The 54605-nt window shown below is 56.0% G+C and carries 60 protein-coding genes (2 of these 60 only partly in view); 26 read left to right on the top strand and 34 right to left on the bottom strand.

The genetic code is table 11. The annotated features are described in order from the left end of the window. Together QZ869_RS10455 and QZ869_RS10450 are read left to right on the top strand one after the other, a co-directional pair. A protein-coding gene (locus tag QZ869_RS10455; protein ID WP_296104406.1) for a bifunctional 2-C-methyl-D-erythritol 4-phosphate cytidylyltransferase/2-C-methyl-D-erythritol 2,4-cyclodiphosphate synthase crosses the window boundary here: on the top strand, positions 1–709 show its 3' portion. Its footprint begins 479 nt before the window's first position; 709 of the gene's 1188 nt are visible here — the last part of the coding sequence; its start codon lies off the left edge, out of view; it ends in the stop codon at positions 707–709. Then, positions 706–1209: a CinA family protein gene (locus QZ869_RS10450; protein ID WP_296104404.1), complete on the top strand. Its 504-nt coding sequence runs from the start codon at positions 706–708 to the stop codon at positions 1207–1209. Before QZ869_RS10455 ends, QZ869_RS10450 begins: the two co-directional genes overlap by 4 nt. Here the strand turns inward: QZ869_RS10450 and QZ869_RS10445 are convergent. Genes QZ869_RS10445 through QZ869_RS10435 form a run of 3 tightly spaced genes read right to left on the bottom strand, consistent with a single transcriptional unit; the run spans position 1197 to position 2822 of the window. Then, positions 1197–1646, bottom strand: coding sequence for a type II toxin-antitoxin system RatA family toxin (locus QZ869_RS10445; protein WP_296016426.1), 450 nt, complete (start codon positions 1644–1646; stop codon positions 1197–1199). The two genes, QZ869_RS10450 and QZ869_RS10445, sit on opposite strands and share 13 nt — an antisense overlap. A 9-nt stretch (positions 1647–1655) precedes the next feature. Continuing rightward, positions 1656–2228 carry an AAA family ATPase gene (locus QZ869_RS10440; protein ID WP_296016428.1) on the bottom strand — a complete coding sequence of 191 codons (573 nt, stop codon included), beginning with the start codon at positions 2226–2228 and terminating at the stop codon, positions 1656–1658. 9 nt (positions 2229–2237) lie between these two features. After that, positions 2238–2822: an AAA family ATPase gene (locus tag QZ869_RS10435; RefSeq protein WP_296104401.1), complete on the bottom strand. Its 585-nt coding sequence runs from the start codon at positions 2820–2822 to the stop codon at positions 2238–2240. Positions 2823–3010: 188 nt separating this feature from the next. Between QZ869_RS10435 and QZ869_RS10430 the strand changes: the two genes are divergently transcribed. From QZ869_RS10430 to QZ869_RS10420, 3 genes are all read left to right on the top strand, one after another. Next, on the top strand, positions 3011–3193 hold the full coding sequence (locus QZ869_RS10430) for a hypothetical protein (RefSeq protein ID WP_296016431.1): 183 nt from the start codon (positions 3011–3013) through the stop codon (positions 3191–3193). Positions 3194–3272: 79 nt separating this feature from the next. Continuing rightward, the gene (locus tag QZ869_RS10425; protein WP_296104398.1) at positions 3273–4004 is read left to right on the top strand and encodes an AraC family transcriptional regulator; all 732 of its coding nucleotides are present in this window, start codon (positions 3273–3275) and stop codon (positions 4002–4004) included. A gap of 73 nt (positions 4005–4077) precedes the next feature. Next, on the top strand, positions 4078–5010 hold the full coding sequence (locus QZ869_RS10420) for a DMT family transporter (RefSeq protein WP_296081277.1): 933 nt from the start codon (positions 4078–4080) through the stop codon (positions 5008–5010). A 32-nt stretch (positions 5011–5042) separates the two neighbouring features. Here QZ869_RS10420 and QZ869_RS10415 read toward each other — a convergent pair whose 3' ends face one another. After that, positions 5043–6770: an ABC transporter ATP-binding protein gene (locus QZ869_RS10415; RefSeq protein WP_296081276.1), complete on the bottom strand. Its 1728-nt coding sequence runs from the start codon at positions 6768–6770 to the stop codon at positions 5043–5045. Positions 6771–6993: 223 nt separating this feature from the next. On the opposite strand from QZ869_RS10415, the gene QZ869_RS10410 reads away from it, so the two are divergent. Further along, a complete protein-coding gene (locus QZ869_RS10410; RefSeq protein ID WP_296077187.1) occupies positions 6994–8199 on the top strand; it encodes an AI-2E family transporter in 1206 nt (401 codons plus the stop codon). Here the strand turns inward: QZ869_RS10410 and QZ869_RS10405 are convergent. Further along, positions 8196–8651 carry a GNAT family N-acetyltransferase gene (locus tag QZ869_RS10405; protein WP_296036614.1) on the bottom strand — a complete coding sequence of 152 codons (456 nt, stop codon included), beginning with the start codon at positions 8649–8651 and terminating at the stop codon, positions 8196–8198. The genes QZ869_RS10410 and QZ869_RS10405 overlap by 4 nt on opposite strands. Positions 8652–8856: 205 nt before the next feature. Between QZ869_RS10405 and QZ869_RS10400 the strand changes: the two genes are divergently transcribed. Beyond that, positions 8857–9255 carry a hypothetical protein gene (locus QZ869_RS10400; protein ID WP_296077195.1) on the top strand — a complete coding sequence of 133 codons (399 nt, stop codon included), beginning with the start codon at positions 8857–8859 and terminating at the stop codon, positions 9253–9255. 66 nt (positions 9256–9321) lie between these two features. Here the strand turns inward: QZ869_RS10400 and QZ869_RS10395 are convergent, their stop codons facing one another. From QZ869_RS10395 to QZ869_RS10385, 3 genes are all read right to left on the bottom strand, one after another. After that, entirely contained in the window at positions 9322–10458 is a 1137-nt protein-coding gene (locus QZ869_RS10395) for a DUF2336 domain-containing protein (protein WP_296104395.1), read from the bottom strand. Between the two features lie 152 nt (positions 10459–10610). Next, positions 10611–11216, bottom strand: coding sequence for a flavin reductase family protein (locus QZ869_RS10390; RefSeq protein ID WP_296104392.1), 606 nt, complete (start codon positions 11214–11216; stop codon positions 10611–10613). Next, positions 11216–11797: a nitroreductase gene (locus tag QZ869_RS10385; RefSeq protein ID WP_296100476.1), complete on the bottom strand. Its 582-nt coding sequence runs from the start codon at positions 11795–11797 to the stop codon at positions 11216–11218. The genes QZ869_RS10390 and QZ869_RS10385 overlap by 1 nt, the downstream gene beginning before the upstream one ends. Positions 11798–11905: 108 nt before the next feature. Between QZ869_RS10385 and QZ869_RS10380 the strand changes: the two genes are divergently transcribed. After that, positions 11906–12886, top strand: a complete 981-nt coding sequence (locus tag QZ869_RS10380; RefSeq protein ID WP_296016454.1) for a hypothetical protein — start codon at positions 11906–11908, stop codon at positions 12884–12886. A gap of 94 nt (positions 12887–12980) precedes the next feature. On the opposite strand, the gene thrS is transcribed toward QZ869_RS10380, so the two are convergent. The 4 genes from thrS to QZ869_RS10360 all read right to left on the bottom strand — a co-directional run bounded on the left by thrS (position 12981) and on the right by QZ869_RS10360 (position 16350). Then, the gene (gene thrS / locus QZ869_RS10375) at positions 12981–14984 is read right to left on the bottom strand and encodes a threonine--tRNA ligase (RefSeq protein ID WP_296016456.1); all 2004 of its coding nucleotides are present in this window, start codon (positions 14982–14984) and stop codon (positions 12981–12983) included. Positions 14985–15092: 108 nt separating this feature from the next. After that, a complete protein-coding gene (locus QZ869_RS10370; protein ID WP_296016458.1) occupies positions 15093–15527 on the bottom strand; it encodes a DUF2267 domain-containing protein in 435 nt (144 codons plus the stop codon). A gap of 9 nt (positions 15528–15536) precedes the next feature. Next, complete coding sequence (yidD, locus tag QZ869_RS10365; RefSeq protein WP_296104389.1) at positions 15537–15899, bottom strand: membrane protein insertion efficiency factor YidD; 363 nt, start codon at positions 15897–15899, stop codon at positions 15537–15539. 4 nt (positions 15900–15903) lie between these two features. Continuing rightward, entirely contained in the window at positions 15904–16350 is a 447-nt protein-coding gene (locus tag QZ869_RS10360) for an iron-sulfur cluster assembly scaffold protein (RefSeq protein ID WP_296104387.1), read from the bottom strand. Between the two features lie 272 nt (positions 16351–16622). Between QZ869_RS10360 and folE the strand changes: the two genes are divergently transcribed. The 3 genes from folE to QZ869_RS10345 all read left to right on the top strand — a co-directional run bounded on the left by folE (position 16623) and on the right by QZ869_RS10345 (position 18799). Beyond that, positions 16623–17249 (top strand): GTP cyclohydrolase I FolE, encoded by a 627-nt coding sequence (gene folE / locus QZ869_RS10355; RefSeq protein ID WP_296104385.1) that lies wholly within the window; start codon positions 16623–16625, stop codon positions 17247–17249. 31 nt (positions 17250–17280) lie between these two features. Next, a complete protein-coding gene (gene hisI, locus QZ869_RS10350) occupies positions 17281–17745 on the top strand; it encodes a phosphoribosyl-AMP cyclohydrolase (RefSeq protein WP_296104382.1) in 465 nt (154 codons plus the stop codon). 100 nt (positions 17746–17845) lie between these two features. Next, entirely contained in the window at positions 17846–18799 is a 954-nt protein-coding gene (locus tag QZ869_RS10345; protein ID WP_296036632.1) for a patatin-like phospholipase family protein, read from the top strand. Positions 18800–18845: 46 nt separating this feature from the next. Here the strand turns inward: QZ869_RS10345 and QZ869_RS10340 are convergent, their stop codons facing one another. Both QZ869_RS10340 and QZ869_RS10335 read right to left on the bottom strand, forming a co-directional pair. Further along, positions 18846–19280, bottom strand: a complete 435-nt coding sequence (locus tag QZ869_RS10340) for a CBS domain-containing protein (protein WP_296016473.1) — start codon at positions 19278–19280, stop codon at positions 18846–18848. 182 nt (positions 19281–19462) lie between these two features. Further along, positions 19463–20206: a rhomboid family intramembrane serine protease gene (locus QZ869_RS10335; protein WP_296104379.1), complete on the bottom strand. Its 744-nt coding sequence runs from the start codon at positions 20204–20206 to the stop codon at positions 19463–19465. Between the two features lie 339 nt (positions 20207–20545). Here QZ869_RS10335 and QZ869_RS10330 point away from each other — a divergent pair, with 339 nt between their 5' ends. Together QZ869_RS10330 and QZ869_RS10325 are read left to right on the top strand one after the other, a co-directional pair. Next, positions 20546–21148, top strand: a complete 603-nt coding sequence (locus QZ869_RS10330) for a PilZ domain-containing protein (RefSeq protein WP_296016479.1) — start codon at positions 20546–20548, stop codon at positions 21146–21148. A 567-nt stretch (positions 21149–21715) separates the two neighbouring features. Beyond that, on the top strand, positions 21716–22327 hold the full coding sequence (locus tag QZ869_RS10325) for a transglutaminase-like cysteine peptidase (protein WP_296016481.1): 612 nt from the start codon (positions 21716–21718) through the stop codon (positions 22325–22327). 102 nt (positions 22328–22429) lie between these two features. On the opposite strand, the gene QZ869_RS10320 is transcribed toward QZ869_RS10325, so the two are convergent. After that, entirely contained in the window at positions 22430–22864 is a 435-nt protein-coding gene (locus QZ869_RS10320; RefSeq protein ID WP_296016485.1) for a DUF1489 family protein, read from the bottom strand. A 65-nt stretch (positions 22865–22929) separates the two neighbouring features. Beyond that, positions 22930–24333 carry an L-serine ammonia-lyase gene (locus QZ869_RS10315; protein WP_296104376.1) on the bottom strand — a complete coding sequence of 468 codons (1404 nt, stop codon included), beginning with the start codon at positions 24331–24333 and terminating at the stop codon, positions 22930–22932. A 639-nt stretch (positions 24334–24972) separates the two neighbouring features. On the opposite strand from QZ869_RS10315, the gene QZ869_RS10310 reads away from it, so the two are divergent. Beyond that, positions 24973–25326 carry a hypothetical protein gene (locus QZ869_RS10310; RefSeq protein ID WP_296036641.1) on the top strand — a complete coding sequence of 118 codons (354 nt, stop codon included), beginning with the start codon at positions 24973–24975 and terminating at the stop codon, positions 25324–25326. Here QZ869_RS10310 and QZ869_RS10305 read toward each other — a convergent pair. Further along, entirely contained in the window at positions 25321–26076 is a 756-nt protein-coding gene (locus QZ869_RS10305) for a phosphodiester glycosidase family protein (RefSeq protein WP_296036644.1), read from the bottom strand. The genes QZ869_RS10310 and QZ869_RS10305 overlap by 6 nt on opposite strands. 220 nt (positions 26077–26296) lie before the next feature. Between QZ869_RS10305 and QZ869_RS10300 the strand changes: the two genes are divergently transcribed. Next, a complete protein-coding gene (locus QZ869_RS10300; RefSeq protein WP_296104373.1) occupies positions 26297–27034 on the top strand; it encodes a ParA family protein in 738 nt (245 codons plus the stop codon). Positions 27035–27095: 61 nt separating this feature from the next. Here QZ869_RS10300 and QZ869_RS10295 read toward each other — a convergent pair whose 3' ends face one another. Both QZ869_RS10295 and QZ869_RS10290 read right to left on the bottom strand, forming a co-directional pair. Beyond that, entirely contained in the window at positions 27096–27257 is a 162-nt protein-coding gene (locus tag QZ869_RS10295; RefSeq protein ID WP_296018316.1) for an entericidin, read from the bottom strand. 122 nt (positions 27258–27379) lie between these two features. Beyond that, entirely contained in the window at positions 27380–28327 is a 948-nt protein-coding gene (locus QZ869_RS10290; protein WP_296104370.1) for a LysR family transcriptional regulator, read from the bottom strand. A gap of 181 nt (positions 28328–28508) precedes the next feature. On the opposite strand from QZ869_RS10290, the gene QZ869_RS10285 reads away from it, so the two are divergent. Both QZ869_RS10285 and glgX read left to right on the top strand, forming a co-directional pair. Next, positions 28509–28709 carry a hypothetical protein gene (locus QZ869_RS10285; protein WP_296018320.1) on the top strand — a complete coding sequence of 67 codons (201 nt, stop codon included), beginning with the start codon at positions 28509–28511 and terminating at the stop codon, positions 28707–28709. Between the two features lie 135 nt (positions 28710–28844). Then, the gene (gene glgX / locus QZ869_RS10280) at positions 28845–30920 is read left to right on the top strand and encodes a glycogen debranching protein GlgX (RefSeq protein WP_296104367.1); all 2076 of its coding nucleotides are present in this window, start codon (positions 28845–28847) and stop codon (positions 30918–30920) included. A 179-nt stretch (positions 30921–31099) separates the two neighbouring features. Here glgX and QZ869_RS10275 read toward each other — a convergent pair whose 3' ends face one another. Then, positions 31100–31516: a response regulator gene (locus tag QZ869_RS10275; protein ID WP_296018325.1), complete on the bottom strand. Its 417-nt coding sequence runs from the start codon at positions 31514–31516 to the stop codon at positions 31100–31102. A 363-nt stretch (positions 31517–31879) separates the two neighbouring features. Here QZ869_RS10275 and QZ869_RS10270 point away from each other — a divergent pair, with 363 nt between their 5' ends. Further along, positions 31880–32914, top strand: coding sequence for a GlxA family transcriptional regulator (locus QZ869_RS10270; protein WP_296018327.1), 1035 nt, complete (start codon positions 31880–31882; stop codon positions 32912–32914). 110 nt (positions 32915–33024) lie between these two features. On the opposite strand, the gene gndA is transcribed toward QZ869_RS10270, so the two are convergent. From gndA to ccoG, 5 genes are all read right to left on the bottom strand, one after another. Then, complete coding sequence (gene gndA, locus QZ869_RS10265) at positions 33025–34461, bottom strand: NADP-dependent phosphogluconate dehydrogenase (protein ID WP_296104364.1); 1437 nt, start codon at positions 34459–34461, stop codon at positions 33025–33027. A 148-nt stretch (positions 34462–34609) separates the two neighbouring features. After that, on the bottom strand, positions 34610–34765 hold the full coding sequence (gene ccoS, locus QZ869_RS10260; protein WP_296036656.1) for a cbb3-type cytochrome oxidase assembly protein CcoS: 156 nt from the start codon (positions 34763–34765) through the stop codon (positions 34610–34612). Next, positions 34762–37062: a cation-translocating P-type ATPase gene (locus QZ869_RS10255; protein ID WP_296104361.1), complete on the bottom strand. Its 2301-nt coding sequence runs from the start codon at positions 37060–37062 to the stop codon at positions 34762–34764. The genes ccoS and QZ869_RS10255 overlap by 4 nt, the downstream gene beginning before the upstream one ends. Beyond that, the gene (locus QZ869_RS10250; protein WP_296104359.1) at positions 37059–37559 is read right to left on the bottom strand and encodes a FixH family protein; all 501 of its coding nucleotides are present in this window, start codon (positions 37557–37559) and stop codon (positions 37059–37061) included. Before QZ869_RS10250 ends, QZ869_RS10255 begins: the two co-directional genes overlap by 4 nt. Beyond that, the gene (ccoG, locus tag QZ869_RS10245; protein ID WP_296104357.1) at positions 37556–39139 is read right to left on the bottom strand and encodes a cytochrome c oxidase accessory protein CcoG; all 1584 of its coding nucleotides are present in this window, start codon (positions 39137–39139) and stop codon (positions 37556–37558) included. The genes QZ869_RS10250 and ccoG overlap by 4 nt, the downstream gene beginning before the upstream one ends. A 112-nt stretch (positions 39140–39251) precedes the next feature. Between ccoG and QZ869_RS10240 the strand changes: the two genes are divergently transcribed. Then, positions 39252–39665, top strand: a complete 414-nt coding sequence (locus tag QZ869_RS10240) for an SRPBCC family protein (RefSeq protein ID WP_296104355.1) — start codon at positions 39252–39254, stop codon at positions 39663–39665. Continuing rightward, positions 39662–40012 (top strand): VOC family protein, encoded by a 351-nt coding sequence (locus tag QZ869_RS10235; RefSeq protein ID WP_296104351.1) that lies wholly within the window; start codon positions 39662–39664, stop codon positions 40010–40012. Before QZ869_RS10240 ends, QZ869_RS10235 begins: the two co-directional genes overlap by 4 nt. Before the next feature lie 44 nt (positions 40013–40056). Here QZ869_RS10235 and ccoP read toward each other — a convergent pair whose 3' ends face one another. From ccoP to cobU, 5 genes are all read right to left on the bottom strand, one after another. Then, a complete protein-coding gene (ccoP, locus tag QZ869_RS10230; protein ID WP_296104349.1) occupies positions 40057–40920 on the bottom strand; it encodes a cytochrome-c oxidase, cbb3-type subunit III in 864 nt (287 codons plus the stop codon). A 4-nt stretch (positions 40921–40924) separates the two neighbouring features. Beyond that, positions 40925–41077: a cbb3-type cytochrome c oxidase subunit 3 gene (locus QZ869_RS10225; RefSeq protein WP_296018344.1), complete on the bottom strand. Its 153-nt coding sequence runs from the start codon at positions 41075–41077 to the stop codon at positions 40925–40927. Between the two features lie 11 nt (positions 41078–41088). After that, positions 41089–41820, bottom strand: a complete 732-nt coding sequence (gene ccoO / locus QZ869_RS10220; protein ID WP_296018346.1) for a cytochrome-c oxidase, cbb3-type subunit II — start codon at positions 41818–41820, stop codon at positions 41089–41091. 11 nt (positions 41821–41831) lie between these two features. Next, positions 41832–43454, bottom strand: coding sequence for a cytochrome-c oxidase, cbb3-type subunit I (gene ccoN / locus QZ869_RS10215; protein ID WP_296104346.1), 1623 nt, complete (start codon positions 43452–43454; stop codon positions 41832–41834). Positions 43455–43680: 226 nt separating this feature from the next. Further along, positions 43681–44205 carry a bifunctional adenosylcobinamide kinase/adenosylcobinamide-phosphate guanylyltransferase gene (gene cobU / locus QZ869_RS10210; RefSeq protein ID WP_296104344.1) on the bottom strand — a complete coding sequence of 175 codons (525 nt, stop codon included), beginning with the start codon at positions 44203–44205 and terminating at the stop codon, positions 43681–43683. A 533-nt stretch (positions 44206–44738) separates the two neighbouring features. Between cobU and QZ869_RS10205 the strand changes: the two genes are divergently transcribed. After that, entirely contained in the window at positions 44739–45437 is a 699-nt protein-coding gene (locus QZ869_RS10205; RefSeq protein ID WP_296077274.1) for a DUF599 family protein, read from the top strand. Between the two features lie 64 nt (positions 45438–45501). After that, positions 45502–46461 carry a heparan-alpha-glucosaminide N-acetyltransferase gene (locus tag QZ869_RS10200; protein ID WP_296018354.1) on the top strand — a complete coding sequence of 320 codons (960 nt, stop codon included), beginning with the start codon at positions 45502–45504 and terminating at the stop codon, positions 46459–46461. Positions 46462–46505: 44 nt separating this feature from the next. On the opposite strand, the gene QZ869_RS10195 is transcribed toward QZ869_RS10200, so the two are convergent. The 3 genes from QZ869_RS10195 to mgtE all read right to left on the bottom strand — a co-directional run bounded on the left by QZ869_RS10195 (position 46506) and on the right by mgtE (position 50400). Then, a complete protein-coding gene (locus QZ869_RS10195) occupies positions 46506–48284 on the bottom strand; it encodes a bifunctional diguanylate cyclase/phosphodiesterase (RefSeq protein ID WP_296104341.1) in 1779 nt (592 codons plus the stop codon). 292 nt (positions 48285–48576) lie between these two features. Beyond that, positions 48577–48963: a MerR family DNA-binding transcriptional regulator gene (locus QZ869_RS10190; RefSeq protein WP_296018356.1), complete on the bottom strand. Its 387-nt coding sequence runs from the start codon at positions 48961–48963 to the stop codon at positions 48577–48579. 63 nt (positions 48964–49026) lie between these two features. Then, positions 49027–50400: a magnesium transporter gene (gene mgtE, locus QZ869_RS10185; RefSeq protein WP_296018424.1), complete on the bottom strand. Its 1374-nt coding sequence runs from the start codon at positions 50398–50400 to the stop codon at positions 49027–49029. Positions 50401–50784: 384 nt separating this feature from the next. Between mgtE and QZ869_RS10180 the strand changes: the two genes are divergently transcribed. Genes QZ869_RS10180 through QZ869_RS10170 form a run of 3 tightly spaced genes read left to right on the top strand, consistent with a single transcriptional unit; the run spans position 50785 to position 53926 of the window. Then, positions 50785–53091, top strand: coding sequence for an FdhF/YdeP family oxidoreductase (locus QZ869_RS10180; protein WP_296104338.1), 2307 nt, complete (start codon positions 50785–50787; stop codon positions 53089–53091). Next, positions 53091–53438, top strand: coding sequence for a hypothetical protein (locus tag QZ869_RS10175; protein ID WP_296077289.1), 348 nt, complete (start codon positions 53091–53093; stop codon positions 53436–53438). Before QZ869_RS10180 ends, QZ869_RS10175 begins: the two co-directional genes overlap by 1 nt. Beyond that, entirely contained in the window at positions 53435–53926 is a 492-nt protein-coding gene (locus tag QZ869_RS10170; RefSeq protein WP_296104336.1) for a peptide deformylase, read from the top strand. Before QZ869_RS10175 ends, QZ869_RS10170 begins: the two co-directional genes overlap by 4 nt. A gap of 28 nt (positions 53927–53954) precedes the next feature. Here QZ869_RS10170 and QZ869_RS10165 read toward each other — a convergent pair whose 3' ends face one another. After that, positions 53955–54377, bottom strand: a complete 423-nt coding sequence (locus QZ869_RS10165) for an OsmC family protein (protein WP_296104333.1) — start codon at positions 54375–54377, stop codon at positions 53955–53957. 126 nt (positions 54378–54503) lie between these two features. On the opposite strand from QZ869_RS10165, the gene QZ869_RS10160 reads away from it, so the two are divergent. Continuing rightward, positions 54504–54605 carry the 5' portion of a Thivi_2564 family membrane protein gene (locus QZ869_RS10160; protein WP_003502827.1) on the top strand. The gene runs 66 nt beyond the window's last position, so 102 of the gene's 168 nt are visible here — the first part of the coding sequence; it begins with the start codon at positions 54504–54506; its stop codon lies off the right edge, out of view.

Below are 54605 nucleotides of genomic sequence, written 5' to 3'. Positions count from 1 at the left end.
TTATGCAGCACAGACGCCGCAGGCCTTCCAGTATTCAACCATACTCACAGCGCATCGCGCGGCTCTGTCATCCGGGCGAAATGATTTTACCGACGACGCTTCGATTGCAGAGTGGTCCGGTCTGCAGGTGAGCCTCGTCGAGGGTAGCGTCGACAATGTAAAACTGACTATGAAGCGAGATATTGCCATGGCTGATGAAAAACTCTCTGCTGCACTTCCGGACGTGCGCACTGGCAATGGTTACGATGTTCATCAGTTGGAGGACGGCGATGGTGTCACTCTTTGTGGCATCTTCATTCCTCATGACCAAAAGCTGAAAGGTCATTCCGATGCGGATGTCGCTCTTCACGCTTTGACGGATGCACTTCTTGCCACTTGCGGTGCTGGCGATATCGGCGATCATTTCCCACCCTCCGATCCTCAATGGAAGGGTGCCGCCTCGCGCATTTTTCTTGAACATGCGGCAAAGGTCGTGCGCGGTAATGGTGGCACGATCATGAATGCGGATGTATCGTTGATTGCAGAAGCACCGCGCATAGGTCCGCATCGCCAAGCCATGCGCGAGAACCTGGCAGACATTCTCGATCTCTCGCTCGACCGGTGTTCTGTCAAAGCAACCACCAACGAGACGATCGGCTTCGTCGGACGACGTGAAGGCATCGCTGCCATCGCGACGGCGACTGTGGTGTATCAGAAGAGACCTCTATGAGTATTTTCTCTAACGATATCGAGGAGAAGGCTCGCCAGATCATTGCAGCATATTCTGCGAATGGCCGCATGGTATCGACCGCTGAAAGCTGCACTGGAGGATTGATCGTGGGAGCACTGACCGAAATTTCCGGCTCTTCCGCCGTCGTCGACCGCGGTTTTATCACCTACACCAATGAAGCCAAAATGGAGATGCTCGGCGTAGCGCGAGATACCCTTAAAGCTTATGGCGCCGTGTCCAGAGAGACCGCTCTGCAGATGGCCCATGGCGCGCTATTTCGGTCGCGCGCGCATGTCTCTGTCGCTGCCACAGGGATAGCTGGACCCGGTGGCGGCTCAGCGGAAAAGCCGGTTGGGCTGGTGCATCTTGCCGCGAAGAGCCGCAATGGTGAGTTGATCCACCGCGAAATGCGCTACGGCGATCTTAGTCGCGACGAAGTGCGCCTTGCCACCGTCCACACCGCGCTGGACATGGTTCTGGAACTGTCTCACTCGGCGTAGATCCGGTCGGCGCGCGCTTCGAAGGCCTCGGCGAACATACGGAATGCGCGGTCGAACATTGAGCCCATCAATGCGCCAAGAAGGCGGCTCTTGAACTCGTAATCGATGAAGAAATACACCGAGCATCCGCCATTATCGGTCGGCTCGAAGCGCCAGCGGTTGTCGAGATACCGAAACGGTCCGTCGAGATACTTGACGTCGATGGCGCGTTCTTCCGGTTTGAGTAGAACCTGTGTTGTGAACGTTTCGCGAATGGCCTTATAGCCCACCGTCATATCCGCCACCAGCAAGGTCTTTCCGTCGCGCTCCTTCTTGGAGCGCACCGTCAACCCATCACAAAGGGGTAGAAATTCTGGATATTTCTCCACATCGGCGACGAGATCATACATCCGGTCGGGAGAATGTTTAACGAGGCGGCGTGTTTCAAATTGCGGCATGTGCCGGAATTAAGGTGCAGTCCTCGTAAGATCAAGGAGGCGGCGCGCTTCGCCTCGCGATTTTACCTGAAATATTGGCACTTGAGGACCGTAGAGGTCGAAATTGCGTTCGAAGATCGGCGCGTGGCGTTTTTCGAATGTCCAGATGTAGGTCAGGAACTCAAGGTTCGGCAATGGTTCTGGACAACCTTCCGCCATATCCGACCGCACTCGTCCATAGTTGCGCATGACGCGCCGGGCGACGCCTGCGAGGCAGATCATACGTGGCAGACGCATCCAGATCACGATGTCCGTTCTCGGCAAGCGGACATCGAAAGTCGAGGGATTGCTCCCGTCCAGCACCCAGCGGTCGCGTGCGACTATATGGGTTATGATGCGATATTGCTCAGATTGATCGCGTTGCCTCCAATTCGGCAGCCAGCGGACATCGCGATCGATCGAGAAATACTCGCCCCCAAGAATCCGGACCACTGCCCGCGACAGAGTGGTCTTTCCTGCACCCGACGACCCGACAACCAGCACGCGGGATGCGCGTCGCAACAAGCTCGCCGCACTGACGACATCATTGATATAGTTTGGCACCTTTGCCCCCTAACCCTCCTGCGTCATGCCGATTTCCAAGTCCAGATCACTCAAGAAGCGATTTGTCTCCCGGTAGCTCTTCAGAACAATAACCGGTAAATCTCTGCGCGCAGCTTCAAGGTGGCGAACGATTTCTGGCGATTCGGCCCTTTCGAAGTTCCAGATGTAGGACAGAAACTTTGCATCAATTTTCTCCGGACAGCCTTCGGCCATTTCCGGGCGTACCTTGCCGCGGTAACGGAGCCAGCGCTTCACAACGCTGGTCAGAGATACCAGACGGGGGAAGCGCAACCATATCACGGCGTCCGCTCGCGGAAGACGAAGAGGCAAGGTGCCGGGGCTGTTGCCATCGATGATCCAACGATCTCCAGCGACGAATGCAGACATGCGCTCGGCAATTTTCGGCCTTGGTCTCAGCTTCCAGCCAGAGAGCCAGAAAATATCACGATCGCACGAGATATGTGGCAGTCCAAGGTGACCAGAGAGGTGGCGGCTCAGCGTGCTCTTGCCGTTGCCGGAGCACCCCATGACGAGAAGACGGCGGGAGGCTTTGATGATTTGGGCGGCCTCTCTTGTGTCGTTGACGATGATCATCCTCATCACCCCTGCATAGCTGTTCTTAGAAAATCGCTATTGCAACCCTACTGGGCGGATTGCTATTAAATTAGAACATTGTTTGCAGCCATGAGATGCAACCGAGCCAAACTTCCAATTTGGCGCGGTTTCGTGTCTGGCGCGTTTTCCAACCACAAACGGACCTATCGGTCCAGCCGAGAGACACGATGGACGACTTCTCCAACATCATCAACCTTCTCGAATCCGCAAAGCAACTCGCTTCGATGAACAGCATGCCTGTACTGGCTTACCTTATCGATGTGGCGAAATGCGAGGCGCGGGAAAACAAACCGGTTCTGCGCAAGCGCAAACGCGGCGAATCGACGGTCAAGCAGGAAGCCGGAGCCTGAGCACCTGTTTCTGTCGTCGAAGCATCGTGTTAGAAAGTGGCCTCGAGGCCACTTTCGTGTTTGAGGGGGGAGGAAGTCCATGCAAGCCGCATCCGTCGATCTTCGCTCCTATTCGAAAGAATGGCCTGAGGAGCGCCACGCCTTCGTACAGATAGTCGTGCCACTATCTGGCTCGATGGACATCGATGTCGGCGGTCTGCAGCAGCGGCTTTCGCCTTCCAGGGCTGTACTGATCAATGGCAACGTCAAACACAGCATCGTCACTTCTGACAATAACAGATCGCTTATCGTCGATCTGAACGAATGTTACGTCCCGGAAGCGACGCTTGCAAAGTTCAGCAACAAGCCATTCATCGATCTGACGAGCCGTTCAGCATCAGTGGCGCGCCATATGCGGCGATCTATTCATGATGGAGAATATGATCGCTCCGCAACGAGGCTGTGGGCCGAACTTCTGGTCGGCAGCTTTACCGATGAGCGGATGGACGTTGGCGCTCGCCTGCTGACGCTGAAAGCGCTGATCGAGATCGACCCTTTCCAAAACTGGACGGTCGAACAGATGGCGTCACAGGTAGAACTGAGTGCCAGCCGTCTCCATGCGCTGTTTCTCGAATACTTCGAGGCAACGCCGCATGCACTGCTTTCGCAGTCGCGCATGAAAAAGATCTGTGCCCTTCTCTCCAGCTCCAGCCTGCCGATTGCAGAGATAGCAGCGCGAGCGGGGTTTTCCGACCAGACCGCGCTGACCAGAGCCATGAAAAAATTGCTCGGCACCACACCTGCCGCCTATCGGCGCACCATGAATTCCTGACGTTCAGGAGTTTATGTCAAGACAGTCTCCAGCGCCCATGGCACACCGCTCGCCATCAATGCGAGGGCATGGCATGAACAAGACAGGCTTGGGGCTATTTTACGGAATGCTTGCGGGAGCGCTATGGGGTGGGATTTTTCTTGCACCGAAGCTCATCCCGGTAGGTTTCACACCGCTACAACTCTCGACTGCGCGCTATCTCACCTATGGCATAATTGCGCTTGGGCTGATCGCGCCGAGGATCAAACGCGTCTCCGCGCAGTTCGGTCGAGCAGAATGGACCGCCCTGCTTTGGCTCAGTCTCGTCGGTAACCTGCTCTACTACGTTTTCATCTCCACCGCTGTTCAACTGAGTGGAGTCGCCTTCACATCGATCATTATCGGCTTTCTGCCTGTGGCGGTCACCATCATCGGCAGTATGGATCACGGCGCAGTCTCGCTGAAGCGCCTTTGGCCATCGCTCTTGCTGGGTGCAGTCGGTATCATCGGGATCTCCTGGCAGTCGCTGATGCATGACGGCACTGCGCTCGATGCCCGCAAAATCATTGGGTTGTTAGCAGCCATCGGCGCACTGGCATCCTGGACGGCTTTTGCGGTCGGCAACGCGCGATGGCTCGTCCGTCTCCATGCCGTCAGCGCTGATGAGTGGAATTTGATGACGGGCGTCGTCACCGGAGGGCTCGCGCTCGTTCTCGCCATACCGGCCTTCGCTTTCGGTGGTATTGCCCATCCTGGATCTGACTGGGCACAATTCACGATGGTCGCGGTCGGCCTCGGCATTTCGGCCTCCATCTTCGGCAACGCGCTGTGGAACCGCATGAGCCGACTTCTGCCACTGACCATGGTGGGACAGATGATTTTGTTCGAGACCTTGTTCGCTCTTCTCTACGGCTTCCTATGGGAAAACCGCGGGCCGACGACGATGGAGAGCATCGCAATCGTCTCCGTCGTGCTGAGCGTTTTGCTTTGCATGAGGGCCCATAGATCGCAAAAAGTTTCCGAGTGAGGACGATCGTCCTGCATTGATCGTTCAGCAGACTATGCGATCAGACCGGCGCCGAACTGAGCCTCATAGAGACGGCTGTAAGGCCCCCTGGCCGCAAGAAGCTCCTGGTGATTGCCGCTTTCAGCGATTCCGCTCGTATCCACCACAACGATACGCGACGCATCTCGTATCGTTGCAAGACGATGGGCAATAATCAGCGTCGTGCGTCCTTCCGCCAGTTCTCCGAGCGACTGCTGTATCGCACGTTCTGTTTCAGTATCGAGTGCGGACGTCGCTTCATCCAGAATGAGAATAGGCGGGTTCTTCAGGAACATGCGGGCAATCGCAAGCCTTTGTTTTTGTCCACCCGAGAGCTTGACGCCGCGCTCACCAATCACCGTATCCATCCCGTCGGGCATGGCGTCGATCACTTGATCCAGATGCGCCCGCTGCGCAGCTGCCCAGATTTCCTCGTCGCTGGAACCGAGACGCCCATATTCTATATTCTCGCGAACGGTGCCGCCGAACATGAACACATCTTGCTGGACGATACCGATCTGGCTCCGCAAGGAAGCAAGCGTCATCTTGCGGATATCGATGCCATCGATGGTGATTGCGCCTGCCGTCACCTCATAGAAGCGCGGTAAAAGCGAGCACAAGGTCGTCTTGCCCGCACCCGATGGGCCGACGAAGGCAACCGTTTCCCCGGCACGGATCGTCAGATCAATATGGGACAGAACCTGCTTGCCGTCGGCGTAGCCGAAGCTGACGTCATTATAGACGATATCACCCCGAAGAGACGGAGCCTCAATCGCGTCCGGCGCATCTGCAATGTCCGGCTCGGTATCGATAAGCTCGGTGAAGCGGCGGAAGCCGGCAATACCTTTGGGATAGGTTTCTATGACGGAGTTGATCTTCTCGATCGGGCGAAAGAAGACATTGACCAAAAGAAGGAAGCTGACGAAGCCGCCATTGGTCAGATCGCCCTGCAACACCAGCCAGGCGCCGCAGATCATGATGACCATCTGTGTCAGGCGCATGCTCATATAGCTCAGCGAAGTGCTGGCCGTCATGATCTTGTAGGCATCCAGCTTGGTACGGCGGTAGCGCTGATTGTCCTTCTCAAAAAGCGCGCGCTCATGGTTCTCATTGGCGAAGGCCTGGACCACGCGCATCCCCCCGACATTTTCTTCAATGCGGGCGTTGAAGGCGCCGACACGACTGTAAAGCGCGCGAAAATTGTTCGTCATGCGTGTGCCATAACGGCTCGTCACCCATGCCGTCAGAGGCACGATGACGGCCGTGATCAACGCCAGAGGTACATTGACGGAAAGCATGAGCAGAAAGGCGCCGATAAAGGTCATGACCGCAATGAAGAGATCTTCCGGTCCGTGATGCGCAACCTCGCCGATTTCTTCCAGGTCTTTCGTCAGGCGCCCGACGAGATGACCGGTCTTCTGGTTATCGAAAAAGCGGAACGAAAGCTTCTGCAGGTGATCGAAGGCTGCACGGCGCATGTCGGTTTCGATATTGATGCCAAGCATATGTCCCCAATAGGTGACAGTCGCCATGAGGCCAGTATTGAAGACGTAGACGAGCAGCAGGCCGCACGATGCTGCAAGGATCACCGGCCAGTTCGAAGCAGGCAGCAAGACATCGACAAAAAGCTTCACCGCCATGGGAAAGCCGAGTTCGAGAAGACCTGAGAAAACGGCACAGGAAAAATCGAGAATGAAAAGCCCTCGATAGGGGCGATAGTAGGCGAAGAATCGACGCAGCATAATGGGTAGGTCCAGAACGAAGCAGTAAACCTCTACGGTTGTAAATGCGCTCGTTCATTCTCACATTCATGTCAGAAGTCCAAGCATGCTGCTCAAATTTTACCAAATTCGTTCAATATGTTTTGCGACGATATAAAAGCATAATAACGGGGGAATAGATTGCACCCCACATCTTACCTGTGACAGTGTGACCTGCTGCACTGGGAATGCGAAAGAGACTAGAGTGAACAAAGCCGACAATCATCATACGGATGGAGAAACACGATGGCTGGGTGCTGCCACTCCCACTCGTAATGCGCTGGTACCGTCCATTTCTGCGGCGCGATGGCTCCTGCTTCTGACTGTCGCAGCAGGCATCTACTTTTTCTACGGCTTTTTGGTTCCCGTGCTTGCCGCACTCGTCATTGGCTTTGCGAGCTGGCCGATCTATCGACGATTGCTCAACAGAGTGGGAGGCAACACCACTGTCGGCGCGACGATCGCCATTTTGCTGATCATCGCCTTTCTGATCGTACCGATTGTCATCGCCGCTTCTTATACGGCGGGTGAAATACGCGAATGGTTCGGCTGGGCGGTGGAGGTCAATAAGACAGGCGCTCCGGTGCCTGAATGGATCGCGGCACTTCCAGGCGTCGGCCCATGGTTCAGTGAACAATGGACCCGTTACGTCGGCACGCCTGGCGCCATCGGAGAGGTCATCCAGCTCGTCAGCGGCGCCAATATTGGCAATATCTATCGTGCCATCGTCGCGGCAGGCAACGGCGCCTTTCACCTCGTCCTCACCCTCCTCTTCATGCTGATCGCGCTTTTCTTCGTCTATCGCAACGGGGAAGGATTTGCCCGCCAAGTCGATCTCGTTGGGGAACGAATCCTGCCCAATCGCTGGGAGCGCATTTCACGCGTGGTTCCTGCAACGATCAGCTCGACCGTGACGGGCATGACCCTGATCGCCATCGGCGAAGGTATCATCCTTGGTATTGCCTACTGGATTGCGGGCGTCCCCTCGCCGGTAACTCTTGGCGTCCTAACGGGCGTTATGGCGTTGATCCCCGGCGGCGCGCCGCTGTCGTTCACTCTGGTGTCCATCTATCTGCTGGCGAGCGGCTCTCCTGCGGCAGGTATTGGGCTCTTCATCTGGGGCTCGGTGGAGCTCTTTATCGTCGACAAGACTATCCGCCCCCGGCTTGTGGGCGGTCCGATCAAGCTTCCGTTCCTGCCGACCTTTTTCGGCCTTGTCGGCGGTGTCAAGACCATGGGCTTTCTCGGCCTGTTCATCGGTCCTGTGCTGATGGCGCTGCTGGTGGCTGTATGGCGCGAGTGGGTCCGCGAAGCAGAAATTTCGGCAAGCGAGCCAGTGGTCGTTCATGATGTCTATGAGGAGGAGCTGGAAGAACCGGCTCCCCTGCGCAAGTCGGTCAGCTCGGTTTAAAACCTCAGCTCCATGAACATGCTGAGCGGATCAGGCTTGTAAGGCGGGAATGGTTCTATCTCCATGAACCCGGCCTTGCGATAGAGGCTAATTGCCTCCGGTTGACTGATACCTGTTTCGAGCCGGATTGCCTCAAGCTCCAACTCACGGGCCCTCTCGACCAGAGCGTTCATCATCAGCTTACCGATGCGAAGTCCGCGCGCCTCAGGATCGACGAACATCCGCTTGATCTCTGCCGTGCCGTTTCCTGCCTCCACGAGCGCGCAGCAGCCGACAATCTCGCCGTCATTTCGCGCCACTAGAAAGGATACGTTAGGCTGTTCGAGAGCCTCGAGATCCACAAGATGATTGCTCTCCGCCGGGTAAAGCGACGCCATATAGGCATTCGACAGATCCATAAGGCGGGCGATTTCAGGCTGGCGCGGCGATTCCAGATTAATGTCTACAGGCATGCTATTTCCGTTATGGCTTGAGCATCGGCCTGAAAGTCGCAATCGATTTTCAGAAAAGCCCATGCGTAGATTTAAAAATGTAAGGCGGCCTTTGTGCGTCCGGGTTGGACTCACAGCGCGCTAGGTTATGGTCATCACAATAAGACTGCAATCTTCGTGAATGACGCGCTGAATAGAACAGCTCTTTGCGCAGGAGAAAACCAAAATGCGAACCGCCATGGTCTTGATGACAATTCTTGGCTGCGACGATACGGCGTCGGATTGCCGCTACATTGCAACGCCGCAACAGCGATGGACGAGCATCGAGCTTTGCGATGCGGATTCGGAGAAGCAACTCGGGCAGTTTACGAATGTAGCGTATCCGGTTGTCGTTGCTGTTTGCCAGATGCCGGACGCTCCCGTCCAGCAGGCAACCACCGGACAGGACGCCCCGCAGGCGGCCGAACCCAGTGATGCGCAGGAAGAAGAGAACCTCGCCCAACGTGCCATTGGGCGCGTCAAGAAGATCCTTCCTTCGACAGAGGGCGTAAAGGAAGTTTTGGGCAAACCGGTACGGATGGTCGAGGACAGCTATTCTTGGATCGCCAGACGGCTTTCCAGATAGATGGAGTGCTTGGGGCGGATCTCTACCAAACACTGCCGAACACTCCCCCGACCGATCGGCTAACGATCAAGCGGCCTCGGCAATCATGTCCTGCGCAAAGGATCTTGCTCTCTGGCGCTGATCGACGATTTGCAGCTTTTCGACCATACCCAGCATTTCACTGAGCACCGTATCGCTTTCGGATTGCGAAAATTTCTCAAGCAGTCGTGTGGCGACCTGCTGGACCGCACCGCCGTAAGGCATTTCGGCAGCCTGTCTCCACAGATGCGTCGCCTCGATGAAAACATCGAGAGTTCTGCCAGACAGGCCGCTCGACTGGAACAGCGCCCTGACCGCGTGGTGCCTTCCGGTTGCGAGGATCGAGCGAACGCGGCGCTCCTCGAGCCCAGACAGGTTGGAGATGGCCCCGGCAAAGAAATCGAGCTTTCCGGTGCAGAGAAGTTGAAGAAGAAAAGCAGGCGTCAGCTGGCTTTGCTGGCGCAAGTGCTCTACCAGCGATCCAATATCCTGACCGCGAGCATCGCCGGCAATCAGCGTCATTGCTGCGTCCGTGGCATCTCGGATGATTTGTCGAGCTCGTGCGACGCTGATGACATGGGTGATGATGCCAGCCGATACCAAAGCCTCCCCCACCTGAAGAACAAGAGCATGGCGAACATCCGCTGGCAGATCGTCTCGCTCAAGCAGAAGATTACGGATCTGTTCGTCTTCCTTGAAACGGTCACAGACACGCCGGATGGAAAATGCCGTCATCTGTGCCGATCCGCTCTCGAGCATGATGGCAACTTCGCACGCACCGCCGATTTCAGAAAGCGCTGCGCACGCTCCGGGGGAAAGATCAGCGCGGGCGGCGACCATGGATCTTGTCACGGAGGAGCCTCTGCCGATCAGATCGACGAGATCGGTCTCGCTTAGAACAGGCGAATGGAGAATCACCATACACGCGACCTCCGCCTGATCTTCGGCCAGAGCGATTACGATAGGACGTGGCGCATTTTCAAACGATGAGAGAGCTTCTGCCAACGCCTGACGCACTTTGGGCGACGGATCATCCAGAAGATAGGACATTGCCATATAGGCGCCTGCCCGCTTCTCAGTTGGCATGGTGCCAGTGACATAGGCCGCGCCCAGAGCCTTCGCAGCCTTTGCTCTGTCTCCAGCGCGCGCTTTATCCGTCCAGCTGAGAAATGCCTCTACAACCACCCCTGCACCCCAAGAAATGTTTTCTACGACCCTTTGGATTTCAAGGCGACTCGTTAGCGAACCGCCTTTTGACTTCCATGGGTAAAACCTAGGGAGAAAAGGTTTACGATTGGTTCACCATGTTCTTTAACCATGATGAAGTCTGGGATTTTTCAGGCCGCGGGTCGAGCAAGTTGGAACACGTCGGAGCCCCCGTCGGCATAATCCATATAGCCCATTCGGGCTACAGGGCGCGCAAGCGACATATCGATGCGTCCTTCCTGGATGATCGCCTCATCGATATGAATGCCCATCACCTGGCCGAAGACCACCCAGGAATTGACCGGCTGACCTTCGACGTCATTTGGCTGCACGATCTGGGTGACACGGCACTCAAGCGCCGCCAGAGCTTCTGCGACAAAGGGGGCATCCACAACCTCTCCCATGCGGGCGGTGAGGCCGGCCAACTCGAATTCGTTGGTCGTATAATCAACGGGGGCCGATGATGCATTCATCCTGTCAACGAGATGGCGACTGACGAGGCTAGCCGTAAAAACGCCGGTTTCTCGGACATTGCGTAAACTGTCCTTCTGGCCGCTCGACGAGAACACCACCAGTTTCGGCGTGTCCGAAATGGCGTTGAAGAACGAATAGGGCGATAGATTCAGCGTACCGTCGCTTCCTTTCGAGCCAATCCAGCCGATCGGGCGCGGCGCGACGATGGCTTTGAAAGGATCATGTGCCATCCCGTGCTGGTTTACGTCCGTCGTATAGAACATCAAGCTTCCCCGACCCAGGTGACCACATCGCTCAGGTCCGGGCGCGGTCGTTCGACAGGAGGGAATGTCGTCGATCCGACATAGATCAACCCGGCAACTTTCTCCCCCTCACCTACGCCCATTTCGGGAAGAAAATCGGGATCATACGAAACCCATTCGGTCAGCCAGTTGGCGGCGTATCCATGCGCGTTTACCGCCATGAGCAGGTTGAGGCAGACGGCACCCGCCGACATGATCTGCTCCCATTCGGGAATTTTCACATGTGGCCCAGCCTTACTGACGACCGCGATTACAACCGGCGCTCTGGTAAAACGTGTTCTTTCAACGGATTGGAAATCCACACTCAGTTCAGGGTTTTTCTTGAGTGCCAAAGCAAGGGCCGCCTCGCCCAGCCTTTCCCGCTCGTCACCGCGAATAACAACGAATCGCCAGGGTGCAATCTTGCCGTGATCTGGAACACGGACAGTCAGACGAAGAATCTCTTCGAGTTCCTCGCGGCTTGGCCCTGGCTCGGTCAATTGCGGCGCCGGCGTCGAGCGCCTTACGTTCAGATAGTCGATGAGCTTGATGTCAGTTTTCATGGTCGCACCGTTCCATTCGCATGCAATCTAAAGACAGGCCTTGAAATAGCCTTGCGGTTCGGATTGAAGTGGTCCCACAAAAACAAGAAGTCAATCCGGTCGAGAGAAATGACGTTCACCAAAATTGGAGCAGGTCTGTGCATCGCGCTGGCAGCGGCCGCTGCGCTTCCTGGCGTTGCTATCTCTCAAGATGCCTTCAAGGAGTTCAAGCAACTCGGCGGCACGCCAAAGATGCCAAAGCTGAATGCATTCTCCGTTCCTTCCCCTTCGGAACCGGAGGCGGTGAAATCGCGTGACATCTTTTTGGAAGCAAAGCTGACCCAGCAGGGCGAGCCGATGATGGAGGGACTTGCCTGGCGCGTGTTCAGCCCTATTCCGGGACCCGATGGCAAATTGCCTATGCTTGCAAGCTCGGACGGCGGCTCAGCCGAATTTCACCTTGAGCCCGGTGATTACTTCGTCAATGTCGCCTTCGGTCGCGCTGGCGTGACCAAGAAGCTCAGCGTTCCGGAGAACGGCAAGATCGACAAGCAGGTTCTTATTCTCGATGCTGGTGGCTTCGTATTGAATGCTGTTGCGGGCAACGACAAGAACATTTCCGCCAATCAGCTGAAGTTTTCCATCTACGCGTCCGAAGCCTCCGAGAACGGAGAGCGGAAGCTGGTGATGACGGATGTGAAGCCAAACACGATTGTTCGCCTCAATGCAGGCACCTACCACGTCGTTTCCGAATATGGCTCGGTGAATGCGGTGGTGCGCGCCGACATTCAGGTTGAGGCCGGCAAGCTGACCGAAGCGACGTTGCAACATCATGCGGCCCAGATAACGCTCAAGCTCGTCTCGGAGCATGGCGGCGAAGCCATTGCCGATACGGCCTGGTCCGTCCTGACGGGTGCCGGAGACGTGGTCAATGAAAGCGTCAGCGCCTTTTCCACCATGGTTCTCGCCGACGGCGAATACACTGCAATCGCCCGCAATAAGGACAAGGTCTACCAGCGCAATTTTTCGGTGAAGGCCGGTCAGGATTCCGACGTAGAAGTGCTGATGAAGGATCAGACGACGGAAGATGCGACAGGCGATTTCGAGTAGCGTCCAAGAGGAAGCGCCCGCATCGATCGATGATCGAACACCCCCGCGAGACTATATATGAAAACGGCGCCCTGAGGCGCCGTTTTCAGTTTCTTTATATCGCTCTGGTCTTTGCCGCACGCTTGCGCTTGACGTCAGGCGGTGTTGCCTCATCCATCAGATTGGCGATCGCATCCTCAAGCGAAAACGACGTCTGAGCCTGTGAACCCAAACGACGAATATTGACTGTACGCTCTTCGGCTTCCTTCTTGCCGCAAACGACAATGACAGGAACCTTGGTGACCGAATGTTCGCGGATCTTGTAGTTGATCTTCTCGTTGCGGAAATCCGTTTCGACCGAAAGGCCCGCTTCGCGCAAGGCTTCAGCGACTTCGCGACCGTAATCGTCGGCGTCAGACGTAATGGTGGCGACAACCACCTGGAGCGGTGCGAACCACAGCGGCATGTGACCAGCAAAGTTCTCGATCAGGATGCCGAGGAAACGCTCCATCGAGCCACAGATGGCACGATGGATCATCACCGGCTGGCGCTTTTCGGACGCCTGATCGATATAGAAGGCACCGAAACGTTCCGGCAGGTTGAAGTCGACCTGGGTCGTGCCACACTGCCATTCGCGGCCGATAGCGTCCTTCAACGTATATTCGAATTTCGGACCGTAGAACGCGCCCTCGCCCGGAAGAATGCCGGTCTTGATGCGCCCGCCGGATTGCTCCTCGATGGTCTTCAAAACGTCCGTCATCACGCTTTCGGCGCGATCCCAAAGATCATCGGAACCAACGCGTTTTTCAGGACGGGTTGAGAGCTTGACGACGATCTCCTCAAAACCGAAATCCTGATAGACCGAGAGAATCAGATCGTTGATGCGCAAGCACTCAGCCGCCATCTGCTCTTCGGTGCAAAAGACGTGGGCGTCGTCCTGGGTAAAGCCGCGAACGCGCATCAGGCCGTGAAGGGCACCCGATGCCTCGTAGCGGTGTACAGTACCGAATTCCGCAAGACGGACAGGTAGTTCTCTATAAGACTTCAACCCATGCTTGAAGATCTGGACGTGGCCAGGGCAGTTCATCGGCTTAAGAGCAAAGACGCGGTTGTCCGCTTCCTTGTCATCGGGATGGGTAAACGCGTAGGCGGATTTCACCGCGAACATGTTTTCCTGGTACCAGCCCCAGTGACCGGAGGTTTCCCACAGCGAGGCGTCCAGCACCTGCGGTGCGTTCACTTCCTGATAGGTTCCCTCAAGGTTACGGCGCATGTAGCTGGTCAGTGTCTGGAACATGCGCCAGCCCTTGCCATGCCAGAACACCACGCCTGGACCTTCTTCCTGGAAATGGAACAGATCCATTTCACGTCCTAGGCGGCGATGGTCGCGTTTTTCGGCTTCCGCCAGAATATGTAGATACTGGTCCAACTGTTCCTGTGTTGCCCAGGCGGTGCCGTAAATGCGCGTCAGCATCGGATTGTTGCTGTCACCACGCCAATAGGCACCCGCGACCTTCATCAGCTTGAAGGCCGTACCGATCTGACCGGTGTTGGCCATATGCGGACCACGGCAAAGGTCGAACCAGTCACCCTGATAATAGATCTTGAGATCCTGACCCTCGGGGATCGCATCGACAAGCTCGACCTTGTAGTTTTCTCCCTTTGCGGCAAAGACTTCCTTTGCCTTCTCGCGCGACCAGATCTCGCGAGTGAAGGGCTTCGACCGGCCTATGATCTCTTTCATCTTCTTTTCGATCTTGGGCAGATCGTCCGGCGTGAAAGGCTCGTTCTTGGCGAAGTCGTAATAGAAACCGTTTTCGATGACGGGGCCGATCGTTACTTGGGTACCGGGCCACAATTCCTGCACGGCTTCCGCCATGACGTGAGCGGCATCGTGACGAATGAGTTCAAGCGCCCGCTTGTCGTCGCGGGTGACAATCTCGATTGCGCCATCGGCAATCGTATCGGACAGGTCGCGCAATTCACCGTCCAGCGCAATGGCGATGGCTTTCTTTGCGAGCGACTTGGAAATGGATTCGGCGACGTCACGTCCGGTTGTACCCGCGGGGTACTGACGAACGGAGCCATCCGGAAATGTAAGGGAAACGGCGTCTGACACTTTAATTCTCCTGTCCAGTCCCGCCAACGAATGCGGGTGGGATATTGGTCAGCCGAAACGACTGACAATGCAGCGCGTGGATACTGAAATTTGCCTATTCAGTAAAGTCTATTCGATTTCGGTCGAAAAACCCCAGAAAGACAGTGCATCAGAAGAAACGGATTTGAGAAAGCTCTTCAACTTCTCCTCGCCCATGTGAAGACGCAACGCTTGCGTAACATCTTGAATAGCCGTGTCTGGCGAAAGATTATGGTCTCGCCTGAAGAACATGACCTCCTCTTGCAGTCTGAGCCTCGTATCGAAAGGAACGGCTGGCTCGCCCATCGTCCAGTCAGCGACGAAAAGTGCCCGCAGGCCCGGCTTTAGCAACCCAGCAAACGCCAAACTCTGATCCGGCGTCAGACGTCGCCGGAACACACGAAGCACCGCCTCAAGCGTCGTGAAGGCACGATGCGTCGTGCTGAGCATGGCTCTGTCGCGAACATCGACAAGCGCAGCTTCAAAATCTCGGGATGCACTAATGTATTCCTGTGGTACCGTCATGAACCAGCATCAACCTTCGTGTTTTCCGACAGTCCAGAGCCTCCAAAGCTGCCAAAAACGGACAGATCGAAGGCTATCTGGCACAGCATTGTATCCCGTCGTTCCACCCGGTCCACACCGTGCGACGCGAAACAAGCTCAGCCACCCTCCAGACCATAATCCGTGGCGGGCGATCGCTTCATATCCATATTCGGAACATGTCGGAAGGTGACGGCAGGAGTTTCCGATGAAGCCGGAGAGCGTCAGTTGATAGAGCCGGATGAATCCCATGCCAAACAGCCTGCCGGGCGTCTTCGCAAATGGTCCATTCCAATTCCGAGAGCGGTTTGGAGATTTGCGCGGTTTATCGTGACAACCCGGTTGTCCACACATCAGATCAACTCGCTTCGGACAGAGACTTTTCAGCCTCCAGCTGGTCCAGGCAGTCGCAAATCGCCTCGAAGGTGAGTATCGTCGAGGCGTGGCGAGCCTTATAATCTTTGACGGGCTTCAGCACTCTCATATCTTCGAAGCGACCCGATGGCCCCTCGCCGCCCGCAGTCAGCATGTCGATCATGTCCTGGCGCGCCTTGCGGATTTCACCGCTGGTTGCACCGATCACATGATGCGCCATGATCGAAGATGATGCCTGCCCCAAGGCACACGCGCGCACCTCGTGAGAAAAGGCCGAAACAATATCGCCGTCCATCTTCAGATAGACCTTAACTTTGGACCCGCACAATTTGGATTGTTTCTGTGCTTGCACCTGCGCATCCGGCATCGCTCCGGTGAGCGGAATATTGCCGGCAAAGTCAAGGATGCGGTTGTTGTAAATGTCATCCATTATCGAAGATCCAAGTGAATGCCCCGGAATGATGGGACCGATGCCATTCATTTACTAAACGATGTGTCGCTATGGGAAAAGCTTTGCAGCCCATGCCAGGCGTAATATGTTAACTCATTCACCATACATCAAGCGACGATGAAATAATGGTGGCGTGTGGCAGAAACTCTTGCCAAAAAATGGAAAAACAACCAGATAGCAGCTACCTGACATGAAAATGTCGCTGCAATATGCGTTCAGGTGTGGCCTTGACCCTCACCGGGAGATCAAAAATGGATGCAATCGTGAAGAAATTTCCTGGCGCTGATGCGACAGACGATGAGACGAAGAATCGCCCTACCCAGGAAGACGCCGAGGATGCCGTGAGGGTTCTGCTGCGCTGGGCAGGCGACAATCCCGATCGCGAGGGCTTGCTGGACACACCTAAGCGCGTCGCCAAGGCTTATCGCGAACTCTTCTCCGGGTATGATATCGATGCAAAGGACGTGCTTGGCACATTCTTCGAGGAAGTCGGCGGATATGACGACATCATTATCGTGCGCGACATTCCGTTCTTCTCGCACTGCGAACATCACATGGTGCCGATCATCGGCAAGGCGCATGTAGCCTACCTGCCGAATGGCCGCGTCCTCGGCCTGTCCAAAATCGCTCGCGTGGTGGAGGTTTTCGGCCGCCGGCTGCAGACCCAGGAAACCATGACGGCGCAGATCGCATCTGCCATTGAAACCACGCTGAAGCCACGCGGCGTTGCCGTGATGATCGACGCGGAGCATATGTGCATGTCCATGCGCGGTGTGCAAAAGCAAGGCTCCACGACATTGACGACGAGCTTCACCGGTGCATTCAAGAAGGACCCTGCAGAGCAGGCCCGTTTCATGTCCATGGTGCGCAATCGATAAGTCGATTGACGCCCGGTAAACAGGGTAAGTCATGTCAGCCATTTTCCCCTCGGCGCCATCCGACAAGACGGCGCTGGAAGCATCCGGGCCGTTCTCTCCGAAGTTCGACGCGAACGGGCTTGTAACTGCGGTGGTCACCGACGTCAAAGACGGTGAACTGCTGATGGTGGCGTACATGAACGCGGAGGCGCTGAAGCTGACGCTGGAAACCGGTATCGCGCATTACTACAGTCGCTCGCGAAACAAGATCTGGAAGAAGGGAGAAACCTCTGGCAATCTCCAGACTGTTCGCGAGTTTCGCACCGATTGCGATCAAGATGCTGTCTGGCTGAAAGTATCCGTTGCCGGCCATGATGCTACTTGCCATACCGGGCGCCGCTCCTGCTTCTACCGTACCGTGACGCTGGAAAACGGAACCGCGATCACGACCGTAATCGACGATGAGCGGCACTTCGATCCGGAAGCCACCTACGGGTCCTCCACACCGTCCTCATAAAGGCCGGAATCTTTTCGATTTCTTTGCTCTTTGCTGCGATGATCGGAGAAAACCACGGGAAACTGTGGTTTCCGCGGGAGATGCTATTGGGAGAGATCGAATGCTTGGATGGGGAATAAACCGCGACAATTCGTCGTCCGCGAACACGCTCGATACCCTGGAGAAACTCGCGCCGAAACCAAAGCCAGCATTACCGCCCAACCGCATTGCGCTTGCGCTTGGCGGAGGCGCAGCACGCGGATGGGCGCATATCGGCGTGCTTCGTGCGCTTGATGAAGCCGGCGTCAAGATCGGGATGATTGCAGGCACGTCGATCGGGGCGCTCGTCGGTGGTTGCTATCTCGCCGGAAAGCTGAACGAACTTGAGGAATTTGCGCGTTCTCTCACCATGAGGCGCATCGCCGGCTTGTTGGACCTCACGATCGGCGGGAGCGGCCTGTTTGGCGGTATGCGCCTGACCAAGCGGATGCAGGAGCATCTCGAGGGCCTCAATATCGAGGATCTCGAACATCCTTTTATTGCCGTCGCAACGGAATTACGCACCGGCCACGAAGTGTGGGTTCACCAAGGCAACCTGATCACCGCGCTTCGCTCATCCTATGCTCTGCCCGGCATATTCGAGCCGGTACGCTGCAATGGCAGGACGTTGATCGATGGCGCCCTGGTCAATCCTGTCCCCGTATCGGTCTGCCGCGCCTATGAGCAGGCTCTCGTGGTGGCGGTCAACCTCAACTACGATATTTTCGGTCGCTCTGCGGTCGTGAAGCACGGCGCTGGTTCCGAACACGATCGAAGCGAAAGCCCAACACCCACTGCCGCGACGTCAAGAATAGGGCTTCCCGGTGTTATGGTTCAGGCGTTCAATATCATTCAGGACCGGATTTCGCGCGCACGGCTTGCTGGCGATCCGCCGGACCTGACCCTTCATCCGCGCATCAGCCATATCGGCCTTTCGGAATTCCATCGCGCTGCGGAAGCCATCGATCAAGGCTATGAGGAAACACGCTCCAGAATTCCTGAAATGAAGCGCATGCAACAGGTATTCCAACCATGAAGCAAAAGGCAGACCCAGCGGCCTGCCTCATATTTTCATGCGTTGATCAGCCGGCAATATAGGCCTTGATGTGCGCCGCTTCGGTTTCGATCTCACCGATGCGCGCCTTGACCACGTCACCGATAGATATGATTCCGGCCAGACGACCATCGGCTTCAACAGGCAGGTGACGGAACCTGCCGCCCGTCATCGTTTCCATCAGATCATCGGTGGTTGTTTCCTCCGTGCAGCGTGTGACGTTCTTGGTCATCACGTCGGCAACACGCGTCTCCAGGGCGGCGGAAGCTTTGGCGGCGACAGCGCGAACCAGATCGCGTTCGGTGAAAATACCAAGAACTGCGCCATTATAATCCGTCACCACCACGGCTCCGATACGATGCTCATAAAGCGTCACGGCAGCATCGGCCAGCGTCATATCCGGGTCGACCGTGACGACCTCTCGTCCTTTGAGATCCAGAATTTCTTTGACAAATATCGGCATGCATACCTCCCTTTTTCATTGCTGCCGGTTGTCCCTGCCCAGTCTCCTCCCGAACGCGAACCACCGTCAATGAATTTTTGCTCTGCCTGAGAGGGGAAAGCAACAGCCTTTTGAAATCTTATAGCCTCCGTTCGCCCATAAAGATTCGAAACCATTCAGACCGTTTCAATCGATGGAGCAGACTATAAATCGACCGGCTTGCGATCAAACAGCGCGAAGAAGAGGAAGCCGAAGAAGAAGCCGAATATGTGTGCGTCCCAGGCTACCGCGCCACCAACATCGCCAAAAAGAGGAACACCGAAAGCGACGATAATGTTACCGGCCAGCCACATGACCGTGAAGATGAGAACTGTGCGGTTGGATAGAGCCTCAACGATGCCCTGGCGCGGCAACGTGTGCCCGAAGGCCGGGTGGTAGCGCTGTCCACGCGGCGGGAAGGCGAAGCGGCAGGCAGCTCCCATAAGTGCCGAAACGACGCCGGAGGCACCGATGAGAACAGTGACGCTTCCCCAGTCGAGCGCGGCATGACCGAAGGCGGACATCGCCGCCGAAACCACCCAGAACACCGCAAACTGTGCTGTACCGATACGGCGTGCAACAGGTGCTCCAAACGCCATAAGCCACAGTCCGTTGAACAGGATGTGCTCTACGCCACCATGGAGAAAGGAATAAGTCAGTGGCGTCCATAGCCACTCAAGCCCCTGTTGTGACAGCGGAACGGTGTAGCGCGCGGGTATGAAGCCGAAAGTAAAGAGGAACTGACCATACATCTCGTCCGACATCAGATAGGTCGAACCGGCCTGAAGGGCGATCATGAACCCCAACACAGCCACCAAGATAAAGGGAAGGTTGAAGACCGGTTGTTTCTGACGCGGTGGCGGCTGGTCTGATTGCTCTTGCTGTTCTCCACCTTCATGATGCGTCATTTGGTATTCCATTTCCTGTCGCGTGAGCCGATCAGACCATTATAGGAACCCTAACTCAAATAAAAGCGGGTGTGGCACGGTCGACCAGACCCGGTTGATAATCCTTGCCGCAGTGCAATGGTTGCTGGTGATGCGGGATTAATCCGCAGATAAAGTCTGCCTGCTTCCGAAGTCTTTCCCGTGACAGAACAGTTGTGGATCAAAACGATACAGTCGATCCTGAATTTTGCCGATCAGCCGTGGCTATAACGCCCCGATATTGCTGTACAACACAACTGTCTGTTAACCCGCGCATAGTACACAGAGCTATTCTTCCACTCATGCAACATAGCGCAGGCCATGTTTTCAAATTTAGCTCATACTTACTCCCCAAAACCAGTCGACGTCGCCGAACCGCCGGTGAGCGTCGGTCTGCCTGGACGCTTGATGCTTCCAAATGAGGAGGAGTATGATTGCACCGCGACCGAAATGACCGCAGGAAGCGCCAGACTGACCTGCTTTGCCAGGCCGAGCCGCAATGACCGGATCATCATTTACCTGCAGCATATCGGACGCGTAGAAGGCAAGGTTACGCAACTCACGCCCGACGGATTCTGCATCGCCATAGCGGCGACGGAACGGAAGCGAGAAAAGCTTGCAGCGCAATTGGCATGGATCGCCAAGCGCCAGTCTCTTGGCCTGCCAGAAGACAGACGTCACGACCGTCTTACACCCCGCCACCCCAACGCCAGCTTGTTGCTGAATGACGGCAACACCGTTTCCTGCCGCATCATTGACCTTTCCCTTTCGGGTGCCGCAATCGAGATTGAAAATCGCCCTGCAATCGGTACGACCGTGCGGCTGGGAACGATGGGTGGCCGCATTGTCCGCCACTTCATGGAAGGTGTGGCGATCGAGTTCGATAGCATCCAGTCTCGAGACGCGCTGATCGAGTTTCTCTAACACATCCTCACGATCAACGTTTTACGACCGGCGACGACTGTTCGCCGGTTTTTTGATTCCTCGCGACATGCCTCATGTCCGGACCCGCCTGCGCATAATCATGGCGCATTCGGATCACGCGCCACTCGTGGAAGGCGCCCCCCCTGCCTCGACAACTGCTTCAAAACGGGATTCTCAAAAAAAATTCCGGAGAAAACGTACAAAAATTCTCACAAAATCTCTTCTTAAGTACAACTTCTGAATGAATTTATATCAATCTCTCCACTAGAGAGTCATATTTTCATGGTTAACTATGAGTGTCACTCATCGCAAAACCATCTCTCAGGCTCTTATTTTGCCTTTCGTATTAACCCTGACTCGGCCCCAGCCTCCGAGAAAACGGGTGGTTTCCTCGCCGCTCCAAATTATTGAACTAACAGAAAAGCTAAAATTTAAATCAAAACAGCCTCAAAAACGCATCAAATAAGCCTTTGTTTTTGCTCAATTTAAGCTCGAATTTGAGCGCCGTTTTTTGCGTGCGATCAAAGTGTCGCTGGCATTGTCTTCCTCACAACGGGGAGACAAGATATGAAAAAATACAGCCGTTTGGGACTGACCGTATTAGCACTGACGATTGGCGCATTTGCCCCACAGGCAGAAGCGTCTCCAGGAGCTGCAATGCGGATCATTGGTAAAGCCAACCCGCCCATTGGGCATTATGAATTCTGCCAGACCTACCAGAGCGAATGTAAGCCGACCTCCGCCGACATGGGCCCGATGAAGCTGACGGAAGAGGCCTGGAAAACAATTCTGGACGTAAACTATACCGTCAACACGACGATTACGCCTGCAACGGACATGGAAATCTACGGCGTCGAAGAGCGGTGGGCTTATCCCACAACAGCCGGAGACTGCGAGGATTTCGTGCTGCTGAAGCGCAAGATGCTGATGAGCAAAGGCATCGCGGCATCCAATCTGCTGATCACCGTGGTATTGCAACCAAATGGTTCAGGCCATGCCGTGCTGACCGTCCGGACCGATCGTGGCGATTTCATTCTCGACAATCTGCGCAACAAGGTCATGGACTGGTCCGAGACGGAGTACACGTATCTCAAGCGCCAGGACTCCTCCAATCCAGGCCGTTGGGTCAAAGTTCAGGATGGCCGCAACGTTAGTGCTGTTGCAGGCATCAACAACTGATGATGCAGCGATGACAGAGGTTCATGGCCGATCGCCTCACCCCGTGTCGATCGTGCCAAAAGCCGGCTCCGTTGCCCCCGGAGCCGGCTTTTCGTTTTCACCCTAGAGAAGCCCGAGTTCGGCGAGTTCACGCCGCAAGTCCGAGGGAAGATCTTGTGAAAGATCACTGCCCGCAAGATCACGCGGCGCTTCCTCATCCTTGAGATAGCGCCATCCCTGAAAGGGCCGCTTCGGCGCCGGCGAGGTCTCGATCACTTCCGGCCCGAGAATGAGATCGCATCGCGTAATTCCGTCTGCGCCTGTGAAGGAGCGAATATCAAGAAGCTTCTGGCGCGCCTGTACCTGCCCCTTGATCACCCAATAGAGAGAGCCTTCTTCCAACAACTCTTCAACCCGTTTAGGGATCATGCGCGTGGTGTGGACGCTGTGCGGCTCAAGTCCAGCCGCGATTGCGGTAAGGGAGCGCTGAGATACCCATTCGCGAAGATCATCGATAGAGTCCGCGCCGACGCAAAGTTTAATCAGATGTAGAGCCATGCCGCCTATCAATGCCGTTTCGACGGACGCGTCAAGCGCCCGTCAAAAAGATGACAATGCTAACGTCAACATTCCACGACATTGACCGCAAGGCCACCGGTCGAGGTTTCCTTGTACTTCTCGCTCATGTCGTTGCCGGTCTGACGCATCGTCTCGATACAGGCGTCGAGCGGAACGAAGTGTTCGCCATCGCCCTTGAGGGCGAGAGACGCAGCCGTGACAGCCTTCACCGCGCCTAGCGCATTTCGCTCAATGCAGGGAACCTGCACCAGCCCGGCCACCGGATCGCACGTCATACCGAGGTGATGTTCGAGCGCGATTTCCGCAGCGTTCTCAACCTGGGCAGGAGAGCCCCCCATAACGGCTGCAAGGCCCGCGGCTGCCATTGCGGCGGCGGAACCGACTTCACCCTGGCAACCAACTTCTGCGCCCGAAATCGATGCGTTGTGCTTGATAATGCCGCCGATTGCTGCTGCCGTGAGGAGAAAGTCACGAATGTCCTCTACGGAAGCATCCTCGTGGAAATGGCGAAAGTAGCGTACAGTCGCAGGCACGACGCCGGCTGCGCCATTGGTCGGCGCCGTGACGACACGACCGCCCACAGCGTTTTCCTCATTGACCGCCATCGCGTAGACGCTCAGCCAGTCATTGGCGAGAACCGGGTTCAGCCTGTTGCTGCGCCATTCAGCATTGAGCTTGTCGTGAATGGAGCGCGCCCGGCGGCGAACCTTGAGCCCGCCCGGCATAATGCCCTCGCCCTTCAATCCACGTTCAATGCAACCATTCATGGCCTCCCAGATCTGGTCCAGGCGCATGTTCAAGGTTTCGCGGCTCATTACCGTTTCTTCGTTGGCGCGCTTCATCTGAGCAATGGTGCGGCCCGAGCGCGCTGCCATATCCAGCATCTCTTTCGCCGTGGAAAAGGGATATGGCACCTTGGGGCCGTTATCGACGGTCTTGCCGCGCTGACGCGCAGCCTCGAGTTCTGTGTCGGTCACCACAAAACCGCCGCCCACGGAGTAGTAGATGCGCTTCAACAGCATCCGGCCCTGATTGTCATAGGCGGAAAACGTCATGCCATTGGCGTGGCCGGGAAGCGGGTTTTTCTTATCGAAGATCAGATCCTCGTCTGGCCGAAAAGCGTAGGACGGATGGCCAGGCGGCGTAACGCGACCTTCGCGCTCGACTTCGGCAATGATACCATCCATGGCGTCCGGATCGACCTGATCGGGTTTTTCACCCGTCAGACCCAGCACGACCGCCCTGCCCGAACCGTGGCCAATGCCGGTGAAAGCAAGCGAGCCATGCAGGCTGACCTTGATCGCCGAGATCGTTGCGCCGGAAGGACGCGGCCAGTCATCAGACAATATCAGATCGAGAAACCGATTGGCGGCCGACATGGGCCCCATCGTGTGAGAACTGGAAGGGCCGATGCCGATTTTGAACACGTCGAAGACGGAGAGAAACATTCTGGTATGCCCTATGTATAGACCTATTGGCGCGAGTCTATCGGAACCTCGCGCCACGAACCATACCGAAAAGCGGCCAAAACTGTGTCGGAAGCGCTATGGCAACATTCTGCCATCGCCAAAAGAAAACAGCGCGGCTCTTGGGAGAGTCCACGCTGTTCTGTAAAAAAACTTTTTAAAAAGTGAGATGCTTATGGCGTACCGAAAAGATAGGTCAATGCGAGAAATGCGGCAAAGCCTGCAAGCGCGCGCAACGTAACGCCCCAGCAAGATTTCTGAGCGGTTTCTTCCATGATTACTCCAGCGTGTTCACTCTACGGTGGCTTTTGCAGCGCGTCCCGTTGCGCTACCATTTATTAAAAATGTGTGACGAAGGCAATTGCAAAAAAAGGCTAAACCAAGGCGAATCCGGTAAGCTGCCATACGTTGAGTGCATAGGTCTAAGAAAAAACAATCGCTTACCAATACGCTCTTCCAGCAGCGTTTGAGGACGATGTCTCAATTCGGTCCAAAGTGTAAATAGCGTAAGACATTATGTGGCTTCTTCCCTCAAGCATACTTCCGCGAACGGTATGGACAGCTTGAAATACGCCGGTCTGTAGCTTACCGAAATTGATACTTAAATCAGAGCGGGGAATCATGCAGAGCGCGTCGTCAACCTTTCCGGATCGAGAAACAGTCGCCTCGAAGATCGCAACGCTTGGAGCAGAAGACCAGGCGTGGCTGACACTGCTTCTGGAAAATCCGACTCAGGACGAAGCCCTTCTTGAAGGGCTGTTGATTTTTCTCGACCGGGAAACCCAGTCGCGTTTCCTCAACGCTCTCAAGCTGGAAAAATGCGGCAAGTGGTTTGGAGGAAACGCCCCTGCCCGGCTTCAGATTCGTTTGCATGAAATTGCCAAGAGCAGCCAGCATCCCGCTTATGCGTCTTTCAGGGCTGGCGTAGCAAAGTCTGGCGGGCTGGAAAAGGCTTACCCCAAAGCACCGCTATAAATCCGGCACGCGATCCACGACAGCGATGATCGGTCCCATTGGAAAAAGATCGTCTCTTCTTCCAATGGCTGGAATGGTGACGCTCGAAATAGTGCCGTCGAGATAAAGTGCATTTGGCGTGTTCAGCCTGTCTCGAAACAAAGTGGCAAAGTCGTAAAAGCGCACCGGCTTTTCCGATATGACGAAATGCACGATACCATCAGGTGAGACTCCTACCCCATTGCGTCGCTTAAAGCTGTCGCTGTCGGGAAGAAAACGCGGATGGAGCTTACCGTCTATCACCAGCATCGGACCTGACTGCGTTGCAAATTGGGGCCGGAGATCGGTGTTGAGATAAGCGCTGGTTTCGGCAACGCCTGCCTCGCCATCGGTGATGAAGAATACTCCATTGGGCTGCATGTGAAAGTTTCCCCATCCGCCACTGGTGCTGATCCGCGTTTTCTCAGTCCCGTTCTCGATGAACAGACCGACCGGAGACATATCGTTGTGATACATTCCGCCATTCATCCCAAAGACCATGAAGCGGTGCTGACGCCATAGGGCTGAAGAAAGCGCGGCGAAGCTGCCATAGGATGCAGCGCTTACCTCGTCACGACTGTAGATCCTTATATCGGACTTCCGCGGATCGAAACTGCAGACTGTATAGGCAGCCCCGGCATGGTCGATTCGCTGGCAGTAGCTCGGTAATTCGGTACCGTTTACCTCAGAAGCAAAAAATAACGACAAAAAATATATTACAAAGCGGCGCATGTTTCCCCTTGGCGCAAGTACAGAATCGTCGTTTCTATTGCTGGGGCGCTAAAAGCGCTGCAGGAAAAAACGAACAGACAGAATCTTTCCAGACAGTCTTTCCGTCTGAATTGAGGCCGCATCATTACAATCAGACAACAAATGCGTCCCGCCTCATGACGGTGCGGGTATTTATTAAGGGCGATGATAAGGCTCGAACATATCATCAGGGGTTCAGACAATGCCAATCATTACGTTTGCAAATACCAAAGGCGGCGCAGGAAAAACAACGGCTGCCGTGATCATCGCCAGCGAGCTAGCGCGGCAGGGACACCGCGTCACACTTCTGGATGCCGACCCACAGAGATGGGCATCGAGGTGGCACGGTCTCACCAAGCCTCAGAAGAATCTGTCCGTGATTTCCGACGTGACTGACGACACAATCGAAAGCCACATCAAGGACAGCAAGAAACGCGGTGGCTATATTCTGATCGATCTGCCTGGCGGACAATCGCCCGTTTTGGCGAAGGCGATCGGTTTTGCCAACCACGTTTTCATTCCGGTTCAGGGCTGTGCGATGGATGCAGTGGGTGGAGCCCAGGTGCTTGGTCTCCTGAAGGACCTCGCCGACCAGTGCGACATCCGCATTCCGCATTCAGTGATTCTCACGCGTATCAGTCCAATCATCACCACACGATCAATGCAGGCGGTTAAAACATTGCTGGCCGAGAGGATGGTGCGAGTGTTGAATATGCCGCTCGTCGAACGCGCTGCCTATCGCGACATGTTCGTCACTGGCGGTGCTCCGCATATGATGGACCCTGAACGGGTCAGCAATCTGGATAAGGCGTGCGAGAATGCCCAAGCTCTTGCCGTCGAGATCCTCAGCCTCGTCCCACCTAAGGCCATATCGGCGAAATCGGTGAAGGCTGCCGGCACAAAAGGCGCAGGTTCGAAGCTCGCCAAGAAAGCTGCCTGAACCATAAATGAAAAAGCCGACGAGCGATCGTCGGCTTTGTAAGCTCGCCTTGATTGCGATATCAACGGCGCGCTGCGTGATCCACTCGGCGTCCAGCATCCTGCGTCGCATCCACGGCGTTTGCCGTATCGCGGCCCATACCGCGGATGGTGTTGCCACAAGAACTCAAGGTCGCGACCGTAACAAGAATAGCAGCAACGGTTGCAAAAGCACGTGTCGTCATATTGATATACTCCCCTAAGGCCTGCACGGTGCAGGCGTCATGCTAGACGGATGATCAACGCCGCGATGCAAAAGCAGTTCCAGCCATTTTCAAAAAAACGTGAGCGCGAAACCTTCACGGACTTAAGCGGCGGGCGCTGCCTGCGCAACATCGCGAAAGGCATTGCGAATGCTGTCGGCGACCGCCTGGATCGGACGCGACACCTTGTCGGTCATGATCAGGCGAATGTCAAAGCTGCCAAGCGGTGGCAACCCTTCCTTCTCGCCCAGGACGATCATATCGTTCTGGATGTAGGACCGTGGCAATGGAGCAATCGCGAGATCGGCTTCGATTGCCGCTCTCTGGGCAAGGGTGTGGCCACTCAAATATGCGACGCGATAGGGTCGGCTACGCTTTTCCAATGCGTTGATCGCCTCGGATCGCCAGATGCAACCATCCTCCCATATAGAAATCGGCAAAGGCTCTCGGAGATGTGCGGTTCCACATTTTGCTCCCGCCCAAACCAATCTTTCGCGCATTAAAACCTCACCCGTGTCTCTCAGCGGATGTGAAGCGCAATTTACCAGCGCCAGATCGAGCCGTTGCTCATCCACGCGCTTATATAGCTGAGAACTGGAATCGATCGTGACATCGACCATGATTCCTGGAAAGGCTTCGGCAAAGCGCTTCAAAATGCCAGGCAAGAGGCCACGCTGGCCAAGATCGTCAGGCGCGCCCAGCCTCACCACACCAGATAACTCGGGCATGACGAACCGAGATACGGCCTCGTTCGACAGCGCAATCATTCGTCTTGCATAGGTCAGCAGGGTTTCGCCATGGGCCGTCAGCGTGACAGATCGAGCGTCACGCAAAAAAAGCGTGGTCTTCAACTGCTCCTCAAGTTTCTTGATCTGCATTGACACGGCGGATGGCGTGCGGAACACGGCTTCCGCCGCGGTCGAGAAATTGCCCGTCTCTGCAATCGCCACGAATGTTCGCAGAATGTCATTGTCAAGCAAGGGAAGCGGCTGGCGAAATGAAACAGTCATGACCGTGTCCGTCAATTTTTCTGAATGAAATATCGATATCATTTCGTTTGATTGAATGTCAAGCCAACGCCATTCTGTTCATCAAGCAGAGCCGAACCCACCTGCCCATCTGAATATCGCAACACAAAATATCATGAGTAGCATCACTGCCATTCAATTGATTGATGACTCGTCGGTGCGCATAGCTGTTCTGTCACCGACACTGAAACAAAGGAGTATTGAAATGACGATGATAATCCAGCACGAGGAAAGCGGCAGTTCGCTTCGCCTGCGCTCTCCTCAATGGCTCTTACGCCTTACAGAACTTGCGTTTCGTCTTCACGCATCATGGCGGCAAAGGCAAAACCGTCGCGTCCTCGAAAGCTTGCCCATGGATACATTGAAGGACATTGGATGGCCCGTGAACGACACCATCCGCCGTTGAGCAGTAACCGCTTAAACAGCACACATACAAAGCAATGAGTGGCTCGCCGGATGTTCCCGCGGGCCATTTTTTTGCAGCGCGGAACAAAGGCGCAAGACGTCAGTTTCCCCATGTCACTTCATCATGAGGAAATCCATGCCCCAGTTTGGCTCCAGCATTCGGCCCGGCGACTTTACTCGCCTGGGCGCCAATTTCGATGGCGAAGGCGTAAACTTCGCACTTTTCAGTGCCTGCGCCGAAAGGGTCGAACTCTGCCTTTTCGATGACACTGGAAACACTGAAATCGAGCGCATTACGCTGCCTGAATTCACCAACGAAATCTGGCACGGCTATATCCCAGGCTTGAAGCCCGGCGCCTTGTATGGCTACAGGGTATATGGGCCTTACGATCCGGAAAACGGTCATCGTTTCAATCCGAACAAGTTGCTGGTCGATCCTTACGCGCGGGAAGTTGTCGGCGAGATTGAATGGGGTCAGGAGCAATTCGGCTACGACCTTAACAGCGAAGACAAAGATATGTCCTTCAACGAGGCCGACAGCGCATCCAAGATGCCAAAGTGCCGCGTGATCGACCCCAAAGACTATGACTGGAGCGGCGATAACCGGCCCAGTATTCCGTGGTCGAAGACCATCTTTTACGAAACCCATGTGAAGGGTTTCACCAAGCTGCATCCCGCTCTGCCTGAAGAGTTGAAGGGGACCTATGAGGGCCTCGGTCACAAGGACGTCGTCGACTACATCAAAAGCCTGGGCATCACGTCGATCGAACTACTGCCGATTCATTATTTCCCTGATGATTCCCATCTTCTGGATAAGGGTCTGAAGAACTTCTGGGGTTACAACTCGCTCGCCTTCTTTGCGCCGGCTTCCCGCTATTACGGCCCACGTGCGATGGCTGGCTTTCGCGATATGGTGCGTGCCTTTCATGACGCCAATATCGAGGTCATTCTCGATGTCGTCTATAACCACACCGCGGAAGGAAACGAACTCGGCCCGACCCTGTCCTTCAAAGGCATAGACAACTTCTCCTATTACCGTACCCTGCCCGACCAGCCGCGCTACTACATCAACGACACTGGCACCGGAAACACGGTCAATACATCTCATCCGCGCGTTCTTCAGCTTGTGACCGACTCTCTCCGTTACTGGGCCGAAGACATGCATGTCGACGGATTTCGCTTCGACCTCGGCACCATTCTCGGTCGTGAACCAGAAGGCTTCGATCAAAGGAGCGGTTTCTTCGATGCGGTGGGCCAAGACCCAGTTCTGTCGCGCCTGAAGCTCGTTGGCGAGCCTTGGGATATCGGGCCTGGCGGTTACCAGGTCGGCGGCTTCCCTCCCGGCTGGGCAGAATGGAACGACAAGTACCGAGACACTGTGCGCGAATATTGGAAGGATGAGGATGGCACGGCGGGTGACTTCGCTGCGCGCGTACTCGGTTCAGGCGATGTCTATGACCTGCGCGGACGCAAGACCTGGGCCAGCGTCAACTTCATTACCGCTCATGACGGCTTCACTTTGAACGACCTCGTTTCTTACAATGAGAAGCACAATGAGGCGAACGGCGAAGACAACAAGGACGGTCACAGCGACAACCGCAGTTTCAACTACGGCGTCGAAGGTCCGACGGACGACGAAGGTATCAACGCTGTGCGTGATCGCCAGAAACGCAATTTTCTGGCAACGCTTCTCCTGTCCCATGGCACACCGATGATCCTTGCCGGCGATGAATTCGGGCGCAGCCAAATGGGGAACAACAACGGCTATTGCCAGGACAGCGATCTGAGCTGGGTGCATTGGGAAGGGCTGCCGGAAAGCGCCGACACCCTCCGTCACTTTACTCGCCGCCTCATAGAATTGCGCCAGTCGCATTCAGTCCTTCGCCGTGACAGCTGGCATGACGGCACTCGCGTGACATGGCTGAACCCTGGCGGCGGTGAGCAGAAGCCGGAACATTGGGAAGATCCTGGCAGCACGACACTTGGTCTGCGGCTCAGCCGCGAAAAGTCGTCCGATAGCGAGGAGTGGAACGATGTGCTTATCCTGTTCAACCCGCATGATGGCGATGTCGAGTTCAAGCTTCCGGAAGTAGAGCATGGGTGGACCACGGAGTTGACGACGGCCGATCCAGCGGTCCATGGCAATCAGATCGCCAATTCGCAGACCTATACGATGGAGGGTCGCAGCTTGATACTGCTGCGCGCGGCCTGATCGACCTGATCTTGTAAGCCATCGCAGAAGTCGGAGCACCGCTCCGGCTTCTTTTTTTGCCTATCATTAGGTTCGCGAGCCCGACTGGCCGGTAGTTCCCTACTCTTGGCTCATGCTTGCGAGGACCCGACGCACAGCAAAAAGAAGCAGCGTCGTGCAACAGCTTTGCGCAGTTTTGCTCAGGCACGAACGAGACGAAACCCGCGCCGCTTTTTCATAAGTTTTACCTTGGCGGCAATGGACGAGCGTAGGGCGAAGAGGATGTCGTCGAAATGATAGGGCTTACTGAAAAAGCGCGCGTCTGCTGGAAGTGTCAGCCCGTCAGGGCCATGCCCTCCTGAGGTGACCACCACTGCGATCTGGTGCTGTGATTTGTCGAGAATTTCAACAAGATCAAGTCCGGTCAGTCCACCGGGCATATCGATATCTGTGACCACAGCCGCGATATGCTCCACCTTGCCGATGATGCCGACGGCTTCCAAAACGTTGGAAGCCTCCAGCACGCAGTAGCCCTTTTCTTCCAAGGCATCTACGAGCGCAAATCGAATAATGGGTTCGTCCTCAACGACCAATACTGTCAGGCCAGCTTCCTGCATACGCAATACTCCGCTTTAAGCTTAAACGGTCAGCTTTTGGCTAGGCCGTTACCTGCTGTGGCACCCAAGAACGGCGGCAATTCCACCTCCGCCGTCCCATCTTTGTCGACAGAACGCGCAATTGGGCGACCAGGGTGAAAGCATGCGGGACAAATTTGAAAACAATATTAATAAAATGCAAAACATCGTGGGCTCGCATGTCGCAAACCAGATATTGGCTTTTGTCAACCTCACCTCGCGACATGTTTTTTTGACATGGACCTGTAGATGTCGTACCCATCCATCAAGATGTCGCACCAGGAACATAACTAGACGCTTTTCCAAGCAAGAAATTGTTATTCCGCAAAATGGAGCATGGTCATAATGAGCAAAACTCCCAAGAAGCGTTCAATTGTATTTTTCATGGTTCCCCAGTTCACGATGTTGCCTTTTACGGCGGCAGTGGAAACGTTGCGTATCGCCAATCGTATGCTGGGTTACGATGCCTATGAGTGGCGCTTGGCCTCTCTCGATGGGCAGAAAGTCATTTCGTCCAGCGGGATCGCTCTTGAAGCAAACACCTCTCTTGCCGATGAGCGCAAGTGCATCAGCGGCGAGAACCGCCCGAGCATGGTTCTGGTCTGTTCCGGGATTGATATCGACCAATATGTCAACAAGTCGGTAAACGCCTGGTTGCGTGAGGTCAACAATCGCGGAATTGCCGTTGGCAGCCTCTGTACGGGCGCACATGTGCTTGCCCAGGCGGGACTGCTGAATGGCAAGCGCTGTGCGATCCACTGGGAGAATCTTCCTGGCTTCTCGGAAGCCTTCCCGCAGGTGGAGGTCTATGCAGATCTCTATGAGATCGACGGCAACATCTATACCTGTGCCGGTGGTACGGCTTCCCTGGATATGATGCTCAACCTGATCGGGCAGGATTTCGGCGACAATCTCGTCAACCGGGTCTGCGAGCAACAGCTGACCGATCGCGTGCGCAATCCTCACGATCGCCAGCGTCTGCCGCTTCGCGCCCGTCTCGGCGTCCAAAACGACAAAGTTCTATCAATCATCGAACTTATGGAAAGCAACCTCTCCGAGCCGCTTTCCCTTCTCGACATTGCTGAGGACGCCGATCTTTCGCGCAGGCAGGTAGAACGGCTTTTCCGTCAGGAGATGGGCCGCTCTCCTGCACGCTACTACCTCGAGATCAGGCTTGATCGAGCACGTCATCTTCTGGTGCAGTCAGCCATGCCGGTGGTCGAAGTCGCGGTTGCCTGCGGTTTCGTCTCTGCCTCGCACTTCTCCAAATGTTATCGCGAAATCTACAATCGCACACCGCAACAGGAACGTGCGGAGCGCAAACTCGTGATCAGTGCGTCGAGAATGCTGACAGCCAGCCAGGGCAAGGCAGCCCACTGAAATCTCTGGAGCGTTTCTGTTTTAAACAGAGACGCTCGCGCGCCACATAAACAGATCTACGACATATGCAAGACCGGAAAAAAAGGCCCGCTTCAGCGGGCCTTGTCGTTTTATTTTGCAAAGATATCGAGACCGCTGCCCCATGGACCGTGAGGCTTATCCACACCGTCCGTACGCTCGAAGCCATGCGCGCCAAAAAAGTCGCGCTGCGCCTGGATGAGGTTTGCCGTGCCACGGCCACGGCGATAGGCATCGAAGTAGCCAAGCGCCGATGCGAGAGCCGGAACCGGTAGTCCAGACAGGATCGCATGCGAGACGACGTGGCGAAGTGGCGCATCCGTGTCTTGAACCATCTTGGAGAAAGCTGGCGTGACGATCAGGTTTGCGACATGCGGATCCTTGGTGAAGGCGGATGTGATCTCATCCAGGAACTGCGAGCGGATGATGCAGCCAGCGCGCCAGATGCGAGCGATGGTCGGCATGGGCAGGTTCCAGCCGAACTCCTTGGAGGCTGCGGCCATCACGGCAAAGCCCTGTGCATAAGCGCCGATCTTGGCGGCGAGAAGCGCATTTTCGAGATCGTCGATGAAGGCTTGCTTGTCCGCCGGTGCGGCAAGAGCCTTCGGAAGGCCGAAGATTTTCTCTGCAGATTCGCGCTCAGCCTTCTGGGAAGACAGGATACGCGCGGCAACCGCGGCTTCGATTGCTGTCGCGGCGACGCCCATATTCTGTGCTTCGATGACAGACCACTTACCGGTGCCCTTCTGTCCTGCCTTGTCGAGGATCAGATCAACCATCGGCTTGCCGCTAATAGGATCGGCGGCGCGCAGCACCTTCTCCGTGATTTCAATCAGGTAGGAGTTCAAGCGGCCCTTGTTCCACTTGCCAAAGACGTCAGCAATTTCACCGGCACTGAGCTTCAGGCCGTCCCGCAAGATGCCATATATTTCAGCAATCATCTGCATATCGGCATATTCGATGCCGTTGTGGATCGTCTTGACGAAGTGACCGGCGCCGTCATTGCCGAGCCACGCCACGCACGGATCATCGTTGTATTTGGCAGAAATGGACGTCAACACCTTTTCGACGCGCTTCCAGCTTTCCTCGGTGCCGCCAACCATGATCGACGGACCATGACGTGCTCCTTCTTCTCCACCGGAAACACCCATACCGATGAAGGTCAGGCCACTATCCTTGAGATTGTCGAAACGGCGGATCGTATCGCGGAAATTGGCGTTGCCCGCATCGATCATGATGTCGCCGTTCTCGAGATAGGGTTTAAGAATTTCCATCTGCTGATCGACAGGTTCACCAGCCTTGATCATGATGATGATCGGGCGTGGCGGGCGAATGGCGGCAACGAAGTCCTCGATAGTTTCACAAGGGATGATCTGCCCCTGCAAATCGCCTGCTTCCGCATAGAACTTCTTCGTTGCTTCCGGGGTCCGGTTGAAAACGGCAATCTTGTTGCCTTTTTCCGCGATGTTGAGCGCCAGGTTCGAACCCATAACGCCAAGACCGATCAAACCGATTTCTGCCTGTTCCACGGATCTGTCTCCATTTTGCATTTGATGGCGCCTGTTTTGGCACTCTAACCTGCAAACGGCAAGGCGACAGCGGATTTAAACGGTTAAATTTTGATGACGCTGGTTGCGCCGTCGAAGTGCTTTATTCGCATTGGGTAAAGTGCAAACGTCAGGCCAGAGGTTTATCATCGCCATCTTCCAGCGCCCGCCAGGCAGAGCCGTCCATATCCTCATACTGGCCGCTTTTTAGTGACCAAAGGAAGGCGAACAGACCAAGGCCGCCCAGAAACAACGCCACTGGAATGAGATAAGCGAGCATGTTCATGCGGTCTGGGCCCCTTTTGTCATGGACAGATCGGTATCATTCGCAGGGATTTTGCGGGCCGTTCTTCGTTCAAATCCGCTGAGGCGTAACGCGTTCGTCACGACAATGATCGACGATGTCGACATGGCAATCGCCGCGATCATCGGTGTCGCAAGACCTGCGAGCGCGATTGGGACGGCAATGATGTTGTAGCCGATCGCGAGCGCGAAGTTCTGCCGTATCAGCCGCCCTGCCCGGCGCGATACGTCCACAGCAAAGACTATCGAACGCAGATCCTCGCGCAGGAAGACGAAGTCGGCTGCCTGGCGCCCGATGTCCGCCGCCGATGCCGGAGCGATTGAAACATGCGCCGCGGCAAGCGCCGGGGCGTCGTTAATCCCGTCTCCCACCATCAGAACCTTTCGATCTGCGGCGGCCAGTTCTTCACAACGACGCGCCTTGTCGACAGGGGTAAGGCCGCCATGCCAGCGCTCGATCCCAAGCTTTTTTGCCAGAACATTCACGGCGGCTGGCCTGTCTCCAGAAACGATCTCCGGGTCCACCCCCAGGCGTGACAAGGCCGTAACGGTCTGAGCGGTGCCGGGCCTTATTCGATCCTCGAAGCGGAAGCAGGCAAGTTCGTCACCGTTCAGCGACAATACGACTTCCGACGATGCATCGGCAGTCGCCTGGTTTGAACTTGCTGGACAGCAAAAGCGTCTGCTGCCGAGCCGGTAAAAACCTCGCTCCATTTTCGCCTCGACCCCGCACCCCGGCACTTCCCGAGTATCGAGGAAAACCGGCAGAGCACCGCTTACAGATGCGTAAAGCGCTCGAGACAGGGGATGACGGGAATTGGCCGCGAGCCCGGCTGCAATCCGCAAAGCCTCTTGCGAAATCTCCATGCCATTGATCAGACGGGGCCGACCGAGTGTCAGAGTGCCTGTCTTGTCGAAAAGCACGGTGTCCGCCTCGGCCAGCCGCTCCATGGCCGAACCGTCCTTGACCATGATGCCATTCTTGAACAGTTCACCTGCTGCCACCACCTGCACAACGGGAACAGCCAGGCCGAGTGCGCATGGGCAGGTGATGATGAGAACGGCGATGGCGATCAACATCGCCTGTTTCCAATCTCCGCCCAATACGCCCCACGCGACGAAAGACACCAGGGCGAGAAGGTGGACGACTGGCGAATAATATTGCGCAGCGCGGTCTGCCAGACGGCGGTAGCGCGCCCTGCCCCCTTCGGCAGCTTCCATCAGGCCGATGATTTCCGCAAGGAAGGAGTCACGTGCAAGTGCCGTTGCCTTTAGCGTCAGGGGCCCGGTGAGGTTCAACGTACCCGCCTGGATATTATCGCCGGGGTGGACGATCCTGGCTGCGCTTTCGCCGTTGACTATGGACATGTCGATATCGCTGCTACCGGTTACGATCACTCCGTCCACCGGCACTCTCTCACCTGCGGTCACCAATACGACGTCACCTGGCACCAGTTCGGCAACCGGGCGATATTCAAGCGTGTCGTCAGCCAGGATCACCATCGCGCCGCGTGGCGAAAGCCTTGCCAGACCGGCAACGGCCGACCGAGCGCGATCGCGCATAACATGATCGAGCGTACGGCCAATCAGTAGAAAGAACAGAAGAGAGACAGTAGCATCGAACCAGGCGTGACTACCGCTCTGCATGGTTTCCCACAGGGACACAGCATACGAGAGCGTAATCGCCAGGGCAATCGGCACATCCATGTTGGTGCGTCTATGCCGCAACGCATTATAAGCGGAGTGGTAGAAGAACCGGCCACCATAGATCAGAGCGGGCGCTGCAATCAGCGCGGATATCCAGTGAAACATATCCCGAGTTGCGGCATCCGCACCCGACCAGACCGATACCGACAGCAGCATGATATTGGCTGCGGCAAATCCGGTAAGACCCACGGCACGAATCAACTGGTTTCTCAAGGCGTCCGATGCGTCTTCAGCGCTCCCAACCAGATGCGCTTCATATCCCGTCGAGGCGATGGCTTTTGCAAGATCACCGGGATCTGTCCGAACGGTGCCCGTCTCTTCCCGCCAAACGATACAAACCCGTTTCGAAGACAGATTGACGCGTGCTCGCTCCACCTCAGGCATTTTTTTCAAGGTGGTCTCGATCATGGTGATGCAGGTGCCGCAATGGACGCCTGGCACGGACAGATCGATCTGCCGCAGTCCATGCCCCAGACTGCGACTTGCCAGCATCATCTCCTCGGACGACGGTAATGTGTTTCGCAATCCGGCCTGGTCGAGAGTGCCTTCTGCTCCAGGAGCGCAGCAGCTCATCTCACACCTCCGGGGATATCGATCCGGCTGCCTTCATGAACGATGATATTACCATCCTTGACGGCAACAGCCTCGACGATCCAATCACCCGCTGCGAGCTGGTGGTGGGCTGAAAACCGGTTCGAGGACTGCTTCTCCAGCACGAGCGAAAAGTCCTGCTTCTCTCCAACTGGGCGACGGAAATTCAGCGTCACCGAGTCCGTATCGACCGGTCCTTTTATAGGATGGGTCACCTCGTAAGCGATCTCTTCCCCCTGCAGTTCAAGACGACCCACGATTCCGCTTGCCTTACGCGCCTTGGCAGCTTCCGCCTTGCGGTTGAACTGCTGGCTGGCGACATAGGTGTTCTGCGCCACAAGGCCGCTCCAGCTGGAAACCGCATTCCACGCCATGGTGACATTGACGGCAATCACCGTGCCAAAGAATAGCACCATGACGGTGAGCATGTGCCAGCCGGTGAAGACGAAGCCCGGCTTTTCCTGTCTGTCTGTATTCATTTTCTGGCTCCTTGCGCGTTGAAGACAGCTCTGTAATTGGCGCTCTCTGCATTTTCGGCATCTGTTGCGATGAAGTTGAAGGCGATAGCGGACTTTTCATCACCGGCGGGCATGGTGACGAAGAGCTTCAGACTCGTCACCTCATCCGGCTTGACCTTGATATCGAAGCTGCGCGCAGCGTCGTCTGAAAGGCCGTTGACCTTCATCACCGCACCGGGCAACCCCTCCAGCGACAGCGTGATGGTGCGTGGCTGGGCGATCATGTTGAGAAGCCGCACGGTATAGCCGTTTCGGATGGAACCATCCGATTCCAGCACATATTGCGGATTGCGGTCATGGATAACGTTGACCGCAAGGCGTTCGCGTGTTGCAAGTGTGACTAGCATCACGACACCGACGAGACACCAGACAGTCATGTAGAAGATCGTGCGCGGGCGGAAAATGATGCGCCAGTCGAAATGGCGGATAGAATTGACAAAGCTGCCGTCATGGTTGCGGACGGCACCGGGGCGAATGGCATGCGCACCTCCGCCGGTCGCAAGCGCCATGTTTGCATCATATTCCTGTAGCGTGGCGTAAGCGATCAGGCCACGCGGCTTGCCCACCTTGTCCATGACACCGTCGCATGAGTCGATGCAGAGCGCACAGGTAATGCATTCCAACTGCTGACCATCGCGAATATCGATTCCCATGGGACAGACGGCAACGCACGCATTGCAGTCCACGCAGTCCCCCACAGGCTCACCGGCAGCAAGCACTTTCTTGGCGTGGCGCGAACGCGGTTCGCCGCGCCAGTCATTATAGGTCACCACGAGCGAATACTCGTCCAGCATCGCGCCTTGGATACGGGGCCAGGGGCACATGTACGTGCAGACCTGTTCGCGCATCAATCCGCCGAAGACATAGGTCGTGGCCGTCAAGATCGCCGCGGTGTAGTAGGCGACCATCGGCGCTTGACCCGTCACGAACTGCTTGAGGAGCGTTGGGGCATCTGCGAAATAGAATATCCACGCCCCACCTGTCAGCACACCGATAACCAGCCAGATCAGATGTTTGGAAACACGTTTGCCGAGCTTCTGGGCGCTCCAAGGCGCGGCATCGAGCTTCATTCGCGCGTTTCGGTCGCCTTCTATCGCGCGCTCGACAACCAGAAAGAGATCGACCCAGACCGTCTGCGGACACGTATAGCCGCACCAGGCGCGACCGACAGCCGAGGTAAGCAGGAACAGCCCGAAACCTGCCATGACCAGCAGCCCCGCGACGTAGTAGAATTCCTGTGGCCAAATTTCGATAAAGAGGAAGTAGAACCGTCTGCTGCCGATATCGATGAGCACGGCTTGATCCGGTGCATAAGGTCCTCGATCCCAACGGATCCATGGAGTCAGATAATAGATGCCGAGCGTGATCAGCATGACGATCCACTTGAACCGGCGGAACTTTCCCTCTGCCCGCTTGGGAAAAATCTTCTTGCGCGCTTCGTAGAGCGGCTTTCTGTTCTTGGCAGAATTGACCGGCTCGGCATTCAGCCTCTCGACTGGCTCAGAGCCATTCCCGGTGTTGCCGGCGGTATAAAGGTTCATGATCGCAAGGTCCGTTTCTGTCCTTGCGTTTTGGCATTTCGAGGGTTCATCATCCTTGACTTAGGTCAAGCAGGGACAAAGTGGCGCAGGCACTGTCGATTGGAGAGGTAGGATGGCGACGATGATTTCACGGATCGTCTACACGACGATCGACCGGCCATGGCGGGATGTTTATGCCTTTATCTCGTACATACAGAAAATGCCGCTGTGGGCCGCAGGTTTGGCAAGCGGGCTGAGGCAGGACGGTGAGGACTGGATCGCCTCTGGTCCTTTGGGCGACGTCCGAGTTCACTTCGCTAAACCAAACGACCTCGGCGTCGTCGACCACGTGGTCACGCTTCCAGATGGCATTGATGTCTATAACGCGCTACGGGTGACACCAAATGGTGACGGGGCGGAAGTAACGTTTACCGTCCTGAGATTGCCTGGCACGACCGATGCGGATCATGAGCGTGATGCAGCCGCCGTCATGGCCGATCTGAAAATGTTGAAATACATTCTTGAAAAGAGCGAAGGAACCGTATGAGCAGCTGCAACAACAGGATCGACTACATCGAGTTCAACGTCGGCGATATCGAGGTCTCGAAGGCCTTTTACGGTAAAGTATTTGGATGGACCTTCAAAGATTATGGTGCTGCCTATTGCGAGTTTTCGGATGGCCGTCTCACAGGCGGCTTCACCACCACGGCGCCTGTGAATGCTAAAGGCGGTGCGCTCATTATTCTTTTTGCCGATGATATCGAGGCTGCGCGAACACGCGTTGAGGATGCCGGCGGAAGAATTACGGTGCCGATATTCAACTTTCCCGGTGGACGGAGGTTCCACTTCGAAGACAAAGACGGCTACGAACTTGCGGTCTGGTCCGATCAATAGAGAGAGAGGGGCCGCATCGCGCGCCCCCTCCATCTTGACTTCATCTATTCACCACCACCAAGCGAATGGACGAAGAGCGCGAGTTGCTTGACAGTCGTATCACCTAGGCGCTCGCCCCAGGCCGGCATGACACCGTGCTTAGGTGTGCGAATTTGAGCGACGATGCCCTCCTCGCCACGTGCCTTCAGCCAGATCGCATCGGCAAGATTGGGAGCACCCATATCGCGGTTGCCCTTGGCATCCGCACCATGGCAAGAAGCGCAATTGTCGGCAAAGATCTGCTTGCCGGGCTCGATGAGCGCTGGATCATGCGGCGTCCCGGTGAGGCTAACGACATAAGCCGCAACCGCCCGGATTTCCTCGCTCTTCAAAACGTCATCGAAGGCTGGCATCTCCGAGATACGTGTTTCTGAGTCCTCGGTAAAACGGATCCCATGGGTGATCGTTGTATAGATGTCTTCGGCCTTGCCACCCCAAAGCCAGTCGTCATCGTTGAGATTGGGATAGCCGTTGCCGCCTTCCGCACCGGAGCCATGGCACTGGACGCAATTGACCTTGAAGGCTGCAGCACCTCCCGCGACAGCAAATTGCATCAGTTCGCTGTTGGTCTGAATGTCCTCCAGCGACGAGGATGCGATCTTCTCCAGATAGGTGTTCTGGGCTGCCTTGGCATCGGCCATTTCGGTCGCCACGCTGGCCCGGCTGCTCCAGCCGAGAACGCCGTGCGTTGCTCCGCTGATCAGGGGCCAGGCGGGAAAGGCAATGGTGTAACCGATGGCCCAGACGATGGTGGCGTAGAAAGTCCACACCCACCAGCGGGGCATGGGGTTGTTCAACTCACGGATGCCATCCCACTCATGGCCGGTGGTTTCGACGCCGCTGACCTTGTCTATGTGTTTATCCGACATGCTATCAGTCCTCCTTGAGAGGAATATTGGCGGCGTCCTTGGCGGTCTTACCGCCGCCGGGACGCAAGGTGAAGATGACGACGCAGAGGAAGAAGAGCGTCATGACGAGCAGGCCCCAGCTATCAGCGAAGTGGCGCATGGCGGTATAGGTTTCCATCGCATCTCCCCCTATCGATAGCCGGCTGCATCGTCATAAGTCGAGAAATCGACCAGCGTGCCGAGCATCTGCAGATAAGCGACAAGAGCGTCCATTTCAGTCAGCTTCGTCGGGTCGCCATCGAAATCGCCGATCTTCGCCTTGGGGTAACGCGCCTCCAGACCCGTCGTATCGGCATTGGGATCGGCCTGCGCCTTCATGTCGGCTTCGGCGTACTGTAGCATCTCGTCACTATAAGGCACGCCGACCGTGCGGTTTGCCTTCAGCTCCATCGCAACATTGGTGATCTGCAATGGCGTCGTCTTCAGGAAGGCGTAGCTCGGCATGACCGATTCAGGCACCACGGAGCGCGGCGCCGTCAGGTGCTGGACGTGCCATTCATTCGAATAGCGGTCGCCCACGCGGGCGAGATCCGGCCCGGTTCTTTTGGAGCCCCACTGGAATGGATGGTCGTACATGCTTTCCGCCGCAAGGCTGTAATGACCGTAACGCTCCACCTCATCGCGGAAGGGCCGGATCATCTGGCTGTGGCAGACATAGCAGCCTTCGCGAATGTAGATGTTGCGACCCGCAAGCTCGAGCGGCGAGTAAGGCCGCATGCCCTCGACCTTCTCGATGGTGTTCTCCAGATAGAAAAGCGGCGCGATTTCGACGATGCCGCCAATCGAGACGACCGCCAACGATCCGACCAGAAGCAAGGTGGCGTTACGCTCGATAATGCCGTGTTTGTCCAGGATAGACATGATCGATCTCCTTACTCGGCAGGTTGCAGCTTGGGCGCTGCAGACTTGCCGGTGTTCTCTTCACGCATATGACCGAGAATGGTTCTGGTGATGTTGTAGGCCATGACGATTGCGCCGCTGAGGAACAGCAGGCCGCCCGTTGCGCGCAGCAAGTAGTATGGGAACATGGCGGCAACGGTTTCGGCGAAGGAATAGACCAGGAAGCCCTCAGCATCATATTCACGCCACATCAGGCCCTGCTGGATGCCGGCAACCCACATCGAGGCCGCGTAGACGACGATGCCGAGCGTGGCGAGCCAGAAGTGCCAGTTGACCAGCGCCAAACTGTAGAGCTGTTCGCGGTGCCACAGTTTCGGCACGAGGAAGTAGACAGCGCCGAAGGTGATCATGCCATTCCAGCCAAGCGCGCCGGAGTGAACGTGACCGATGGTCCAGTCGGTGTAGTGGCTGAGCGAATTGACGGCCTTGATCGACATCATCGGCCCTTCGAAGGTCGCCATGCCGTAAAAGGCAACGGCCATGATCATCATGCGCAGGATCGGGTCTGTGCGCAGCTTGTCCCAGGCGCCCGAAAGCGTCATCAAGCCGTTGATCATGCCGCCCCACGAGGGCATCCAGAGCATGATGGAAAACACCATGCCGAGCGTCTGCGCCCAGTCTGGCAAAGCCGTGTAGTGCAGGTGGTGAGGACCGGCCCAGATATACATGAAGATCAGAGCCCAGAAGTGGATGATCGACAGGCGGTAGGAATAGACTGGCCGGTTTACCTGCTTGGGAATAAAGTAGTACATCATCCCCAGGAAGCCAGCCGTCAGAAAGAAGCCAACGGCGTTGTGGCCGTACCACCATTGTGTCAGAGCATCCTGGACGCCGGAGAACACCGAGTAGCTCTTCACGCCGAGGAAGGAGACTGGAACCGCCAGGTTGTTGACGATGTGCAGCATCGCAATTGTCACGATGAAGGCAAGGTAGAACCAGTTCGCTACATAGATATGCGGTTCCTTGCGGATGAAAATGGTGCCGAGAAAGGTGATCAGATAGGCGACCCATACGATCGTGAGCCAGATATCTACGTACCATTCAGGCTCGGCATATTCCCTGCCCTGCGTGATGCCAAGCAGATAACCGGTGGCTGCCATAACGATGAAGAGGTTGTAGCCCCAGAAGACGAACCATCCGAGATCGCCGCCAAACAGGCGCGCGCGGCAGGTGCGCTGCACCACATAGAAGGAGGTCGCAATCAGCGCATTTCCGCCAAAGGCAAAGATGACGGCAGAGGTATGCAGCGGACGAACGCGACCGAAATTGAACCAGGGCTGGATATTGAGGTCAGGATAGGCCAGCTGGAGAGCGACGATGACACCCACCAGAAAACCGGCCACGCCCCAGAACATGGTGGCGATGACGCCATAGCGGATAACGTCGTCAAAATATTCAGTCTTCTTGCGAGCCTGAACTGCGGGATCGACGGTTGCGAAGGAGACGCGGCGCAGCATCACGACCGTGCCGACCAGCAGCACGAAGAACAGCACCCACATATGCGCGGCGAAGAGATTGTCGTGAGCGAAGGCCGCCCCGAGCAAAGCGAGGAAGGCCCCCACGGCCACCATCGCAATTCCTAAAGTAGAGTTCATTGTTGGCTTCCCCCAACGTCAAAGCAGATATGACGAGAAGCGAAGAAACCAGCTCGGAAGCGGCTAACATGCTTTCACGTCGGTCGCAGCTTTGCCACCGTGACGGCCAAGCGACCTTGATCCAAATCAAGACCGCAGGTTGAAGTCGGAAACTGAAACACGATGTTCGACGTGGGATCGCGTGGCATGAACCAGCCGATATGCGTCCGTCGATGTGTCGACGGATTCATCCCTTCATTCTGAGGGGCAAACCGGCGGCAACGAAGTAGACCTCCGCTGCAATCGCGGCTATCTGCTGATGCAGCCTTCCAGCATGATCGCGAAACTCCCGCGCCATGCGATTGTCAGGCACGATGCCGAGGCCGACTTCATTTGATACGAGGATGATTTTTGCTCGGGCCTCGGCGGCATGGTCGATAAGCGGCTTGAACGCGGCTTCGACGTCCCGCCCCTCCTCCATCATCAGGTTCGTCACCCAGAGCGTCAGGCAATCGACCAGGATCGTATTGGATGCATGGTCAAGACTTTTCAGCGCTTCAGTGAGGTTCAACGGCTCCTCATGCGTGATCCAACGATCTCCGCGCTGGAGACGATGAGTTGCGATGCGAGACCTCATCTCGTCATCCCAAGCACGCCCTGTCGCGATGTAATGGGCTGGCCCCTCGGATGAAAGTACCATACGTTCTGCAAATGCCGACTTGCCGGAACGCGCACCACCCAGCACAAGCACAGCACGAGATATCTCGCTCATTCAGAACCTGCAGGGCGGAGAAAGGTTACGAGCGATCCGGTCGCCAATACGGCGAATGCCGAAGGCCGAGACGGGACAGGCATGAAAAGAGAACGATTCGTAGACATGGAGGCGTTCTCCCGGTCGATCATGCTGGACGTCAACGGTAGTCACCAAGAAGTATCGATGCCCGACCGCCCTGTGCGGTCAAGTCGACACCGGCTTCGTGATGAAAGCGCCGGATCGCTTCATCAAAGTAGGATGAGATTCGGCGATTGTCAATTTTTGACGCTGCTAGGTGTGCAGCAGCTCATGTCCGCCCGGTTAAAAACGTCATGGGGAAAAAGAGGCCCGGTACTCACTACCTAATCCGGAACCTCGCAAATCGGTGTAGCGGTATAATCTTACCGGATCGTTAGCACGGGATGAAAATGATCTTTTTCGTCCCGAAGTCACGATTGCCTTGCGATGGTTTCTTGGTATGACAGCGTGACACCGCCAGCGTCACTAACTGGCGGACAGTGAGCGACACAGAGGCTGACAGGCGGGCGCACATGACGACAATGGATTACGCAGCGCTCGTTATTTTCCTAGTCCTGTGGGTGTCCTACGCCTACGTCACCACCGCGAGATCGCCGTTCCCACGAACGAGTCTTAATCAGGCGATGGCGGAACGCAGAAGGCAGTGGATCTACAACTCCATGACACGCGATCTCAAGATGATCGATACGCAAATCATGGCCGGTTTGCAGAACGGCACAGCCTTCTTCGCATCGACCTCAATCTTCGCAATAGGCGGGTGCTTTGCTCTTTTGGGCGCCACGGATAGGGTCGAATCGGTATTCCGCGACATGCCCTTCGTCTATTACGGCGGTCGGACGGCCTTTGAACTCAAGGTCATAGGCCTTACCTTTCTTTTCGGGTACGCCTTTTTCAAGTTTGGCTGGTCCTATCGGCTGTTCAACTATTGCACGATCCTTTTCGGCGGCATGCCGATGATGCATGAGGCGAATGCCGATCGCAGAGCGGCGGAGCGCGCTGCAGAGAATGTCATACGCATGAATGTCATCGCCGCGAAAAACTTCAACGACGGGCTGCGAACCTTTTTTCTGTCGATCGGCTACCTCGGATGGTTCATCAACGCCTATGTCTTCATCATGATGACCGTGGTCATCATCATCGCACTGCTCAGGCGGCAGTTCTACTCGGAAGCGCGGCTCGCCATCATGGACGATCATGAAACGATGCCATGAAATAGCCTTACTTTAAGGGCGAAGCGCAACGTCAGCCATATCACCGTTGCGAAGGGATAGAAGAATGCAAGAGGCAACAGCAACGGCTCCGAAATCCGGCCGGATTGGCTTTCTCGACACGTGGCGAGGCATCGCGCTGATTGCCATGGCGAGCTATCATTTCACCTGGGACCTTGCCATGTTCGGCTACATCCCGCCGGAGACGCCGACCGAAGGTCTATGGCGGCTCTATGCGCGGGGGATCGCCAGCTCGTTTTTGTTTCTTGCCGGATTCAGCCTGTTTCTGGCGCATCGCCGAGGCATAAACTGGCAAGCCTTCGGTAAGCGTTTTGCAATGGTGGCCGGTGCAGCCGTGCTCATCTCAGTTGCGACTTACATCGCCGTTCCAGACGGTTGGATTTTCTTTGGCATCCTGCACAATATCGCCGTTGCCAGTCTCGTTGGCCTTATCTTCCTGCGCCTGCCCACAATCGTAACATTTGCGGTGGCACTTCTCGCGTTCCTGGCGCCGCTCCATTTCTCGTCCGATGCCTTCAACACCATCTGGCTGTCCTGGGTCGGATTTTCGACCGCGCCTCCCCGCTCCAACGACTACGTGCCGGTGCTTCCCTTTCTGGCGCCGTTCCTCGCCGGTCTAGGAGCTGCGCAAATCGTCGTGCCGAGAGGGTGGCTGGATCGCTTCCGTAAACCGAGCGGCAGGCGCAATCTTCTCGCCTTCTTCGGCCGCCACAGCTTGTCCTTCTATCTTATCCATCAGCCGGTTTTGATCGGCATCGTCTACCTGGCTTCGATCACCTTTCCACCCCCGCCCGTAGATCAGGTCGAGGCGTACAAGAAGAGCTGCGAATCCAGTTGCATGCAAAGCCAGAACACTCTCGAACTCTGTCAAAGCTTTTGCGGCTGCACCTTGGAGAAGCTGCACGCCGAAAACGTCTTCGACGCGATGATGGCCAACAAGGCCGATCTGGACCAGCAGACAAAAATCCAAGACGTCGCCACTCAATGCTCGGCGCAGGTTCAATGACCTGTCTGAGCGGCGACAATCCTTGCGTTACCGCACAGCCGTAGCTACGCGCAGACAGGCTCCCTGTAGCGAAAGCGGTAGAGGTTCTGTTCGGATAGCCACTCGACGACGCCCTTCGCACAGAGCGGCTTCGACAACCAGTAACCCTGGAGTTCGTCGCACCCCATGGCGGTCAGTAGTTCGGCGGCTTCCTGGGTTTCCACGCCTTCCGCAACCACCTCGTAGCCCAGCGAATGACATAGGGTAATCATAGACTGGACAAGGACACGCTCGCGGTTGCCATTGCTCATGTCGTTGATAAAGCTACGGTCGATCTTGACGGTGTTCACAGGCAGCTTCTGAAGATAGGACAGGCTGCTGTAGCCGGTGCCGAAATCATCAATCGAAAGACGTATTCCGGCTGCCGATAGAGTACTGAGCAGATCCTGAGACCTCTCGGTTTCGATCATCATTGCCGTTTCCGTCAGTTCGAATTCGATCTGGTCGCTGTCGACACCAGACCGCGCAAGATCAGCGCCGAGCCGATCCCAGAAATCGTCTTCCTGCAGATTGATCGCGGACAGATTGATCGAAAGATTGAGCCTAAGTCCCGTCGCATTCCACGCGGCCAGTTGCGTCAACGCTGCCTTGACGACCCACATGGTTAGTTCGCGAGCGTATGCTGAAGCCTCGATAACGGGGATGAACTCCGCTGGGGAAATCGGGCCAAGATCGGGATGGCTCCAGCGCAACAGGACTTCCATGCTTTTGCAAATGCCGCTTTCGGCATCCACGCGCGGCTGAAACACCAGTGATAACTGGTTGTCATCGGTCAGCGCGTAGGGGAACTCGCGTTGGATCATGAAATTTCGCTGATGCTGCACATCGAAGGACGGGGAGAAAAAAGCAATCTTCGAAGGATGCGCTCGAGCATCCTGCACGGCGCTTTGCAGAGATCGTAAGATTTCCTCCGCAGTGCACTCTCCCGCCTCAAAGACCATGGAGCCGATGGAAGGTGTCATCGTGATCTGGAACTCCACCTCGCTGCCCAGTGAAAGCATGGTTTTCTCCAGGAGGATCAGGTGGTCGGACATGCCCGTGCCTGGCGGTGACAGGAACACGAATTGCGTCGGGCCGATGTGGTAAGCGAGCGTTTGGCCGTTCAGATTGTCGTTCAGGATTCGCGCGACCTTCGCGATAAGGCTATCGAGATGAGAAATCCCGACAACGCGGATCATCCGGTCGAATTGTGTGGTTTGAGCAAGATCGAGGAGGCTGATAATCTGCTCAGTGCCTGAGCTATGATGAGATAGGTCAGACAGATCGTTCATCAATTGATGACGGTTCGGAAGGCCGCTGGAAGGGTCGACGCGTCCTAAGGCATGCTGGAGCTCAATCTGATCCATGACCACTGCGGCAAGATCGGTGAGGACCGCCATTTCCTCTTCGGTCACTTCACGTGGTTCTGTCCCCAAGACACAAAGCGCGCCGAGACCATGACCATCCGGTGTAATCAATGGCACACCGCAATAGAAGCGAACTCCGGAACGTCCCACTGTGCTGTCAGCGTAATAGTCGTGCTTTTGCAAGTCGCGAATGACAAGCGGCAGTTTGGTTTCCGCAACCTCGGCACAGGGTGCCCGGTATCGCGGAATTTCATTATGCTCAACGCCGACCTTGGACTTAAAATATTGACGGTCCGCATCAGTGAGCGAAATGCCGGAAATCGGAAGACCGAAGTAAACGGCCAACAGACGTGTAATACGATCGAAACTCTCGCTTGGAAGTGTATCGAGAAGGCGTAGGTTTCTCAGAGCAGATAGACGGGCAGCTTCGTCAAGCATCATATGTCCCAAAGCATGCCCGACGGGAGCAATGCCAAAGTCGATCAGAAAAGCATTTTTTGTAAGCCGGATATTATCGCGCCAAGAACACGAAAGGCGCCACAGATATGACGGGCTTCATGCCCGGGCTCGAAGAATTCAGGATAATCCTACGTGATAAAGGAACGGTAGGACTTAACGGTTCCATGGGTTCTTCGAGCGTGGTTATTGATTTATGAAAGAAAAATCCAAGCGCAGAAGCGGTTATGGTCGAACTTCGAGAAGATGAATCGTACATAAGACGCCGATTGATTTACGTCCCGACGCCAATTTCCGCGAGGCGCGTCAAGCATGCTTCTTCAACATTGTCCAACTCAACCAAAGTCTCGTCGATGTCACGACGCTTCTGGCGAAGGTCGGCACGCTTTTCGTCGACCTTTTTCATGAGAAGCTCGAGCTGACCGGACTCACCGGGGGGCTCCTTGTAGACCTGGATGATTTCGCGTATTTCCGCGATTGTAAAACCAATACGGCGGCCGCGAAGAATTTCCTGGATGAGCCTGCGATCGGCGGCACGAAACAAACGGGTGCGTCCACGGCGCTCGGGGTGGATCAATCCCTCGTCTTCGTAGAAACGAAGAGTACGGGTTGACACCCCGAATTCGCGAGTTAGTTCCGTGATGCTGTAATACTTATTCAAAGCGCTGTCCCATTCTGGCTGATGGACATTATGTTTGACCTGTACGTAAAAGTCAATTTTCCATCATGATCCGGATATGCCGAACCACCATGTCGCCAGTCCGAGGAACGAAAAGAATCCCACGATATCCGTGACCGCCGTTACGAAAACCGCAGACGAAACTGCCGGGTCGGCGCCGAACCTGTCCAGACAAAGGGGGATGAGGATGCCTGCCAGGGCCGCAGCAAGCATGTTGATCAACATGGCCGCGGCAATAATTCCACCGATATTCATATCGTGGAACCAGAGGCCGGCAATGATGCCGATGGCACAGCCGAAAAGCGCGCCGTTCAGCAAACCGACGCCAGCTTCACGGCGAATGATACGTGCGGCGTTATGGATATCGAGATTTTTGGTGGCGAGTGCCCGCACCGAAACGGTCATAGTCTGCGATCCGGCATTGCCGCCCATACCCGCCACGATCGGCATCAAGATTGCGAGTGCCACGATCTGCTGAATAGTGGCGTCGAAGAGTTCGATGACCGACGCTGCGAGGAATGCCGTCATCAAATTGATACCAAGCCACGGCACGCGCGAGCGTGACGTACTGGCGATGCTGTCGGACAATTCTTCATCACCGACGCCGCCCAGACGCAGTAAGTCTTCTTCCGCTTCCTCCTGAATGACGTCTACAACGTCATCGATGGTGAGCACGCCGACGAGACGGCCATTGCTATCCACGACAGCCGCAGACAAGAGGTCATACTGCTCGAAAAGCTGGGCGGCTTCTTCCTGGTCCATCTCCGCCGGTATGGGATGGTTCGTCTCGTGCATGATGGTTTCGATCTTCACCTGCCGCTTCGAACGCAGCAGCCGGTCTAGATCCATGACACCCACTAGCTTGAAGGTCGGATCGATGACGAAGATCTGTGAGAAGGATTCAGGTAGCTCCTCCTCCTCACGCAGATAGTCGATCGTCTGGCCGACCGTCCAGAAGGGCGGAACGGCAACGAACTCGGTCTGCATGCGGCGACCGGCGGAGCTTTCGGGATAGTCCAGCGCTCGCAGAAGCCGTACGCGTTCGGTGAAAGGCAGTTGCGAGAGGATGTCGTCACGATCCTCGCGGTCCAGATCCTCAAGAATATAGACGGCATCGTCCGAATCGAGCTCACCAATACCGGCGGCGATCTGCTCGTTCGGCATCTGCTCGACGATATCGAGACGGATCGCTTCGTCCACCTCGGTCAGCGCCGTCATGTCGAAGTCTGCGCCGAGCAGGCGCACCAGCGCGTGGCGCTGCTCGGGCTGGATCGATTCCAGCAGATCGCCCAGTTCGGATTCGTGCAGGCGGGCTACGTTCTCGCGCAGGAACAGCACGTCACGATCAGTGATCGCGGCGCCCACCATCGCCAGAAAATCCGACCGGATCGATCCATCTTCCGAATAGATGTCGGCCATCACTTCCGGTCGCTTGGCTTCTTCCGTTTTGGGATGATCGGTGTCGGCTTGTGTCAACTTGCGCCCCCTTCTTCCGGTCGATAGCCTGCTTTGCGAACGGGCTGGAGATTGTCGTTTAGAACAACAAAGTCAACAACCCATTAGGCAAGAAGTGGTTTCATCACCATCCTGTCGCCCTTCTGGCGAGCTACCGACAGCTCCGTGTCGTCAACGCACGAATATGATGTCGCCAATAGAAAAACGCAGCGCGCATCCATACCAGAGATCGAATTGATATATGTTAGGTAATCGCCTATCTAGACAGTTATGCTGCAGTGCAAACTAAGGATCGGGCAAGTCTGCTTTGATACCGATCGAGACAAAGCCTTCGAGGAGTGACGTTTCATGGGCAAGATGGATTTCATCGGCAAGCCCTCATCCGCGGCCGGCGGCTGGGGTGCGCTGAAAAGCGTTGGCAAGCGCTTGCTAGAATCCGGAGCACCTCTCTCCAACGCGAAGGCGCTCCTCAAGACCAATCAACCCGACGGTTTCGATTGCCCTGGCTGCGCCTGGGGTGACCCGGAACATGGCTCATCCTTCGAATTTTGCGAGAATGGCGTCAAGGCCGTTTCCTGGGAAGCCACGGAGGCGCGCGTCTCTCCCGAGTTTTTCGCCAAGCATACCATCTCCTCGCTGAGCCAGTGGTCGGATTACGAGCTGGAAAAACAAGGTCGTTTGACAAATCCCTTACGTTACGATCGCGCTTCCGATCGATACGTGCCAGTATCCTGGGACGATGCTTTCTGCGAGATCGGCACCATCCTGCGTCGCCTCGACAGTCCGGATCGTGCCGAATTCTATACGTCTGGTCGAGCGTCCAATGAAGCCGCCTTTCTCTATCAGTTGATGGTTCGTCTCTATGGCACCAACAACTTTCCGGACTGCTCCAATATGTGCCACGAGGCCAGCGGCGTTGGTTTGAAAGCCTCGATCGGCGTTGGCAAGGGCACGGTTCTTCTGGAAGATTTCGAAAAGACCGACGCGATCTTCGTCATCGGCCAGAATCCCGGTACCAACCATCCCCGCATGCTTGGCGATCTCAGACGCGCAGCCCTTCGCGGCGCACGCATCGCCGTATTCAATCCCATCAGAGAAAAGGGATTACAGCGTTTCAGCGACCCACAGGACAAGCTGGAGATGATCACTGGAGGCAATACAAAGATTGCCACAAACTATTACCAGCCCCGTCAGGGCGGCGACATGGCGGCCATTCGCGGGATCAGCAAGGTGGTTTTCGCGGCCGACGCGGCTGCGCGTGCGCAAGGCGAGCCGGCGATTATCGACTATGCCTTCATCGCCGACCATGCCGTGGAGTTCGAGGCCTATCGTGCGGCCGTTGAGGCGACGAGCTGGGACGCCATTCTTGACCAGTCAGGTCTGACGCGTGAGGAGATCGAGGAAGCCGCCGCCATCTACATGAATGCCGAATCGGTGATCGCCACATGGGCCATGGGCGTCACACAGCACAAGCATTCCGTGATCATCGTTCGCGAGATCACCAATCTCATGCTGCTGCGGGGCAATGTAGGTCGTCCCGGTGCCGGTCTCTGCCCGGTCCGCGGTCACTCCAATGTCCAGGGCGATCGCACGGTTGGTATCGATGAAAAGGCCCCTGCTGCACTCCTCGATGCGCTGGAAAAAGAGCTTGGAGTTGCGATGCCACGCAACCAGGGACACAACACGGTCGAGGCGATCAGCGCAATGCTTGATGGACGAGCCGAAGTCTTCATCGCGCTCGGCGGCAACTTCCTGCGTGCCACCCCTGACAGTCCGCGGATCGTCGAAGCCTTCAAAAAACAGAAGCTGACCGTCAATATCGCAACCAAGCTCAACCATTCCCATCTCGTGCCCGGAGAGACGTCCTTCATCCTGCCGTGCCTGGGACGTACGGAAATAGATCGCAACTCCAAGGGCTCACCGCAGATCGTAACCGTAGAGGATTCCATGAGCATGGTTCACGGCTCGGGTGGCATCAATGAGCCAGCCTCGCCGGCACTGCGCTCGGAAATCGCGATCGTTGCTGGAATTGCGGAGGCCACGCTCGGAAATGATCTCGTCAAGTGGAATGAGCTTGCCGATGATTACGACCTCATCCGGAACATGATCGAGCGGGTTATTCCTGGATTCGACGACTTCAACATGCGTGTCAGGGTGCCACGTGGTTTCCATTTGCCTAACTCTGCCGCTCAGAGAGAGTGGAATACGCCGCAACACAAAGCGGTCTTCTTTGCCGGTCCGCTACCCGAAAGGACGGATCATCAGGAGGCTCTGGCACAAAACGATATCTTCGTGTTGCAGACGTTGCGCAGTCATGACCAGTACAACACCACAATATATGGGCTGGACGACCGCTACCGCGGCGTCTATGGCGAGCGCCAGGTTCTTTTCATGAACCCGCAGGACATGGATAAAATTGGCGCGCAGGCCAAGCAACGGGTGGATATTGTGGGTGAGTATGGTGATGGCATCGAGCGTATTGCCCGAAACTTCCGTCTCGTACCGTACAATATTCCACAGGGAAGCGTGGGCGGGTACTACCCGGAGCTCAACGTGCTCGTGCCGTTGCACAGCTATGGCGAAGGCAGCTTCACGCCGACCTCCAAGTCGGTGCTGGTTTCGGTTCGTTTGCGCCAACAGGACGAGGCGGGTTGATGGAGAGAGACGAGGCCGCCACGCGCTTCATGGCGGTGGTGGACAGGCTGCTGAAGGCTGCCCACGGTGAATTGCAGCCGACAGGCGCAGCCATTCTCGCGGCAATAGACCAAGGCGTCGGCAGTGACAGCCGCAGCCTCGCAAACAGCCTTGGTATCGCCCATGCGCTTGTGCTGCGTGAGATCTCCACGCTTTCGGGTACCATGCTGCATGTTGTCAGGCGGGATGACCGGACACAAAGGACATTCGTGGAGTTGACGGTCCGAGCGCAGACCATCGCGCTTGCCGCATCGACCGCAGTCAATGAACATTCGGTTTCCAATTCCGCGCTCCCGGAGACGCCATGACCATTCGAAATATCGTTCGATACCCTGACCCTGCCCTCTCCAAGCCGTGTGAACCGGTAACGGCCTTCGGGCCTGATCTCGCAGCGCTTCAGCAGGATCTTGTCGATACCATGCGCGCAGCCCCAGGCGTGGGGATCACCGCGGCCCACATTGGTGTATTCGAACGGATCTTCGTATTGGAATTACAACCCGGAGCGATCCTGACTTACGTCAATCCCCAGATTACAAGCACGGTGACAAAGACGATGCGTCATGTCGAGGGAAGCGTTTCCATGCCTGGTTTTACCGAAGAACTGGAACGTCCCCAGCAGGTGACTATTCGGTTTCAGGATATGAACGGCGCTGAGCACGAAGAGACGGCTGAAGGTTTTCACGCCATCTGCATTCAGCATGAGATCGATCAGCTTGACGGTATTTTCTGGATAAGACGCCTGTCAAAACTCAAGCGCGATCGATTAATCCGCAAATGGGAGAAGGCACAGCGCTGACTGATGCCCGGCGCAGTCTTCGTCTACGTCAGGCAATATCCAGACGAAATTCTGCCTCACCGCGCAAGGTATTGCTGACGGTGCAAATTCTCTCCGCTTCATGCGCTATTGCCTGCTTGGTCTCCTCGTCGAAATTGCCGGTGATCGCAAGCCGCATGTCAAAACGCAGAATGCGCGCGGGTTCACCGTCGGACTTCTCACCGGTCACCTTTACCTCGACCGCCTGGAACCTGTCGAGAACACCCATGCGGCTTGCGGCGATGCGCGCACTCAAGACCAGACAGGCGGCAAGAGAGGAATAGAGCAGGTCGAGGGGATTAAAGCCCGGATCGGACGCCGCTGTGGCCACCGACAGATTTCCGCCGGTTGGCGTTTCAATCTGCGGATGGCCATTGCGACCTAGAAGCGCGACGGCGCCCACATCCCGCTTCTTCACCCGTAGCTCGCTCACGCCCGCACCCAATCTCCATTTCCCGCAAATTCATTTTGCACAATGGAACCAAATAATAAATTGCGGCTTTTACTCACGCAACGGTGATCGGGCCGTTAAACGAAATGGAAATAGGAGCTGGGACATATGGTTACCTCGACGCTAGTCAGCATTCTGATCACCTTTCTGGTCATCGTACTCGTGCTGTGGCTTATTGCTCGTCTGCCCGTCGGCGGCGGCGCAAAGCAG

Origin of the sequence: uncultured Agrobacterium sp. (genome assembly GCF_913777885.1) — a bacterium.
In the GTDB taxonomy this organism is placed as follows: Bacteria; Pseudomonadota; Alphaproteobacteria; order Rhizobiales; family Rhizobiaceae; genus Agrobacterium.
The sequence above is the reverse complement of the archived record's forward strand: the minus strand, read 5'-3'. Positions and strand labels throughout refer to the sequence as shown.

What these genes read in the sequence shown, in the direction of transcription:
- QZ869_RS10315 (WP_296104376.1), bottom strand. Translation starts at nt 24,333, where the DNA reads ATGTTTCTCTCCGTCTTCGACGTGTTCAAAATCGGCATCGGCCCTTCC.
- QZ869_RS10235 (WP_296104351.1), top strand. Translation starts at nt 39,662, where the DNA reads ATGAGCAGCTGCAACAACAGGATCGACTACATCGAGTTCAACGTCGGC.
- cobU (WP_296104344.1), bottom strand. Translation starts at nt 44,205, where the DNA reads ATGAGCGAGATATCTCGTGCTGTGCTTGTGCTGGGTGGTGCGCGTTCC.
- QZ869_RS10195 (WP_296104341.1), bottom strand. Translation starts at nt 48,284, where the DNA reads ATGCTTGACGAAGCTGCCCGTCTATCTGCTCTGAGAAACCTACGCCTT.
- QZ869_RS10180 (WP_296104338.1), top strand. Translation starts at nt 50,785, where the DNA reads ATGGGCAAGATGGATTTCATCGGCAAGCCCTCATCCGCGGCCGGCGGC.
- QZ869_RS10170 (WP_296104336.1), top strand. Translation starts at nt 53,435, where the DNA reads ATGACCATTCGAAATATCGTTCGATACCCTGACCCTGCCCTCTCCAAG.
- QZ869_RS10270 (WP_296018327.1), top strand. Translation starts at nt 31,880, where the DNA reads ATGAGCAAAACTCCCAAGAAGCGTTCAATTGTATTTTTCATGGTTCCC.
- QZ869_RS10290 (WP_296104370.1), bottom strand. Translation starts at nt 28,327, where the DNA reads ATGATATCGATATTTCATTCAGAAAAATTGACGGACACGGTCATGACT.
- QZ869_RS10205 (WP_296077274.1), top strand. Translation starts at nt 44,739, where the DNA reads ATGACGACAATGGATTACGCAGCGCTCGTTATTTTCCTAGTCCTGTGG.
- QZ869_RS10415 (WP_296081276.1), bottom strand. Translation starts at nt 6,770, where the DNA reads ATGCTGCGTCGATTCTTCGCCTACTATCGCCCCTATCGAGGGCTTTTC.
- QZ869_RS10340 (WP_296016473.1), bottom strand. Translation starts at nt 19,280, where the DNA reads ATGCCGATATTTGTCAAAGAAATTCTGGATCTCAAAGGACGAGAGGTC.
- QZ869_RS10390 (WP_296104392.1), bottom strand. Translation starts at nt 11,216, where the DNA reads ATGTTCTATACGACGGACGTAAACCAGCACGGGATGGCACATGATCCT.
- ccoN (WP_296104346.1), bottom strand. Translation starts at nt 43,454, where the DNA reads ATGAACTCTACTTTAGGAATTGCGATGGTGGCCGTGGGGGCCTTCCTC.
- QZ869_RS10435 (WP_296104401.1), bottom strand. Translation starts at nt 2,822, where the DNA reads ATGATCATCGTCAACGACACAAGAGAGGCCGCCCAAATCATCAAAGCC.
- ccoS (WP_296036656.1), bottom strand. Translation starts at nt 34,765, where the DNA reads ATGAACATGCTCGCTTATCTCATTCCAGTGGCGTTGTTTCTGGGCGGC.
- QZ869_RS10240 (WP_296104355.1), top strand. Translation starts at nt 39,252, where the DNA reads ATGGCGACGATGATTTCACGGATCGTCTACACGACGATCGACCGGCCA.
- QZ869_RS10285 (WP_296018320.1), top strand. Translation starts at nt 28,509, where the DNA reads ATGACGATGATAATCCAGCACGAGGAAAGCGGCAGTTCGCTTCGCCTG.
- QZ869_RS10425 (WP_296104398.1), top strand. Translation starts at nt 3,273, where the DNA reads ATGCAAGCCGCATCCGTCGATCTTCGCTCCTATTCGAAAGAATGGCCT.
- QZ869_RS10225 (WP_296018344.1), bottom strand. Translation starts at nt 41,077, where the DNA reads ATGGAAACCTATACCGCCATGCGCCACTTCGCTGATAGCTGGGGCCTG.
- QZ869_RS10310 (WP_296036641.1), top strand. Translation starts at nt 24,973, where the DNA reads ATGCAGAGCGCGTCGTCAACCTTTCCGGATCGAGAAACAGTCGCCTCG.
- ccoO (WP_296018346.1), bottom strand. Translation starts at nt 41,820, where the DNA reads ATGTCTATCCTGGACAAACACGGCATTATCGAGCGTAACGCCACCTTG.
- QZ869_RS10320 (WP_296016485.1), bottom strand. Translation starts at nt 22,864, where the DNA reads ATGGCTCTACATCTGATTAAACTTTGCGTCGGCGCGGACTCTATCGAT.
- QZ869_RS10380 (WP_296016454.1), top strand. Translation starts at nt 11,906, where the DNA reads ATGACGTTCACCAAAATTGGAGCAGGTCTGTGCATCGCGCTGGCAGCG.
- QZ869_RS10370 (WP_296016458.1), bottom strand. Translation starts at nt 15,527, where the DNA reads ATGACGGTACCACAGGAATACATTAGTGCATCCCGAGATTTTGAAGCT.
- QZ869_RS10305 (WP_296036644.1), bottom strand. Translation starts at nt 26,076, where the DNA reads ATGCGCCGCTTTGTAATATATTTTTTGTCGTTATTTTTTGCTTCTGAG.
- ccoG (WP_296104357.1), bottom strand. Translation starts at nt 39,139, where the DNA reads ATGAACCTTTATACCGCCGGCAACACCGGGAATGGCTCTGAGCCAGTC.
- QZ869_RS10335 (WP_296104379.1), bottom strand. Translation starts at nt 20,206, where the DNA reads ATGACGCATCATGAAGGTGGAGAACAGCAAGAGCAATCAGACCAGCCG.
- QZ869_RS10200 (WP_296018354.1), top strand. Translation starts at nt 45,502, where the DNA reads ATGCAAGAGGCAACAGCAACGGCTCCGAAATCCGGCCGGATTGGCTTT.
- hisI (WP_296104382.1), top strand. Translation starts at nt 17,281, where the DNA reads ATGTCAGCCATTTTCCCCTCGGCGCCATCCGACAAGACGGCGCTGGAA.
- mgtE (WP_296018424.1), bottom strand. Translation starts at nt 50,400, where the DNA reads ATGGCCGACATCTATTCGGAAGATGGATCGATCCGGTCGGATTTTCTG.
- QZ869_RS10255 (WP_296104361.1), bottom strand. Translation starts at nt 37,062, where the DNA reads ATGAGCTGCTGCGCTCCTGGAGCAGAAGGCACTCTCGACCAGGCCGGA.
- QZ869_RS10360 (WP_296104387.1), bottom strand. Translation starts at nt 16,350, where the DNA reads ATGGATGACATTTACAACAACCGCATCCTTGACTTTGCCGGCAATATT.
- ccoP (WP_296104349.1), bottom strand. Translation starts at nt 40,920, where the DNA reads ATGTCGGATAAACACATAGACAAGGTCAGCGGCGTCGAAACCACCGGC.
- QZ869_RS10450 (WP_296104404.1), top strand. Translation starts at nt 706, where the DNA reads ATGAGTATTTTCTCTAACGATATCGAGGAGAAGGCTCGCCAGATCATT.
- QZ869_RS10420 (WP_296081277.1), top strand. Translation starts at nt 4,078, where the DNA reads ATGAACAAGACAGGCTTGGGGCTATTTTACGGAATGCTTGCGGGAGCG.
- QZ869_RS10175 (WP_296077289.1), top strand. Translation starts at nt 53,091, where the DNA reads ATGGAGAGAGACGAGGCCGCCACGCGCTTCATGGCGGTGGTGGACAGG.
- folE (WP_296104385.1), top strand. Translation starts at nt 16,623, where the DNA reads ATGGATGCAATCGTGAAGAAATTTCCTGGCGCTGATGCGACAGACGAT.
- QZ869_RS10385 (WP_296100476.1), bottom strand. Translation starts at nt 11,797, where the DNA reads ATGAAAACTGACATCAAGCTCATCGACTATCTGAACGTAAGGCGCTCG.
- QZ869_RS10405 (WP_296036614.1), bottom strand. Translation starts at nt 8,651, where the DNA reads ATGCCTGTAGACATTAATCTGGAATCGCCGCGCCAGCCTGAAATCGCC.
- QZ869_RS10300 (WP_296104373.1), top strand. Translation starts at nt 26,297, where the DNA reads ATGCCAATCATTACGTTTGCAAATACCAAAGGCGGCGCAGGAAAAACA.
- QZ869_RS10330 (WP_296016479.1), top strand. Translation starts at nt 20,546, where the DNA reads ATGTTTTCAAATTTAGCTCATACTTACTCCCCAAAACCAGTCGACGTC.
- QZ869_RS10400 (WP_296077195.1), top strand. Translation starts at nt 8,857, where the DNA reads ATGCGAACCGCCATGGTCTTGATGACAATTCTTGGCTGCGACGATACG.
- glgX (WP_296104367.1), top strand. Translation starts at nt 28,845, where the DNA reads ATGCCCCAGTTTGGCTCCAGCATTCGGCCCGGCGACTTTACTCGCCTG.
- yidD (WP_296104389.1), bottom strand. Translation starts at nt 15,899, where the DNA reads ATGTGTGGACAACCGGGTTGTCACGATAAACCGCGCAAATCTCCAAAC.
- QZ869_RS10295 (WP_296018316.1), bottom strand. Translation starts at nt 27,257, where the DNA reads ATGACGACACGTGCTTTTGCAACCGTTGCTGCTATTCTTGTTACGGTC.
- QZ869_RS10325 (WP_296016481.1), top strand. Translation starts at nt 21,716, where the DNA reads ATGAAAAAATACAGCCGTTTGGGACTGACCGTATTAGCACTGACGATT.
- QZ869_RS10250 (WP_296104359.1), bottom strand. Translation starts at nt 37,559, where the DNA reads ATGAATACAGACAGACAGGAAAAGCCGGGCTTCGTCTTCACCGGCTGG.
- QZ869_RS10430 (WP_296016431.1), top strand. Translation starts at nt 3,011, where the DNA reads ATGGACGACTTCTCCAACATCATCAACCTTCTCGAATCCGCAAAGCAA.
- QZ869_RS10345 (WP_296036632.1), top strand. Translation starts at nt 17,846, where the DNA reads ATGCTTGGATGGGGAATAAACCGCGACAATTCGTCGTCCGCGAACACG.
- QZ869_RS10445 (WP_296016426.1), bottom strand. Translation starts at nt 1,646, where the DNA reads ATGCCGCAATTTGAAACACGCCGCCTCGTTAAACATTCTCCCGACCGG.
- QZ869_RS10275 (WP_296018325.1), bottom strand. Translation starts at nt 31,516, where the DNA reads ATGCAGGAAGCTGGCCTGACAGTATTGGTCGTTGAGGACGAACCCATT.